Below are 57,671 nucleotides of genomic sequence, written 5' to 3'. Positions count from 1 at the left end.
GCGTCTAACGCGCGACCAGCACGCCGAGCAGAAAACCGGTGCCCGCCGCGAGCGCGAGCGAGCGCCACGGGTTATGGCGCACATAGTGCTCGGTGCTGACCGCCGCCCCGCGATACCGGCGATGCACGTTGCGTTGCGCATCGCCGAGCGCCGATTGCAGCGTTTCCACGTGCGTGCCGAGCCGGTCGCGCAAGGCGTCGACGCCTTCGCCCGGCACGTTGGCGGCGAGTCGCAGCATTTCCTCCGAGTCCCTCAGCAGCACCCGAAGATCCTCGACGATCTTCTGTCCGCCGAGTGCAAGTTGTTGTGTGGTGTCAGTCATCGTTCACTCCTCGTCTGAGTCGGCGTTCGTGCGTTGCCGCGGAATCGGTGCGTCGACGGTGCAACAGTTCGGGCTTCGGGCGCACGATGCGGGTTGCCGGTTTGCGCTGGCCGGCGGCGCCGCGACGTAGCCGTCAAACCTCGCACGACTCGATCAAACGGTCAATGATGCAATGCATGTGCCCGGTATATTTACCGCTCCAGCGCGCTGATAAAGCCAATTTCGCGCACTTTCGACCGATTGCTCGCACGGCTATTTCAGCGGCTGCCAGTTCGATTGCCGGAATCAGTGTCGAAGTGGTTAAATCGTCTTTTATGAGATAGTGGCTGTACGGTCTATCGCATTCAAGGCCTGCGCGCCGCAACACGAACTCCATTTGCACAGGACTTCCCTTTTTATGGCGTCAATCGATCTGGACTCGCCCACCGTGTCCGCCGGTGGCAATGCTTCGCCACAAGCGAAGCAGCGCGTCGCGGACGCCGTCGCGGGACTGAAATCGTACGGGCTGCTGTACGGCTCGTCGCCGGTAATGCTCGATCTGTACGAGCAGATCGAACGCGTCGCCGATACCGACGCGACCGCGCTGATCATCGGCGAATCGGGCACCGGCAAGGAGCTGATCGCCCGCACCATTCACGAGCGCAGCGGCCGCAAGGACGGCGCGTTCGTCGCCGTGAACTGCGGCGCGATTCCCGACGAGCTGATCGAAGCCGAACTGTTCGGCCACGAAAAAGGCAGCTTCACCGGTGCGGTCCAGGGCCGCGTCGGCTACTTCGAACATGCGAACGGCGGCACGCTGTTTCTGGACGAAATCACCGAAATGGCGCCGGTGCGCCAGGTCAAGCTGCTGCGCGCGCTCGAAACCGGCACGTTCTATCGCGTCGGCGGCAACGAGTTGATCAGCGGCAACGTGCGCGTGATCGCCGCGACCAATCGCGACCCCGCCGTAGCCGTCAAGGAAAACGGCTTGCGCGAGGATCTGATGTACCGGCTCGCGGTGTTTCCGCTGCGCGCGCCGCCGCTGCGCGAGCGCGAAAACGATCGCGAACTGCTCGCGCAACACTTCCTCGCGCAATTGAATCAGCAGGAAGGCACCAACAAGAGCTTCAGCAAACGCTCGATCGAAACGCTGCGTTCATGGTCGTGGCCGGGCAACGTGCGCGAGTTGAAGAACGCCGTATATCGCGCGTTCATTCTCGCGGAAAAGACGGTTGAATTGCCGCATCCGCATCTTGCGTCGCGAGTCAAGAAAGCGGTCACGCAAGGCGACGCGATGAGCGTGTGGATCGGCACGCCGCTCGCCGACGCGCAGAAGCAGATCATTCTCGGCACCCTCAAGTACTGCGGCGGCGACAAGCGACGCGCTGCCAAAGCGCTCGGCGTGAGCCTCAAAACGCTGTACAACCGGCTGAGCGCATACGGCGACGAAAGCGGGGAAGACGAAGCCGACTCATAGGCACGGTGCAACCCGAGCCGTCCGCCGATGGCGGCGGCCAGCTGTTGCGCTGTTCGTCATGATCCTTTCGCCGCGCGTTTCGCGGCACCGAATTCACCTGCTCAACGTCTCACGCCGACGGCAAATTCACCTGATGTCCCCAATACCTGGCAGAGCCAGGTAAGCCCGCCCATGCGACAGAAAACATCGCAGCGCACGATGTTTTGCAATTTCTTGCATTTTTTCGCTGCCAATTACAAAACGCATCCTGCACAATGCCGCTGCGTAATGAACGACGTGTCCTTCGTTTACACGCGCGAAGCGTGAACGCAGGCACCTGTACGGGCAGGGACGGGAGAAATGCAAAAGAACATGGTGTGGGCTGTCAACGCGAAGTCCGTTGTCGCTGGCAAACGCCCCCACGTAACAGCGCTGATCGCGCTGGCGCTGGCGGTTTCGTCGGCATTGAGCGGCTGCAGTTCGTTGTACACGGAAGGCGCGGTCGCGGGCGCCGGTGTCGCGGGCGCCGCGGTCGCCAACAAGGTCACCAGCAATGCGGCGGTCGCGACCGGTATCGGTCTTGGCGCGGTCGCCGCCGCGCGCGCCGGTGTGCAGTACTCGGAGCGCGTAGTTCACACGAATACGCAGAACAGCATCGCGCAGGCGGCCGGTCCGCTCGAGGTCGGCGCGGTCGCCCCGTGGAGCATCACCCACTCTTTCCCAATCGAAGACGACGAACACGGCCGCGTGACCGTCAGCCGTCTGATCAGCACCGGCCCGCTCGACTGCAAGGAAATCGTCTTTTCCGTCGATCAAAACGCAACGCGCGACAAGCCCGCGAGCAGCGCGTTCTACATCGCATCGGTTTGCCGTGATGGTCAGGACTGGCGTTGGGCATCGGCCGAACCCGCCACCGAGCGCTGGGGTGCGCTGCAATGAAATTGCGTTCGCTTGGCGGTCCGATGGGTGATCGGATGCGGCTCATCGCGGCTGGCGCGCTATGCGTCGGCGCGAGCCTGCTGGCGAGCGGCTGCGCGTCGATCGGCGCCGCGAGCGGCGCGGCGGCGGGTGTCGCGTCGGGCCTCGTGACCAGCAATCCGGCCGTCGCGCTCGGCGTCGGCGTGGCCGTGCAGGCCGCGACCGACGAAGCGGTCGCGCGCTACATGCGCAGCATGCACAAGGATCAGCAGGATCTGATGGCGGCGCTGGTCGGCACGATGCCGGTCGGCGAAACGAAACCGTGGTCGGTCAAGCACACCTTGCCGATCGAAAACGGCCATGGCGAGGTACGCGTGACCCGCGCGTTCAGCTCGGCGCTCGCGCTGTGCAAGGATTTCGTGTTCTCGGTGCAGGACGGCGACGGCCCGAACGCGCCCGAGAGGTGGTTCACGGCGAGCGCGTGCCAGCAGGACAAGGGTTGGAAGTGGGCGACGGCCGAGCCGGCGGTTGCACGCTGGGGCAATCTGCAATAAAAAAGCGGCGAGGTTTTCCTCGCCGCTTTTTTGTCTGAACCGCAGTCGTTTCCGCGGCAACCCAGGCTTAAGACTCCACGTCTTCCAGACTGAAGATTTCGGTCTGGTCGTTATACGAAAAGATCTCGCCGTAACGGCCCCAGTTGATGACCGCGTCGAGCGTCTCTTCCGCCGCGCTGTCCGACAGGAAGTCCTCGAGCTCCTGCTCGAAACGCACGCGCGGCGCGCGATGTCCGGGCCGCTCGTTCAACACCTTCTTGATCCGCGCCGCGAGCGGCACGTGCCGCAGCAGATGCTCGGCGAACATCATCTTCCGTTCCTGCGTGCCGAACTCGGAGAACACGCGCGCCGGCGGCGTCAGGAAAATGTCGCCCTCGCGCACGTCGGCGAAACCGAGGTGCTGCAGCACTTCGGCGATCGGGAACAGATCGTCGACCTCCAGATGCAGCGAGCGCGCGATTTCCGGCATGTCCGCGCGGCCGTGATACGGCGCGGCGGCGAGCGTTTCGATCAGACCGGCCATCAGGTTGGTCGACACGTGCGGCAGCCAGCTACCGAGCTCCAGCCCCTTCTTGGTCTTTTCGTCGGTCTGACGCGCGGTCATCTTCGCGTAGATCTCGTCGACGAGGCGGCGAAATGCCGGGTCCAGACGGTTGCGCGGATGCTTGAACGGCACCTTGATCTCAGCGATCACGCGGCCCGGGTTCGACGACAGCACCAGAATGCGGTCGCACATGAACACCGCTTCCTCGATGTTGTGCGTCACGATCAGCACCGCCTTGATCGGCATGCGCCCCTGCGTCCACAGATCGAGCAGGTCGGTACGCAGCGTTTCGGCGGTCAGCACGTCGAGCGCGGAGAACGGCTCGTCCATCAGCAGCAGCGTCGGATCGACGACGAGCGCGCGCGCAAAGCCGACGCGCTGGCGCATGCCGCCCGACAACTCGCGCGGATACGCGTTTTCGAAGCCGTCGAGGCCGATCAGGTCGATCGCGGCGAGCGCGCGCGTGCGCCGCTCCGACGCACCGACGCCTTGCGCCTCGAGACCCGCTTCCACGTTCTGCAGCACGGTCAGCCACGGAAACAGCGCGAAGGTCTGGAACACCATCGCGACACCCTTGGCCGGGCCTGCGAGCGGCTTGCCCATGTACGTGACTTCGCCGTCGGTCGGCTCGATCAGACCGGCGATGATGCGCAACAGCGTCGACTTGCCCGAGCCCGAACGGCCAAGCAGGCCGACGATCTCGCCCTCGCGCAGCGACAGATTCGCGTCGTCGAGGACGAGCAGTTCGCCCTGCGTCTTGTTGAAGCCGCGGCACACGTCCTTCACGCGCAGGATTTCCTCGCCGAGGCGCGGGGGCTTCGGCGGCGTCTGGATCGGCGCGGCGGTCATAGCAGCTTTAGGATTTTGCATCGCGTTAAGCCTTCATTTCTCAATCTAGACGGAGCTTGCCCTCGGCGTAGGCGTACATCGGACGCCACAGCAGACGGTTGAACAGGGTCACGAACAGGGACATCACGGCGATGCCCACGATGATCTTCGGATAGTCGCCCGCCGCGGTAGTCTGCGCGATATAGGCGCCGAGGCCATGCGCGGCGACCTTGGTATCGCCCCACTGCACGAACTCGGCAACGATGCTCGCGTTCCACGCGCCGCCCGACGCGGTGATCGCACCGGTCACGTAGTACGGAAAAATGCCCGGCAGCATCGCCTGACGCCACCACTGCCAGCCGCGAATGTGGAAATTCTTGGCCGCCTCGCGGTAGTCGTTCGGATACGAGCTTGCACCTGCAATCACGTTGAACAGGATATACCACTGCGTGCCGAGCACGATCAGCGGCGATAGCCAAATGTCCGGATTCAGGTGAAAGCGCACGATCGCGATCACGAAAACCGGGAACAGCAAATTCGCCGGGAACGCCGCGAGGAACTGCGCGAGTGGCTGCATCTTTTCCGCGAGCGCGGGGCGCAGGCCAATCAGCACGCCGACGGGCACCCAGATCACGGAAGCGATCGCGATCAGCACGACCACGCGCAGGAGCGTGATCAGGCCCAGCACGAACACGTGGCCGATCTCGTCGAGCGTCACGCCGGTACGCACATACAGGAACACGCGGTACACCACATACACCGTGGCGAGCAGCACGATCGCCGCCCAGATGAAGTCGCCGAGCTTCGAGTTCTTCTCGCGCTGCGGGATGTGAAAGCGCGGCGCGCTGAACGCCGGCAGTTGGAAGCGCACCCGAGCCGCGCGCGCGAACATCCAGCCGAGCGGCACGAGCAACCGGTGAATCAGCCGCGTGCGGCGGATCAGGTCGAGCAGCCACGATTCCGGCGCATCGCCCGAACTCGTGAACTCCATGCGGAACTTGTCCGCCCACGCGACGAGCGGCCGGAACAGCAACTGGTCGTAGGCGAGAATCACGACCGTCATCGCGAGGATGACCCAGCCGATCGCGTGCAGGTTCTTGTCGCTGATCGCCTGCGCCAGGTAGGCGCCGATGCCCGGCAGCGTAATCGTATGATTGCCGACCGTGATCGCTTCGGAAGCCACGACGAAGAACCAGCCGCCCGACATCGACATCATCATGTTCCAGATCAGGCCGGGCATCGAGAACGGCACTTCGAGTTTCCAGAAGCGCTGCCATGAAGTCAGATGAAAGCCGCGCGAGACTTCGTCGAGATCGCGCGGCACCGTGCGCAGCGACTGATAGAAGCTGAACGTCATGTTCCACGCCTGGCTCGTGAAGATCGCGAAGATCGCGGCGAGTTCGGCGCCGAGCACGCGCCCCGGGAACATCGCGAGGAAGAACGTGACCGTGAACGAGATGTAGCCGAGCACCGGCACGGACTGCAGGATGTCGAGGATCGGCACCAGCACGAGACCGGCGCGGCGGCTCTTGGCGGCCAGCGTCCCGTAGACCAGCGTGAAGATCAGCGACGCGACCATCGCCGCGAGCATGCGCAGCGTGGTGCGCATCGCGTACTCGGGCAGGTTGGCCGGATCGAGCGAGATCGCCTGCGTCTTTAGCGTCGACATCGGCGCGAGCGTCTCGTGAAAGCCGATCGACGCCATCGCGATCAGGCAGATGATCAGCGGGAACGCGACGAAGTCCCAGCGGTTGGGCAACACGCGCCATGCCGACGCATTGGCGGTGCGGTTCAGGTTGAAGCTGAAATCCATCAGATGCCCTCCCTCTTCAAACAGGCATTCGAACGCTCGAAGGAGGCCGCGGCTGCTCCGCGGCGGTCTATGGGTCGGTCCGGAAAGCGGAAATCAGGCATGGCAAAACGCGCGTGCGTGGTAAATCGTTAGCGTTGGAGACACATGGTCCGGCAATGGACTGGTTCGTGAACGCGTCGCCCACGACCACAACCATCACGCCGAACTCCTGTCGCCGCGGGCGCCGCCCGAGGGCTGGCGGGCTTTTCTCGTTTTGGACGGCACGACACTACACCATCCTATGTTTCAGGCACAACCTTTCGCCGCAAATTGCGATACGGCCTCGCGAGGCCGTGGCGTAAGGCTTCAGCAAGCCCCGGCACGCGTCGCCGCGCCGCACTGTACCCTGCTGCCGCGTGCTTCAGCGTGACACGTCGCGAGGCCGTCTCGCGGCGTGGCGCGCAAGCCACATCGGCGCATCGCCCCCGGCCATCGTCGCTCGATCGCTTCATTGGCCCGCACAGCTATCAAGAAAGCGGCGCGGCTGCCGTTAAGAACCTGATCGGCGCGGCATATGCAGGCGGCATCCCAGCAATAACGGTGGCATCGTGCCCCGCGACGGTTAAAATCGGGAAACGACGTACCTGTTTATCAGCGGATCATCCCGGGCATGGCGACGGCGCAGCGCACGTCGCTCGCGACGGGACGAAACCGCAGCTGATGCAGATAACGACACAGCGTTGAGAGCGCGCTGCCCACGAACGAGCAAGTTGCATGTCACAGCCAGACGGATCAGAGGGTCGATGAACAGGACAACCTTGCGCCAGGTAGCCGGGCCGGTCAGCTTCGTGCTGATCGTACTCGTCTGCTGGTTCGTGGCTGGCATGGTCGCGGACCGGATGGTACAGCAAGAGCTGGACGCGGCGTTGCGCACGCAGCGGCAAATGTCCACGTCGATCGTCGACAACATGGCTGAAGTGATTGCCAGCGACCTCGCGATGTCCCGCGCCATCCCCGCAACCATGGCCGAAATGGACGTGGTCCAGCGTGCCCTCGTGCAATCGCAGAATTATGCCGTGAACAGCGAGGCGGGGGAACCCGCCTTGCGAGCCGCCTTGCTCAAGGATCCGAAGATGGCCGGGGTCAGCAGGTTCCTGCACGAAGCGCAGGGCTTCTCCGGGCTCGATCAGGTCTGGATCGTCAACGCGAACGGCATTTGCGTCGCGTCGAGCGGCACGATGTCGAACCCCGAGGGTGCGCAGCAATCGTTCGTCGGCGTGGACATGCGCGCGCGCGGCTATCTGACCAACGCGCTGCTCGGCGCATTCTCCGAAGCCTACGGCGTGGGTCGCGCGAGCGGCGAGCCGGGCATCTTCATCGCCGCGCCGGTGTACGCGGACGGGCTGCTGGTCGGCGCGGTGGTCGCGAAGGTCGGCATCGCGCGGTTGCGCCACTGGGTCGCGCACGCGGGCACCTTCGTGTCCGACGACAACGGCGTCATCATCATGGCGCACAACAGCGCGCTCGAAGGCCACGCGTTGCCGAACTCGCGCGTCACGCTGATGAGCCCCGCCGAGCGGCGCATCATCTACCGGCGGGAGACGTTCCCCGACATGCTGATCCGCGAAGACACGCAAGTGCGTGAGCAGGCGCCGTGGGTGCCGGCGTCGGTCGCCGCGCAGCTGTTCGGCATGATCGAACGGCCGGCCCCGGCGCTCTATCAGAACCGCGGCGGCCTGAACTCGGGTCTCTCCGCGCACCTGGTCGATCCGCTCGCCGCGTGGCCGGAGCTGCTGCGCAACCACAAGCGCGACCACCTGCTGGTGTTCCTGACGCTGGCCGGCACCGTCGCGCTCGCGTGGGTGATCACCGTGTCCTACGTGCGCGAGCGGCGCCACCATCGCGCGACACGCGATCTCGCCGAGCAGTTGCAGTCGGCCAATACGCTGCTATCGGCGGAGGCGCGGCACGATGCGCTGACCGGCGCGCTGTCGCGGCGCTATTTCCTCGACCTGCTGCGCCACGAGATCGATCGCGCGCACGCGGGGCGCGAGCCGCTGTGCATGGCGATCGCCGATCTCGACCACTTCAAGCAGATCAACGACCGCTTCGGCCACGCCGCCGGCGACCGCGCGCTCGAACATTTCGTCGATACGTGTCGCGCCGAGCTGCGTGGCTCCGACGCGGTCGGCCGGCTCGGCGGCGAAGAGTTCGGCCTGCTGCTGCCGGCCACCGATCTGACGGGCGGGCGCGAAGTCGTCGAGCGTCTGCGGCTGCGGTTGAAAGCGGTGCCCTCGCCGAAGCTGCCGGCCTCGGCGGGGCTGAGCGTGAGCATCGGCATCACCGAACTGTCGCCCGACGATCTGCCCGAGCGTCTCATGAGCCGCGCCGATACCGCGCTGTATGCGGCGAAGACCGGCGGGCGCGACCGCACCGAAGCACTGCCGCCCGACGATACGGCGCCGCCTACGCGCACCGCGGTGAATGCCTGGTGAATGCCTGGTGAATGCCTGGTGAATGCCTGGTGAATGCCTGACGCTCGCCGAAATATTCAGCGCGCGACGGTATCGCCCTCTCCGCTCAGCCAACCCACGCCGACACCCTGCCCCGCGCTGAAAACGACGCCGAGCCTCCCACAACGAAGCAGGTATCATCAATCCTGATATCGGATTGTCACTACCGCACTAACGGGAGATTCGCATGAAGGGAAATCTGGTGATCGTCTGTCGCGATCACGACGCTGATGCTTTCGACCATCTGCTCGCCGAATACGGCGCGTTCCAGACGCGTCTGTCGTCGACCGCGTGGTATCTGAAACTGGAGGTCGCGCCGGAACTGATTCAGGAGGAAATACTCGCGCGCCTCGGCAAATATACGACGCACTATATTTTCGAGGCGGAGTCGGTGACGTGGAATACCGTCGATAGCGAAACGGCGAACGCGTTGAATACGCTGTTTTCGGACTGAGCTCTCGCCGCTCGCGATGCCGACGCCTCGCGCGCGCATCGCGACTCCAACACCCCTGCTTCTACCAGGCGTTTTCCGAGGCGGTCGCGACCCGCGGCAGCACGTCGAACGGAAAACTCATCAACACCCGCAAACCGCGGCCGCCATGATTGCCGATTTCCCATTCACCGCCCGCGCGCCGCACGAGCCGCTCGACGATCGCAAGGCCCAGCCCGCTATGGCCGTTGCCGCCTCGCGCCGGATCGAGCCGCACGAACGGCCGGCTCGCGTTGATCAGGTCCTGGGCGGCGATGCCCGTGCCGCTGTCGCTAATTGATAGCGTAAAGCTCTGCGGTGTGCGCGCGGTCGCGACGACCACCGGCGGCGCGCCATACGCATGCGCGTTGTCGATCAGATTCGACAGAATCCGGTCGAGCGTGGCCGCCGGCAGCAGAAATGACGGCCCCGCGTTCAGTTCCGTGTGCACGGTCGGCGCACTGGTGGCCACCGCCCGATAGCTGCGCACGACACGTTCGCACTGCGCATCCACTTCCACGGGTTCGCTGCGGTCCGCGCCGTCGTGCGCGAACAGCAGGAACTGCTCGACGATATGCGTCATCGAATCGACGTCGCGCACGACGCCGTCGCGCGTCTTCGCATCGTCCATCATTTCGGCGCGCAGCCGCAGACGCGCGAGCGGCGTCTTCAGGTCATGCGCGACACCGGCAAGCATCACCGCGCGATCGTTCTCGGTGCGCGCGACTTCCTGCACCATCTGATTGAAGCCATGGGTGAGTTGCCGCAACTCGCGCGGCCCGCGCTCGGGCACCGGTGGCACCGGCAGCCCGCGACCGAAGCGCGCCACCGCCTGCGCGAGCAAGCGCAGCGGCCGCTGTAGCGCCCAAGCAGCGAACAGCGCCGCCATCACCGCAAACGAGAAAATGATGACGAGCCACAAGACCGTGCGGTCGAGCGAGCGCGGCATGCGCAGCGGCTGCACCGGCACGACGATCCAGTTCTGATCGGTCACGGCGCGCACCCATAGCATGGGCGGAGCGCCGGGCGGACCGACGCGCACCTGGGTGTCGGCCGGCATGCGGTCGCGCACGTCCTCGACGAAACGCGCGAGCGGCGGCGGCATGTTAGCGCTGGCCGCCGGCACGTCCGGGCTCGCCGGGTCGACCAGCTTCACACGCGACGGCAGCGGTTGATCCGGTGTGCGGGCGACGTGCTGACGCACCGCGTCGACGAGGAAGGTCGCTTCCTCGACCGCGTAGCGCGTTTGCAGTTGCGAACGTTCGAGTCGCATCAGCGCGTACCACGCGAAATGCGACAGCAACAGCACCGCGACGACGAGCAGCGCGAGCCGCCCGAACAGCGAATCAATGGGCCGACGCATGCTGCTCGCCGTCCGGCACGAACACGTAACCACGGCCGCGCACGGTCTGGATGAAGCGCGGCGTGGATGGATCGGTTTCGAGAATGCGACGCAGGCGCCACACCTGCACGTCGATGCCGCGGTCGGTGCCGTCGTACTCGGGACCGTGCAGCAGTTCCAGCAGGCGCTCGCGCGTGAGCGTGCGCATGGGGTGATTGACGAAAATCTTCAGCAGCGCGAACTCGCTGCCCGACAGCGGGAGCGGCTTGTCTTCGAGATGCAGCGTGCGCGACTGGAAATCCAGCGTGAAGCGGCCGAAGCTGAACGGCTCGCGCTGCTCGGGCGCGGCCGCCGACGGCAGCGTGCGGCGCCGCCGCAGCACCGCCTGCACGCGCGCGAGCAGTTCGCGCGGATTGAACGGTTTGCCGAGGTAATCGTCCGCGCCGAGTTCGAGCCCGACGATACGATCGACGTCGTCCGCACGCGCGGTCAGCATGATGACGGGGATATCGTCGCCCGACGCACGCAGCTTGCGCAGCGCGGTGAGGCCGTCCACGCCGGGCATCATCAGGTCCAGCACGATGAGGTCGGGGCGCTCGCGCTCGAGGCGCCGTTCGAGCGAGCCCGCGTCGTGCAGCACCGAAACTTCGATGCCCTGACGGGCGAGATAGTCGCGCAACAGATCGCGCAGTTCGACGTCGTCGTCGACGACCAGGATTTGAGTAGCCATGGAATGAAGTTTAACGCGCAGCCAAAAGGGATTTCGTTTTCCAAACGGTCTGAAGGGTTACCGGGTGTTACGGTGAAAGCCGCACGTAATTGCTGGTAATAGCGGCGTCCGGGCGCGTAACACAGCGATGCACCCGGTTCTCTACGCTGTGCCTTACCGAGTGCAGGCAGTCCAAAGACCGGTTGCTTCGTCGGCTATTCCATTACAAGGAGCCTCATATGTCCACCAAAAAGATGTCGCGCGTTCTCGCCGTTGCTGCCACCGCTCTCGCCATCGGCGCGGGCGCCGCTTACGCCGCCCAACCCGCCGAGCAGGCGCACGGCGGGCCCGGCGGCTGGCATGGCCACTTCATGAAGGAACTGACCCAACTCCACGACCGGCTAAAGCTGAACGCGGATCAGGAAAAGCTGTGGCAAAACGCGCTCGATACGATGAAGCAGAACCACGAAGCGATGCGCGCCAACCACAAGCAGGTTCAAGACCAGTTCAAGGCCGCACAGCAACAGCCGATCCTCGATCTGAACGCGATGGCCGCGACGCATCAGCAGATCGAGCAGAAGGACGCGCAACTGCGTCAGCAAACCACCGACGCGTGGCTGAAGTTCTATAACGGCCTGAACGACCAGCAGAAGACCACCGTCAGCACGGCGCTGAAGCAGCGCTTCGCGCGGATGGAGCAGCGTCACGAGAAGATGCGCGAGCGGTGGGAGCATCACAAGGGCGCCGCGTCGGCGCCGGCCGCCAATCAATAAGCGGCGCATTCGCGAGGCGGACCAGGGAGGGCGCCTCGCTAATAGAAAAACGCCACGGAAGAGGTTTTCCGTGGCGTTGCTGTTTGGCGCTGCTCGCCGCTCGATCGGCGGCCCGCGCGAATCAACTGCTTGAATCAGCCGTTCAACTGACCCAGATCGAACAGCAGCACTTCCGCGTCGTCGCCCTTTTCCAGCGTCACCGTGTCGACGTCGCTGAGCTTCGCGGCATCGCCCGCCTCGAGCACCGTGCCGTTCACGCTCAGCGTGCCGCGCGCGACGTGCAGATAGCCGAGGCGCCCCGCCGGCAGCGCGAACGTCGCGTGTTCGGCGCCGTCGAACAGTCCCGCGTAGATCGACGCGTCCGCATGGATCGTCACCGAGCCGTCACGGCCGTCGGGCGACGCGATCACGCGCAGGCGGCCGCGCTTGCTGTCGGCGTCGAAGCGCTTTTCCTCGTAGCCGGGCTGGTCGCCCGCGCGGCGCGGGATGATCCAGATCTGCAGCAAGTGCACGAGTTCGTCGCGCGACGCGTTGAACTCGCTATGCTGCACGCCGGTGCCCGCGCTCATGCGCTGCACGTCGCCGGGACGGATCGTCGAGCCATTGCCCATGCTGTCGCGATGCGCGAGCGCGCCTTCGAGCACATACGTGACGATCTCCATGTCGCGATGCCCGTGCGCGCCGAAACCCTGACCGCCGGCGATGCGGTCTTCGTTGATCACGCGCAGCGGCCCGAAGTGCACGTGCTCGGGGTCGCGGTAATCGGCAAACGAGAAGCTGTGATACGAGTCGAGCCAGCCGTGGTTGGCGTGACCGCGTTCTGCGGAGCGGCGAATCTCGATCATGGAAAGTCTCCCGGTAAGTAATCAATCAGAGCGATGCCGGGAATGTAGGGGTTGCGCCCCCTTATAACAATCGTGCGCAATCGCACCGCAGCGTTCCATCGCTGCATGCAATCGCGCGACCGGCGAGCCCATCGCGCGGAAAGCCCGGCGCCCGGCAGCCCGGCGCCCGGATGCCCGGCGCCCGCAAAACCGCGCCGGCGTCGCGCACGCACAACGCGTTGCACGGCGTCTTGCCGCTCGATGCCGCGCTGCGCTGGCAGCTTGCCGCTCTTCGGGTAAAATACCGCGCTTTTCAAGCCGCGTGGACGTCCGCGGGACGTGCAGGCCGCGCCGGCAAGCCTCGGCGGGCGGGCCGCAACCGGTGCGCGACGGGCTTCGACTCGGCACCACACCGTGCGAGCCACGCCCGATAAGCACCGAACGCGCCGGACCGGCGCGCCACGTCGGACGAACCGCCCGCGCAAGGACGACCAGAGCGCGGCGACAATCCCTGCGGCACGGCAATTTTGACCGCCTAGAATAGCGACCGTCTGCCCTCGGCCGGTGCTCGTCGAGTCGTGTCATTACGACGATCAGTTTGATTCAGGAGAAACATGAAGAAGTTCGCACTGTGCGTGGCTCTGGCAGTCATGGCCACCGGCGCGACGGCGAAAGAATGGAAAACGGTGCGCATCGGGGTCGACGCCAGTTATCCGCCATTCGAATCGAAGGCGCCTGATGGCGACATCGTCGGTTTCGATGCCGATCTGACCCGCGCGCTGTGCGCGAAGATGAACGTGAAGTGCGTGTGGGTCGCGCAGGATCTCGATGGCATCATCCCGGCGCTGAAAGCTCGCAAGTTCGACGCGATCGTTTCCTCGCTGAGCGTCACCGATAAGCGCCGCGAGCAGATCGACTTCTCCGACAGGATGCTCGACGCGCCCGCCCGCATGATTGCGAAAACCGGTTCGCCGCTTCGGCCCACCCCTGAATCGCTGAAAGGCAAGCACGTCGGCGTCGAGCAGGGTTCGACGCAGGAACAGTACGCGAAGGCCTGGTGGGAGCCGAAGGGCGTGCTCGTCGTGTCGTACCAGAATCAGGACGAGGTGTACGCGGATCTCGCGTCGGGGCGCCTCGACGCCGCGCTGCAGGACGAAGTGCAGGCCGACGCCGGTTTTCTGAAGACGCCGCGCGGCAAAGGGTTCTCCTGGGCCGGTCCGGAAGTGAAGGATCCGCAGACGATCGGCGAAGGCACCGCGATCGGTCTGCGCAAGGGCGATGCCGAGCTGAAGGCGAAGTTCAATCAGGCGCTCGCCGAGGTTCATCAGGACGGCACGTTCAAGAAGCTCGAAAAGCAGTACTTCGATTTCGACATTTATCCCGGCCGTTGAGCGAAACAGGCAGGATACTGCGTGGTAAGCCGGCTCGTGCCGGTGGCAGTGAAAGCGGCAACGAAGGTGGCGACACCAGGCAGTAGATTCACCAGGCAGTAGATTCAAAACAATCCGAGACGAAAGTCCCACAAGCGCGCTGCAGGAGCACCAACGTTTCTGCAGCATGATTTGCACAGCGGCACGCTGTGCGCTGCGGATCACGGCGAGCCAGGCGCTCGTCCCCGACGCGGCGCTACGCGGACCGCGTCTTTCGCGGTGCGCGTAGCGCATCGTCGTGGACTACCTATGTTCCTTCAAGGCTACGGCCCGCTGCTTCTCAGCGGCACCTGGCAAACCGTCAAGCTGGCGGTGTTCTCGCTCGCGCTCGCGTTCGTGCTCGGCCTGCTCGGCGCGGCGGCGAAATTGTCGAAGAACCGTCTGTCGAACGGCATCGGCACGGTGTATACGACGCTCGTGCGCGGCGTGCCCGATCTCGTGCTGATGCTGCTGCTGTTCTATAGCATCCAGATCTGGCTGAACAACCTGACCGACGCGCTCGGCTGGGAGCAGATCGACATCGACCCGTTCGTGGCCGGCGTCGCGGTGCTCGGCTTCATCTACGGCGCGTACTTCACCGAGACGTTCCGCGGCGCGTTTATCGCGGTGCCGCGCGGCCAGCTCGAAGCGGGCGCCGCCTACGGCATGACGAGCTGGCAGGTGTTCTCGCGCGTGATGTTCCCGCAAATGATGCGCTTCGCGCTTCCGGGCATCGGCAATAACTGGCAGGTGATGGTCAAGGCGACCGCGCTCGTGTCGATCATCGGTCTCGCCGACGTCGTCAAGGCCTCGCAGGACGCCGGCAAGGGTACCTTGCGGTTCTTCTTCTTTACCCTGCTCGCGGGGGCGATCTATCTCGTCATCACCACCGTGTCGAACTTCGTGCTGATGTACCTCGAAAAGCGTTACTCGACCGGCGTGCGAAAGGCGGATCTATGATCGAGATCATTCAGCAATACTGGCGCAACTATCTGTTCACCGACGGCTATCGCTTCACCGGCGTCGCGATCACGTTATGGCTGCTGGTCGTGTCGATCGGCCTCGGCTTCTGCCTGTCGGTGCCGCTCGCGGTTGCGCGCGTGTCGAAGAAGAAATGGCTCGCGGGCCTCGTGTGGCTCTATACGTATATCTTCCGCGGCACGCCGCTCTACGTGCAGCTGCTGCTGTGCTACACGGGTCTCTACAGCCTCGAGATCATCCGCAACAACGAGCTGACCAACGCGTTCTTTCGCGATGGCATGCACTGCACGCTGCTCGCGTTCACGCTGAATACCTGCGCGTACACGACCGAAATCTTCGCGGGCGCGATCAAGGCGACGCCCTACGGCGAGATCGAAGCGGCGCGCGCGTACGGCATGTCGTCGTTCACGCTGTACCGGCGCGTGATTCTGCCGTCGGCGCTGCGCCGCGCACTGCCCTACTACAGCAACGAAGTGATCCTGATGCTGCACGCGACCACCGTCGCGTTCACGGCCACGGTGCCGGACATCCTGAAGATCGCGCGCGACGTGAACTCCGCGACGTACCAGTCGTTCAATGCGTTCAGCATCGCCGCGCTGCTGTATCTGTGTATTTCTTTCGCGCTCGTGTGGCTGTTCCGCCGCGCCGAGCGTCGCTGGCTCGCTTACCTGCGGCCGCAAGGCAAGTAACTGCGCGTCCCTGGACAAGCAAGCTCGTTAAGGATCCTGATGAACTCCAAGAAGCAGAAGCTCTTCGTCGACGAGCTTCACAAAAAGTACGGCGACAACGAAGTCCTCAAGGGCGTGTCGCTGAAAGCCAATGCCGGCGACGTGATCAGCGTGATCGGTTCGTCCGGTTCGGGCAAGAGCACGATGCTCCGCTGCATCAACTTTCTCGAACAGCCGAACGCGGGGCGCATTTTCGTCGACGGCGAGGAAGTGCGCACGCAGACCGCCAGGGACGGCGCGTTGCGCGTGTCGGACCCGAAGCAGTTGCAGCGTGTGCGCACCAAGCTTTCGATGGTGTTCCAGCACTTCAACCTGTGGTCGCACATGAACGTGCTCGAGAACATCATCGAGGCGCCGGTGCATGTGCTCGGTCTGAAGCGCAAGGAAGCCGAGGACCGCGCGCGCGAATATCTGGAGAAGGTCGGTCTCGCGCCGCGTCTCGAGAAGCAGTATCCGTCGCATCTGTCGGGCGGCCAGCAGCAGCGTGTCGCGATTGCGCGGGCGCTGGCGATGCACCCCGACGTGATGCTGTTCGACGAGCCGACCTCCGCGCTCGACCCGGAGCTCGTCGGCGAGGTGCTGAAGGTAATGCAGAAGCTCGCCGAGGAGGGCCGCACGATGATCGTCGTCACGCACGAAATGGGCTTCGCGCGCAACGTGTCGAACCACGTGATGTTTCTGCACCAGGGCCGCGTCGAGGAAGAAGGCCATCCCGACGAAGTGTTCAGGAACACGAAGAGCGAACGTCTGAAGCAATTCCTGTCGGGCAGTCTCAAGTAATAAAATTACCCGCGACTTATGATGCGAATGGCATAGAAAATGTAGTCAATGTAGTTTTACAAGGCGCTTACGAGCGCCTTTTTCGTTTTCACCATGTCCTTCCGCCCGGCCATTCGAACGACGAAAAAGCGCCGAAAATCCCACAAAACGGGCCATTCAGACCGAGTTTTCGCCCTAACCTGCCGCTTTTGACTCGTCAATAGTGACAATCCTTAATACGACCCCTTCCAAGCCGCGATTCCCTTGCCGGACAAGGCTCTGCGCCTTTTCCCGAGGAACTCCTTCGGGTCCCAGCCCACATTCGTATTGCAATTTGGCGACACCCCCTGTTGGCGGTACTAATTTCTTCTCCCAGTTAAAGTTATTTTTGATAAATTGGTAACCAAAGTACCAAAACAAAGTTGATTAAAAGTAGTTTCACTTCAAAACACAGAGGAGAACCGGTCGGCGTGGGATCGGCATGACGCAAAGATAGCTCGACGCTACATGTCATGGCAGGAGAATCCCTATCCACCCGCCACTCTCCCCTGGTACCGCTTTCTGTTCGGTGCTTATCGCGTCCGAACACCACTCGCAGTACTGGGTTTCTTTTTTTTGACAGGGTATGGAGGAGAAGATGAAGAAAGCTTTGCTCGTCGCTGCGCTGATGTCGGCCGGCGTTGTTGCACACGCTCAGAGTAGCGTCACGCTGTATGGCCGTTTGGATGCAGGTCTCGAGTACATGTCCGGCGTCCCGACCGGCGCTAACGCCAACGGCGCGGCCAACACCAGCTCGAACCGCTTCAAGGCGGAAAGCGGCGACTGGGGCACCAGCCTGTGGGGCATGAAGGGTGTCGAGGACATTGGCGCCGGCAACAAGATCCTGTTCCAGTTGGAAGGCGCGTTCAACACGATGACGGGTGCAGGTCCTGGCGGCGGCGGTCTCTTCAATCGCTGGGCAACGGTCGGTATTTCGAACAACCAGTACGGTACGTTCACGATGGGCCGCATGCTCTTCATCTCGAACGGCGTGTGGGACTTCGACCCGTTCGGTCAGTCGAACTGGTCGTCGGCATCGCTGGTGCGTGGCCGCAACTGGCCGCAGTCGAGCAACAACTTCGCGTACCAATCGCCGAAGATCGCAGGCTTTGACTTCTACGGTCAGTACGCGCTGTCGAACGCGACGAGCTGGAACGGTAACGGCTCGACGCCGCAAGGTCGCGAAGCTGGCGCGCAGGTCACCTACACGACGGCGCTCTTCCAGGTCCGCGGTCTGTACGACGAAATCCGCAACCCGGCGAACGGCCAGTTGTGGGGTGGCCCGGTCGCCAACAACGGTATCAATACGGCTAACACGGCCAACGGCGTATTCGCGGCATCGCGCGAGTACTCGGCTCTGCTGAACGTGTTCCTCGGCCAGTTCAAGATTCAGGCCGCTTACCAGGCAGTCCGTTCGGCAGGCGCAACGGGCGTTATGCCCGGCCAGCCGACCACGCTCAATCACGAATGGGGCGGTGTGACGTGGCAGGCAACGCCGGCTGCAGCACTGATCGCGGCGGTCTACCACGTGAACGGCAACAACGGCGCGGGCAATGCGACGATCTACACGATCGGCGGTTCGTACAACCTGTCGAAGCGCACGCTGCTCGACCTGCAGGCAGCGACGGTGCGCAACAGCCGCAATGCTAACTTCGGTCTGAACGCGAACAATGCGGGCTTCGCCGCTGCAACGGACAACCCGCTGCAAGGCCGCCAGCAAAGCGGCGTGTACGCAGGTATCCAGCACTCGTTCTAAGCGAACGGTGCGCCCCGAGGGTCATATCCCTCGGGGTGTAACACGAATTTCTTCGAGAGAATCTTTTTCACGCTGCTGCGAGAGGCGCGTATCGGTGCAATATCCGCAAGGGTATTGCACCGTTTTTTATTCGGCGCACGGTTTTTGCCGTTGCGCGCACCGGGCCGGTGCGTGATTGCGTCGGCTTATACCGCTGCTTCGTTCTCTTCGCCGGTACGGATACGGATGACGCGCTCGACGTCCGCGACGAAGATCTTGCCGTCGCCGATCTTGCCGGTACGCGCCGCGCCGATGATCGCGTCGATGACCTGATCGCACTGGCTGTCCGCGACCACGACTTCGATCTTCACTTTCGGCAGAAAGTCGACCACGTATTCCGCACCACGATAGAGCTCGGTATGCCCTTTCTGGCGGCCGAACCCCTTGACCTCGGTAACGGTCAGGCCGGTGAGGCCGACTTCCGCGAGGGCCTCGCGCACTTCGTCGAGTTTGAACGGTTTGATGACTGCGGTGATGCGCTTCATGGCGAACCTCGTCTCTTGATGGGAAGAGTGGAAAGGAAAAGGATGATTTTTATTCTACGCCGCGCCGGATGCATTGCGGCATCCGCGCGCGGGTGTCGTCTTTCACTCCACCGGTTCGGTGTAGCGCGACGTGATCGGATAACGCCAGTCGCGGCCGAACGCGCGATGCGTGACGCGAATGCCGATCGGCGCCTGACGGCGCTTGTACTCGTTGATCTTGATCAGGCGCGTGACGCGCTTCACGTCGTCGACCTGATAACCCGCCGCGATGATCTCCGCGAGCGAACGGTCCTCCTCCATATACATGCGCATGATCGCGTCGAGTACTTCGTATTCGGGCAGGCTGTCCTGGTCGGTCTGGTTCTCGCGCAGCTCAGCGGACGGCGCGCGCGTCAGAATCCGCTCGGGAATCACGTCGCGCGTGGCAAACGTGGTGGCCGCGTTCCGATAGCGGCACAGCCGGTACACGAGCGTCTTCGCGATGTCCTTGATCACCGCGAAGCCGCCGGCCATGTCGCCGTACAGCGTGCAATAGCCGACCGCCATCTCGCTCTTGTTGCCGGTGGTCAGCACGATCGAGCCGAACTTGTTCGACAGCGCCATCAGCAGCGTGCCGCGAATGCGCGCCTGAATGTTCTCTTCGGTCGCATCTTCGGCGCGGCCCGCGAACTCCTCGGCGAGCGAGCCGCGGAATGCGTCGAACATCGGCGCGATCGCGATCTCGTCGTAACGCACGCCGACGCGGCGCGCCATCTCGGCGGCGTCGCTGGTCGAGATATCGGCCGTGTAGCGCGACGGCATCATCACCGCGCGTACCTTGTCGGCGCCGAGCGCATCGCATGCAACGGCCAGCACGAGCGCCGAATCGACGCCGCCCGACAGACCGATCAAAGCACCAGGAAAACCGTTCTTGCCGATGTAGTCGCGCACGCCCATCACGAGCGCCGCGTAGACCTGCGCTTCGATCGACTGCTCCGGCGCGATCGCGGCCGGCAGCGGCGTGCCAGCATCGAACTCCACGACAGCCGTGGCTTCCTCGAACTGCGCGAGCTTCGCGACGAGTTCGCCCCGCGCGTCGAGCACGAACGAACCGCCATCGAACACGAGTTCGTCCTGGCCGCCGACCATGTTCACGTAGACCATCGGAATACCGGTTTCGCGAATGCGCGCGCGCAGGATGTCGAAGCGCACCGCTTCCTTGTTCAGGTGGTACGGCGAGCCGTTCGGAATCAGCAGCACCTGCGCGCCCGCGGCCTTTGCCATCTGCGCGGCCGACGCATGCCACGCGTCCTCGCAGATCACGACACCGTACTTGACGCCGTCGAGTTCGAACACGAACGGCTGCGGGTCGGAGGCGAAGTAGCGTTTCTCGTCGAACACTTCGGTGTTCGGCAGATCCTGCTTGCGATAGGTGCCCTTCACTTCGCCGTCGACGATCAGCGACGCCGCATTGAACGTATCGACTGGCGGCACGCCGCGCTCGATCGGCGCGTTTGCATTACCATGGCCGTTCGCCGGGCGGTGCGCGAGGTTGTCCGACCCGTCGCGCAGCGGATGGCCGACGATCACATGCAGACCGGTGAACGGCTTCAACTGTGCGGCGAGATCGGCCAACGCGGCCGCGCTCGCGGTATAGAACGCGGGGCGCAGCAGCAGGTCTTCGGGCGGATAACCCGACAGAGCGAGTTCAGGCGCGACCAGCAGCTTCGCACCATCGCTGTGCGCGGCGCGCGCGGCGGCGACGATCTTCGCGACGTTGCCGGCGAAGTCGCCGACGGTGACATTGATTTGAGCAAGAGCGATTCGGGTCTTCATGGCAGGATCGACAGGCAAGCCTTCACGGCTCGCGGTACCGCGGCTCGATGGCTCGACGGGATTGAACAAACCGGATAAACGAACTCAACGAACGACGTGGCAGCTTCAGTTTCAGAGCGCCGCGCCGGTCATTGCATACAGTCACTCAGATTGAACCAGCAACGTATCGATTATCGCACGGGCATTCTGGCCTCGCCCTCCGAGGTGGACGCCGCCGAGTGGAACGCCCTCCTCGCCGCGCAGCCGCAGCCCACGCCGTTTTTGCGGCACGAGTTTCTGAGCGCGCTCAACGCGACGCAATGCGCGGTTCCCGACACCGGTTGGGCGCCGCAATTCGTCACGCTGACCGACGCGCGCACGGGCATGCTCGCGGCGGCGGCGCCCGTCTATCTGAAGGGACACTCGTACGGCGAGTACGTGTTCGACTGGGCCTGGGCCGACGCGTACAAGCGCAACGGCCTGCCCTATTACCCGAAGCTGCTGTGCGCGGTGCCCTTCACGCCGGTACAGGGCAGCCGGCTGCTGTCGGCGAACGAGCATGCGTTGCGCCATCTCGCGGCCACGTTGATGGCGTTCGCCGAGCAGGCCGAGGTGTCGTCGCTGCATGTGCTGTTTCCGACGCAGAGCGAAGCGGACGCGCTCACCGATATCGGCATGATGCAGCGCGAAGGCGTGCAGTTTCACTGGCTCAACGACGGCTATCGCGACTTCGAAGACTTTCTGTCGACGCTCGAACAGAAGAAGCGCAAGAACATCCGCGCCGAACGGCGCAAGGTGCACGAGGCCGGCATCACGATGCGACGGATCCGCGGCGCAGACATCGAGGATGCCGACTGGCGCTTCTTCAGCAAGTGCTATCGGCAAACCTATCGCGAGCATTTTTCGAGTCCGTATCTGAACCTCGATTTCTTCCGGATGATCGGCGCGTCGATGCCGGAGAATCTGCTGCTCGTGATCGCCGAATATGAAGGCAAGCCGATCGCGAGCTCGCTCGTCGTCTATCAGCGCGACGAGAAAACCGGCGGCACCTTGTATGGCCGCTACTGGGGCGCGCTCGAACACGTGCCGTGCCTGCACTTCGAAACCGCGTACTATCAGCCGCTCGAATTCTGCATCGAAGAAAAGCTCGGCGCATTCGAAGGCGGCGCGCAGGGCGAGCACAAGATGGCGCGCGGCTTTCTGCCCACGGTCACGCGCTCGACGCATTGGCTCGCGCATCCGGCGTTCGCCGATGCGGTCGGCCATTTTCTCGATAACGAAAAAAACAGCATCCACGCGTACGTGGACGAGCTGCGCGAACACAATCCGTTCAAAGGCTAGAAGCGCGGTTATGGCGTGGTTTCTCTATCTGCTCGAATGCTCGGACGGCAGCGTCTATACCGGCATCGCGACCGATGTCGCTGCTCGCTTCGAGAAACATCTGAGCGGCACGGGCGCGCGTTATACGCGCTCGCGCAAGCCGGTGCGGGTGCTGGCGTCGTTCGAGCTGGCGGACCGGTCGAGCGCGTCGAGCGCCGAGTATTGGGTCAAGCGGCTCACGGCGGCCGATAAACGGGCGCTGGCGGCCGGGGTGTTCACGCTGCAGTCGGTGTTGCCGGTTGCAGCGGTGAATGACGTCGCGGAAGACGGCGAGCGTTCCGACGGCTGAGTCGAGCTACCCCCTCGCCTCCCGCATCCTCTCCGTCAACAGCCGATGCACCCGCGCCAGCTCGCCCACCACATCTGCTTCCAGCGACGTCAACTGCTCGCGAGCGGGTAACTCGAGCCGCACCGGCCGTAACGTGCGATTCAGCGCGGCCTCGATCGCCGCGCTGATCGCCTCGACCCATTCGTCGAGTTCGCTATGCATGTCGCGACGGTTCGCGGTGAGGCGCAACTGCGTCGCGGTGCCGGCCATCCGTCGCAGCAGGCTCAGCACCGTCAGCGTGACGGTATCGGCCATCGAGTCCTCGAGCTTTTCGAGCCGCACGCGGCCGATCGCTTCTTCCGCGTTGTTGCTGGTGAGGCCCGCGGCGCGGCGCAATTGCTCGATCTCCTTGCCGCCATGCCGAGGCGCGTCGAGCGACGCGCGCAGATACGCGAGATTCGCGCGCACCGCGTCGCCGAGATAGACGCGCACATCGAGCTTCTCGCGCGTCGGCCATAGAAGGAACGTCGCGAGCAGCGCGAGCACGCAGCCGAGCACGTTGTTGCCGAGCCGCGTCAGCGCGAACGCCAACTCGTTGGCGCCCGGCGTCGCGAAGTCGGCGACCAGCACGAAGGTCGGCGTCAGGAACAGCACGAACAGGCTGTAACTGACGGGGCGCAGCGCCATCGTCGCCATCACCAGCGGGAACACCGCGAGCGAGATGCCGAGCGGCGAATGAATCGCATAGCCGATCGCCGCCGCGAGCACGCCGCCGACGATACTGCCCGTCGCGCGTTCGATGCTGCGCGGCCAGGTCGCGGCGATCGACGGCTGCAGGATCAGCAGCGTGGCCATCGTGGCCCAATAGCCGAACGGCAGACCGAGCGCGCGAATCACGACGAAGCCCGCCGTCGTCGTCACGCCGACACGCGCCGCATGGCGCAAGCCGACCGACTGCCACGACAGGTTGGCCTTCAGCGTCGACCACGCGCGCGCCGTATAACGCGCGACGCACGCGCTCCACGGCTCGACGTGCACCTCACGCGGCGCGAAATCGACGAGCTCGAAACCGGATTGCAGCTTCACCGGTTCGAGCAACGCGCTTTCGAGCCGATGCGCGAGACGCCGCAGACGCGCCTGCAGGTCCGCGAGACGTTCCCAGCGCGCGTCGCCGGTCGCGCTGCCGATGTCGCTGAGCACTTCGCCGATCGCATTGAGCGAGCGCACCGCGCGTTGCGTGCGGCGCGGATCGTCGGGCACTTTCGCGCCCGCGCCCGACACCGCGATCAGATACGCGAACAACGCTTCGCCATCGGTCAGCAAGCCGAGCAACGTGTCGTAGACGGCCGCCCCGCCCGCTTTCGAGGCGGGCACGTTCGCGAGCGCATCGCGCGAACGTTCGAGCGACGCGCGCGCATCGGCGCGAAAGCGCGCGGCATGCGTGGCCCATTCGCGCGGCGCGGCACGTCCGCCGACAAGCCGCGCGCTATCGAACGCGACATCGGCGAGGCGCAGATACACCGCGCGCAACGACGCGCGGCTCGCGCCGAATGGATGAATGCGCCACACCGTCAAGCTCAGCACGATCGCGAACAGGCAGCCGACCAGATAGACGCCGAGAAACGCGACACCCGCGCGCGCGTCGTGCATCGGCCGATCGACCATCACGACGCAGGCGGTCGCCGCGAGGATCGTCACCTGCGACGTGGCCGCGCCCCAGATGCGGCCGAACGCGCCGAGCGTCGTGAACGCGAGCACCGCGAGCGCGGCCCACGCGGCACCCGAGGCGGACGCGAACGCGGTCATGCCGCCGCACAGCGTCGACAGTAGCGCGAAGCTCATCATCGACATGAAGCGCGCGCGGTTCGAGCCGGCGGCATCGGCGAGGCAGGTCCAGAACGCGCCGATCGCCGCCCACGCAAATACCGGATCGTGCAGCACGTTGCCGAGCGCGAGCATCGCCGTCGACGCGCATGCCGCCCTCAAGCCCTCCGACAGATTCGCCTCGCTCGCCGCGAACGACACCATCCAGACCGGCCGCTTGCGATAGATCGCGGTGACGACCGAATGCAGCCGGGTCGACCAGCGCGGCGATGTCGAATGGGACTTGCTGCGGTTCATCATCCGGACCGTGGTTCTTGAAGTGATGGAAACGCGCGTTGATGCCGTGAGTTCGCGCGCGAGGTCGTGCGGCGAATGATAAGGGTTTACACCTAAATATAAAAATGCGTTCCGTTCATCGGAGCGATGCGTTCAGGTTATGCGCGCGAGACGAAGCGTGCGAGACGAAGATTGCGGCGCTTTTTGCACGGTAGTCGAATGCCGCGCAAATCAGATGAGAAAACCGCGCGGTCCTTGCGGACTCGCGCGGTTTTCGTACTGCATGCAGCAAGCGGATGAACGGCGGCGCGCTTAGTAGCGCTCCGCGGCTAGAAGATCGCGAAAGATTCTCACAAGATATTGATTTCATTGTCATTCCGCGCCCATTATAGGTGTTCGCCCCCGTCGCCAATCTTACGTTTTTCACTGCGACGCGCTTTTGACGGTCGACTGTATTCAGTCTGCCGTTGCCCGCGAAGCGCTGCCAAGGTCTCGCCTGTGTGCCTCCGGCCTGCCGAGAGACTGCAATCCAAAAGAGAAAAGGGAACCTGTATGCGCATCCCAATCCGTCTGTCTGGACCACTGGTACTGTCGGTAGCCGTCGCGCTTTCCATATCGGGACTTGGCGCACCGCCTGCATCCGCTGCTGGTGCACAGGGCACAAACTCAAACGAAGCGCCCTTCCTGCATGAAAACGATGCGGCAATGACGAAGATGATGACAGACATGTCCATCAAGCCGACTGGCGATGTCGACCGGGACTTCGTCGCCATGATGGTGCCTCATCATCAGGGAGCCATCGACATGGCGCAGGCCGAATTACGCTATGGAGATAACGAGCAATTGCGTCGTCTCGCCCAGGAAATCGTCGTCGAGCAACAGCAGGAAATCGTTGCCATGCGCCTCGCCCTCGGGCAGCCCCTGCCCCCTTCGGCACCCGCTCCAGACCAGCAGCAGCGCGTCCCGTCATCCGCAGACCACACACAATCGATGTCCAACCATGGCAGGCAGATGAACATGCCGAATCACACGCAACAGGAGCCCAAATGAAACGCACGCCGCTTCTCACCACCGCCCTGACCACAGCGGCACTGACTGCAGCGCAGTTCGCGTGGGCCGGACAGGTACCCGGTTCGTCGTCCGACCCAGACATTGCCGTGAGTCACCGCGACCGGGTCTATGCGGCCGAGCAATTCTCGAATACCGTCTCCGTCGTTGACCCGGCGGACAACAAGATGGTCGGGCTGATTCGTCTGGGCGACCCATCGCCGGGCAACTTCAGCCCATTGTACAAAGGCCAGTTGCTGGTGCACGGCATGGGTTTTTCGCCCGACCACCGGACAATTGCAGTCGTATCCATCGGCTCGAACTCGGTCTCGTTCATCGATACTCAGACGAATGCGGTCAAGCATGTTACGTACGTGGGCCGGTCGCCTCACGAGGCCTTCTTTACACCCGACGGGAAGGAGGTCTGGGTGACCGTGCGCGGTGAAAACTATGTTTCCGTGCTGGACGGTACAACCTTTGAAGAAAAGACCCGGATTACTGTGCCGGCCGGCCCGGGCATGCAAATCTTCTCGCCGGATGGAAAGTATGGCTACGTGTGCTCTTCGTTCAATCCCGAGACGAAGGTCATTTCGGTCGCCGACCACAAGATTGTCGGCACGGTGAAGCAGGCGAGCCCGTTCTGCCCGAACATCGCTGCGACCCCGGACGGCAAGCAGGTGTGGTTCACGCTCAAGGATGTGGGCAAGACTCAGGTCTTCGACGCGCGGCCGCCATTCGAACTTATCAAAACGCTCGACACGGGCCCGATTACAAATCACGTGAACATCGTGCATAACACCAACGGTACGTTCGCCTATGTGACCGTTGGAGGCCTGAATCAGCTCAAGGTGTTCCGGACCAACGACTTCTCGCAGATCGCGACAATTCCTGTCGGCAGTCTGCCGCATGGTCTATGGCCGTCCGGTGACGGCAGCCGCATCTACGTCGGCCTTGAAAACGCAGACGCGATGACCGCCATCGACACGCTGACAAACAAGGTCATTGCGACCGTACCCATTGGACAGGCGCCGCAGGCCGTAGCCTACGTACCGAATGCGGTCCCGGAAGGAGACGGCACGCAAAACACGCAGCCGCTCGGACTCGCCGGGCAGAGCATTCACCTGGTGCTGGTCCCCGTGGGGTCGGGCAAGCCGGCCGATGCCAGTAGTGCCCCCACGACTGTGGCGTTGTTTGACCAGGGTCTCCTGCAGGTCCTTCAGGCGGCCGTCACCGGTCTGCAACCGAAGCAGCCGTATGTACTGTGCCTTGCAGACAATCCTGACGGCAGCGGCAAGGTAGAGGCGCTAGCGAACTTCATGACCAATCCGGCCGGCTCGGCGATTGTGAATGCGCTTGGTCAGATTCGCCAGTTGGTCACGCCAGGTATGGAGCCTACTGGCGACAGGCACCGCTACCTTATGATTGCGCCGCAAGTTTCGGGCAAGCCCGGCGCCCCCGTACAGGTGCAGGCACTGAACGCGTCGTAGGCAAGTCTCGATGTCGACGTCACCAGCTCCGACGCAGACCGGACCAGGCAATCAAATGAGTGAGCCAACGAGCAAAATTAGACCGCCCACGGCGCGCGTGAGGTGTGGAATGCACGTCACCTTACGGGGTAGTACGATATTCGTTCTTCCTTTTCCCCTCCCGCCAGGCGTGAAGCGTCACGCCGCGCTGGCGTGACCCTTCCGGACGCAGGAGGCCCGCATGCGCGTACTGATAGTCGGCGCAACCGGAGCGCTCGGCAACGCGAACGCGCGCCTGCTCTCGTCCGAACTCCAGGTCATTGGCGCAAGCCGCAATGGCTCGGACCTGTCCGTGGGCCTCGCTGACAAAGCGTCCATCGTGTCCATGTACCAGAAACCTGGAACCGTGGACGCCGTGATTTGCGCCGCAGGTACGGCAAAGTTCGCGCCGCTCGAATCTCTCTCGGATGAAGACTTCGCGTTGAGTCTGGGCAACAAGCACGAGAAGAGGCGCAAAATCGCGCGGGATTTAACGCACTCGAGTTCGCCATGGAATCATTGCGGCAGGTTCTGAACAGCATGCGCTCTCTCGCCAGAAGGCGATATCTGTGGTCTCGTGTGAGAGCCGCCTATCTGATAGTCGCTGTTGCACTCGCCGCCTCAAGCCTCTCACAACCCTCTACAGCACAACTTCCTCCGAAGCCGACATCGACTGCATCAGCAAAGCAGCCCTCCTCACAGCCTCCGGCAGCGCAAGCCGCGTCAAGTCTCGCTGCTAGTTCAGCAAGCTCTGCCCCGCCTCAGGTCGGAACATCGGCAGCCGCCACAACCAGTGGCTCGGCTGCAAGCACACCAAGCCCCCATAGTAATCCTGCTGCCAGCGGTTCGTCCCCAGCCAGTACCCCTCCGGTGGTGGAAGAGGAACAGTTGGGGAAAAGATATGGGTGGATGGTCGCCAGTGCGCTCGCGCTCCTGTCACTCCTGGTATCAGTGTTCGCGGTCTTGCTCTCCATTCTGACCGTTTGGCGCAACTGGAGCATTGCACGCGTGAATATCGTCGCGAACTGCCACAAGACTTATGGAGACATTTTCAGCGAACTGTTCGAGCTTCGCGAAGCGTACGGACTTCAAGGCCCTGTCCAAGCCGCCCAAGCCGCAAACCAACCTCCTCTGATGCCCTTGCCTGTCATCAAAAGTCGGGCGCACAGCCTGTTCATAAAGCTGTGGAATCTTCAGCACGAGCAGTATCTGTACTTTCGCGAGGGACTTATTCCTCAAGCAATATTCGAGAGCTGGGTGACGTATCGCTACGCCGATTACCATGGCAACGACTACGACTTCGATGGAGTCAACTACAAATGGACATGGGACACGCGAAAGAACGAGTTTGGCAACCAGAGCGACTTCGTGCGATTCATGGACCTTGCGATGGATACCGCAGGGGTTCACGCCAACGCCCCGGATGCACCGGCACAGGCGCGGACCCAAGCAATGCAGTTATACATTCAATCAACCGAGAGGAGCAACCTGAAGCGGCATTGGGAGCGCATCGTCGACTTCTATAATCACTAAGCCGCCAGTCCTGCCGTCAAATCAGGCGTCTTCCCTATGCAGCCAGCCGGTGCTCGTAGTACGGCCGGTCCCTGTCACCAGGTATCGCGTACAGTGCCGCCAGGTCTGACGCATCCGGGTTCAACCACGCATCGACGTTTTCAGGCTTGATAGGTACGATGCATCGGTCGTGTCCTGCCGCCGCGACCTCTGGCGGCGGCTCATCCGTAATTGCCGCAAACGACAGCAAGTCCGGCTCACCCGGGGCGCTCCATCGAGACCAGAGGCAGGCGACCAGCATCAGTTGGCCATTGCTCGCACGAAATTCCAGAACAACATTCTCATCTCGCTCATGAGTCTCCAGTAACGTTCCCTCGAACTTCGCCTTGCTCACATTCTCGTAGAACACTTCGACAAGCAAGACGCCATGCGTGCGTCCAAAGCATGGTGCCCAGAAACCTTCGAGACTATCCCGGCGCGCATTGTAAGTTCCAGGGTATTTGACATCGTAGAAGGCGGGTTTTCCGGCAATGCGACATTGATAACGCATCGGTTGCTGCTTTAGTTATCTTTGTCTGCAGTGACCGTTCCGCATCCGCTAGGCGCTTGCGCTGTTTAAACAGGTCCTGTTCGAGCTTCGTTGCCTGTCCGGCATTGAACTGGCTGATGAGAGCGTTGATTCCGCGCTCCGCTTCATTCTGTGGTTCGGCAAAAGCGTCTTCCATTGCCTTCGGTATTTTCGCCTTGCTGATGCCCTCGGCGCGCTCGAAAAACAGACGCGCGAACTCGTGTATGTCCATCAGTGCGCCAAAGGTGCGCACAAATTTCCGGTAGTCCGCCTGGATTTGAGCCTAGTAGCACATCGATCTCCGTTTCATGCTCCCATGATACGCACTCTCTCGAACGACGCGACCGCGACGAATATGCGGCGTCGATGAATGGCCCCGTGAACTTTGGCCTGCATCAAGCTGCCAAAGAACGTGGGGCCACTCGGACATTTGTGTATGGCAAGCGTACTGCTGGTAGACGATGATGCGGAGGCTTTGGCCGCGTGGGGCGCCTGTTGCGCCGCTGACGGATTTGAAGTAAGAAGCGCGAGCGACGGCCAGGCGGCATTGAAGATGTTCATCGAATGCCCTGTCGACATAGTGGTTGCCGACTGGCGCATGCCGGTGATGTCGGGAAGCGAGCTCTGTCACCGTTTGCGAACACGTCCCGGATTAGCTGACGTCACATTCATTCTGGTTTCGGGGGAGCCCAGCCCACCAGCCTTCGTAAGCTACGACGGCTTTCTCTGCAAGCCTGTAGATGGGCAAATTTTACTGACCACAATGCGTCGCTTGCTGGCGGACCACGTAACCCATCGAGAGCAACAGCGCGGCAAGCCAACCTAGTCGAAAAGCCGCCTCTTGTGCTGACGAGGCCAATCGAAATATGGCTGTTGAAAGGAAATGCCGCTTCCAGGGGCAAATGGCAAGTCAGCAAAAATTTCTGCTCGCAGTAGTCAGGCCACCAAGCAGATGAGACATATCGATAACGCGCTGCGCGACCCGATGTCGAACCTCTCCCTGGCATTGCCATGTTCCGTACACGGCAAGTAGCGATGCGCCGAGCGCTTCCTTTCTCTGCTTTTCGAGCAGGCTCGGCCACACGATTACATTCATGTTGCCGGTCTCGTCTTCAAGCGTCACAAACATGACCCCCTTCGCAGTGCCCGGCCGTTGCCGTACTGTAACAAGTCCGCACCCACGAGCCAGGCGCCCGTCGCGATAGGTGCGCAGCGTCGACGCTGGCATCAGCCGATTTGCGAGCAGTTGCGGCCGCAGCAGCTCGAGCGGATGTCGACCTAGTGTGAGACCGACCGATAGTCCACGACGATGTCGTGCGCCTCCGTCGGCGCGCCCAGTTCAGGAGTCTCGTCCTCGATGGCCGCTATCGCAAGCATGTCTTTGTCCGGCACAGCGGCGACAGATTGCCAAAGCGCTTCGCGACGATTGCCGGCAACGGATGCCAAGGCATTAGCATCGGCAAGGACATGCAGGTCTTTGCGGTCAAGCTGCGCTCTGCGGGCAAGGTCAGCGACGGTTTCGAACAGACGCACGGCTCTGGCATTTTCAATCCGCTCTGCGGCGCCGTCCTTCATGCCGCGCAGGAGCGACATGCCGAGTCGGACAGCCGGGCGGTCGTTGTCTGCCAGCCTCACCAGAGCAGAGTCCCAGCCGCTGACAGCAACGTCAACTGGCAGCACGTTCACGCCATGGCGTTGTGCGTCCTGCACAAGCTGCGACGGCGAATAGAATCCCATCGGCCGGCTGTTGAGCATGGCAGCAAGGAACGCTTCTGGTTCATGGCACTTCAGCCAGCTACTCGCGTATACGAGCAACGCGAAGCTGGCCGCATGACTTTCGGGGAAGCCGTATTCACCAAAGCCTTTGATTTGCTCAAAAATACCATCGGCGAAACCTTGGTCATAGCCCCGCTCCAACATACCATTCACAATGCGGTCGTAGTATTTTTCAAGACCGCCTTTGCGCTTCCATGCGGCCATGGCACGTCGCAATGCATCGGCCTCGCCGGCAGTGAATCCCGCGGCGAGTATGGCAACTTGCATCACCTGTTCCTGAAAAATGGGCACGCCGAGCGTACGACCCAGCGCCGTTTTCAGTGCATCACTCGGGTATGAGACCGGCTCGAATCCCTGTCGACGCTGCAGATATGGATGGACCGCACCACCTTGAATTGGCCCCGGCCGGACAATGGCGACCTCGATAACCAGGTCGTAAAACGTCCGTGGTTGCATGCGCGGCAACATCGACATCTGGGCACGAGATTCAATCTGGAAAACGCCGACTGTGTCCGCAGCGGAAATCATCTCGTACGCTTTCGGGTCCTCTGCGGGGATGTCCTGCATTTCAAAGCGTTCGCCGCGCTGTTCGGAAACGAGGTCGAGCGTGCGGCGAATAGCTGAGAGCATGCCGAGCGCAAGGACATCTATCTTAAGCAGACCCAATGACTCAAGGTCGTCTTTGTCCCACTCAATTACGCTGCGGTCTGCCATCGCCGCGTTTTCAACCGGCACAAGACGCGTAAGCGTTCCGCGGCTAATAACGAAGCCACCGGAGTGCTGTGACAGATGGCGAGGAAAGCCGCCGAATTTTCATTAGTGTGTAAATGTGTTGCGCGAGTTAGCCCGGGCTGGGCACGAGACCCTCGGGTCGTTCCGTACAACTGAACCGCAACAGCCGACTTCGATACAGCAGCGCAGACGAGCGCAATTCGCTGCCCGATACCGGACCAGGCATCGAGACGCCGACGCGCACGCTTCTGGTGGTCGGAGACATACGCGGCCTGCGAGCGGCAGCCGTTCGCGAGGTCTTGTACGACTTCGGCGCGGTTGCAGTCAAGGACCCTACCGGTCACTGGCGCTTCTCACCTTATCGCAAGGTCTGCCGCAGCCAGGAGTAGAAGGCGGTAGCGGCGCGAGGGCGAAACTTGCAGTTCCTCGCGCCCGATGCAGCGCCCATAAGTTGGCTCAGCCGCCGCGCTTCGCCGATATAACACTGCGGCCCTGCTTTGTGCGCAGCCCGGCCGGACGAACCGGATTCTGGCGCGCGACCCAAGTGCCTTGGGGCAACTGTACCTCCAGCAGACGTTTCCTTAATCCTGACGCTGCCAGATACGACAAGCGCCGCAAAAATGGGCCTGTCGTGTGCGGACCATCGCTTCTCCCGGCATTTGCGCGTCGCTTGCCCCTCAAGGGCCAGACTGTATCAAGGACGCAATGAATGGAGGTAAGGCAATGGACGACCGATTTGATAGACGGGAACTGCTGCTTCATCTCGGGGACATTCTCGAAGCGTTGAACTGTTTAGCCAGGACAAGTCGGCGCGAACGCGCCGGTGACGCAGCTTGCGCAGGAAGAGGATTCGTTGCAGGACTTCGAGTTCCTCCGGGCGCTTGCGCCCAAGATGAAGGGGGTCGAGTTTAGTGCACGCATCGCCAGCGCGTTCTTCCTGTGGCCAAAGGAGCTGTTTGATACTGAGCCCAACCGCAATGCGCTTGCGTCAACCGTTCAGCAGGACCTTTTTGAGGGCAACCATGACGGTTGGAAGGCGTACGCCGCTCACGTCCAGAAGAAGGAGAAGTGGTTCGTGACTGGGCTTCCCGGGGTGAGGAAGGAGGCGGGGGCCGAATCGTTGCACGATGCAGTGGAGGAAGCGGGTCCGGTCGAGGCATCGGTCACGGCCGCGCCGCCCGTTCAGGGGGATGCGCATAAGAAAAGCGGTTGGCCCTGGGCCGAGTCGAGGTCTACGTCATGACGCATGCAATTCGTGGCGTCTATTCCGAACTCAAGGCGCCCCGGCGCTCAAACTCTCGTAGTGACCTCCATTCCGCTCGCTCTTGAAGCCGGCGCGCGTTTCGCATGTCGAGGCGCCTCCCCTATCAGGACGCGCCCGACCCTTAAAGAGTGAAAGGGAACCCGGTAAGCCCGACCAAGGATGTCGTTCCCCCTCGCGACGCGGCACCCAGCGCTTTCCGTTCCTGGCCCGCCCACCGTCAGTCCGTTGTTTAGCTCCCTCCGAAAAAAACGTTGCATTGTGGGTCTACCCTGCACGGCCTGGCATGTTTTACGCCGCTTTGTACCTTCGTGTCGGGCATACCGCCATATGCCTCCATCCCCGCACTGGGGTCGGTGGCTTGAGTCGCGGCGTTTTCCTGTGGGGCGGGTTGAGGGACTTGGGGCGCGCCTTGCGAATGCGCAAACCCGGCCATGACAAACAACCCGGCAGCAGAAGCGACCATCAGTGATGATTTCACGTTGGCTCCTTTAATCTACGTTGAGTTTTCCACGCATGAGATTCGCTATTCGCGTGCTCCGAACTCGAAATCCACACGGGAATTTCGGAGGTGCGAAGCCCACTTCGGGCATGCGTGGCTAGCTGCCCTGAAAGATATCGCAGGACAGGCCCACCGTGCACGCGGCACCGTTTCTGGCTTTGCCGCTGCCGCTGCTTCCGCCGGGCTGCGGTCCGTATCCCAGGTCAGGGGTGCGGTCCATAGTCGTGGCCGGCTGGGCAGTTGTCATGGGCTGCTGGGCAGACGACGGGTCAGTTGTGCCCGACGGTTGCATTTGCTGCGAGTGGGCGGCGCCGGTCGCAGCGAGCAGGGATACTGCACTGACTACAGCTAAAAGTTGCACTTTCATCTCGTCACCTCTTTTTCGTCAACGGGTTGCGAATAGCACGACCCCGGAATAACAAGGGGATTGGCATCCCCACGAGCGCGCGATGCTTGCATAAGACCTTTTCTCGCGCCTTGCTGATTCTTGCTTTCGCTCCACCAAATGCCATACAGCGTCGTCTCCGACGCCATTTAGCCGAGCAAATGCGAAGTTGGCTTGTTGCACCGTTTGTGCACAAAGCCGGACTTATCCGATGACTACCTGGGTAATGACGCGAGGCTGGTACCGGGCGGGGCAGAAGTATGCGCAATGAGTGCGCCGGTGACAGGACGTTGTACGCCCATTGACCAATAAGACCGCTGCTGCGTTTATGTTATAGAACGCCAAGGTCGTGATTGACAGCGGAATTGACAATCGGCAAGTCAGGGGCGACAGTCGCGCCTGGTCGCTCGCACTGCCATCGGAAGCAGCGACACACCTGCCCCCCCCATCCAGCTACCCGAGGCCCCCGTATATGCAGTCAACGCAGCGCAATCCGGCGTCGCGTCATGAGGAAACCTCTCATGAAACACACCGCTTTTCTCGTTGCTGCCGCGTTGTCAGCCGCAGGGTCCGGGTTTTCGCGGCTAGCGATACCGTCACGGTGGACGGTCCGGCGACGTATCCCGTCGAAGACATTGTGGACATCGCGATGAATTCGACGGACCACACCACGCCCGTCGTCGCAGTTAAGGCGGTAGGCCTCGTGGGTACGCAGAAGCGTGTTGCGCGCTTTATCGTTTTCGCACCAACCAATGAAGCATTTGCAGCATTGCCGCCGGCCACGGTCGACAGCCTCATCAAACCAGAAAACAAGCCGATGCTGACCTGTATCCTTTCCTGTCACGTTATCCCGGGGCGTTACGATTTTTAGAAGCTCGACCAGCCCATCAGGGAAGGTGACGGGAAGGTGGAACTTAAAACCGTGAACGGCGAGACGCTCACGTCCCCGGACGGACCACACAACATCGTGCTATTGGACGCTGCGGGGGCACACGGCAGACATCTCGGCCTACGACGTCATTCAGAGTAACGGCGTAGTCATGATGGTCGACAAGATACCGATGCCGAAGTAGCAGGACCGGCGCGCACGGTCAAATGTTCGAATCCAGCTTGGCTCTGTCATTTTCGGCGCCGAACCACGACTTACCTGCATGCCTGGCGTCCGGATAAGGCAAATGTCTGCCCTGTTCTGGCCCGAGCGGCTGCTTGCGCTTCGCCGCTGCGCAATCAGTCATCCAACGGTCAGGCGTTAGCGGTGCATGAAACTTCGACGCTGCTACAGCACGCGCCGAAATCGCAGGAGAAATGTGATGGAAAAGACAACGCGGAAAGTCGTGCTGGCGTGCGTCGCTGTCGTCTCGCTCTGCGCCTCGAGCGCGACGTTTGCGCAGGGTGGAGGGAATGGGAACGGTGGAAGTGGGGGCGGCGGTGCTCACGGTGCCGCAACAGCAGGGATGACATACCACAGCGAGCCTGTCTCGAGCCCGTGGAACGCGAGACCGGGCAAAATGACAAAGAACACTGGCTCGACCGATACAGGCATGCACAGTATGTCGCCGGACGACGATGTTATGCCGGTAAAAACAGGGCAGTAGTGCCCGCTGCCAATAAAAGGCTGGCGCGTTTCATACAGTTCTCCTGTCCCGCTTACTGCTGGCGGGTACATGACAAAAGGGAGCGGCTGGGGCTGTACGGGTGGCTCGCCGGACCAGGTAAAGCCGAAACGCGCATTCTGGCCGGCAGCCCCCCGCCGGTCATGTCGGCTTTCACGATGAATACGACGCCGTCAGAAAGTCGTCGGCGACAACGTACGCCATCCCCTTCACGAGTAACGGCTACATCGGCAACGGCGTAATGACGGCAGCAGCGTATGCTACAGGGAGTGTTCAGGAGACAACCATGACCCTTGCCGGCAAGACCATATTCATGTCTGGTGGCAGTCGCGGCATCGGACTCGCCATTGCACTCAGAGCCGCACGTGACGGAGCCAATATCGTGATTGCGGCGAAGACCGGCGACCCGGACCCGCGTCTCGAGGGCACGATTTATACGGCAGCGGCGGCTGTTGAAGCTGCTGGCGGCAGGGCGCTCCCGCTTGTTGTGGATATTCGCGACGAAGAACGCGTGAAAGCCGCGGTTGCCGAGACCGTTGAGATGTTCGGTGGCATCGATATCCTCGTGAACAATGCCAGCGCCATTCGACTGACTGGCACGCTAGACACACCCGTCAAACGGTACGACCTGATGCATGGGGTCAATGGCAGAGGCACGTTCGTGTGCGCGCAAGCGTGCCTGCCGCATCTCCTCAATTCGCCGAACCCGCACATCCTCACGCTGTCACCTCCGTTGGTCCACGACGCAAAATGGTTTAGCGACTTTGCGGCATACACCATTGCAAAATACACGATGAGCCTGTTCACCTTAGCGCTTGCCGGGGAGTTCAAAGACCGAGGTGTCGCAGTCAATTCGCTGTGGCCTCGAACAGCTATCGCGACCGCGGCTGTGCGAAATGAGATTGGTGGTAAGGACATGATTGCAGCGTGTCGCAAGCCTGAGATAGTTGCCGACGCGGCCCACTATATCCTGACGCGCCAAGCCAGGGAGTGTTCGGGAAACTTCTTCCTCGACGACGAGGTTCTTCTGGCAGCCGGTGTGCGCGACTTTGCACAGTACGACGTGCAGGCTGGGGCTGCATTGCAAGCAGATTTCTTTGTGGATGCCCTGCCGGGCATGTTGCCGGCGGACAATATGACGAAGCGTCCACCCCGCGATCCACTCCGCTAAAAAGTTAGGGTGTGCGGAAACGGACTGACGGCACGGCATACGTAGCTACTCAAGTCCCTGTTGAAGCAGGAGGAACCATGAGTCGAATTGAGACCGCTTTGATTGTGGGTGCGGGAAAGGGATTGAGTGCCTCCCTCGCGCGACTGTTTGCGGCCGAGGGTATGCAGGTTGCACTCGCTGCCCGCGACACCAGCAAGCTGACACACCTCGTCGACGAGACCGGCGCTCTCGCCTTGAGTTGCGACGCCAGTCGAGCGGACGAGGTCAAGGCACTCTTTGACCACGTAGAAGACGCATTCGGCGCTCCTGACCTCGTTGTTTACAACGCGAGTGGCCGCTATCGCGCGGCTGTCGAAGATGTCGAGGCGGAGAAACTTGAGGATGCCTTCAAAGTGACCGCCTTCGGTGGCTTTCTCGTCGCCCAAGCAGCGGCTGTTCGAATGCTGGCACGCGGCAACGGCACCATCCTCCTGACCGGCGCTACGGCGAGCGTAAAAGGTCTACCCGGTTCGACGCCATTTGCAATGGGCAAGTTCGCCTTGCGAGGGATGGCCCAATGCATGGCGCGAGAGCTCGCACCGAAAAATATTCATGTGGCGCATTTTGTCATCGACGGCGGCATCGCCAGTGGTCGGGCGCAACCGGATGACGGCAGCACTGACGACAAATGGCTGGACCCAGACGTCATAGCCAGCGAATATCTGCACGTTCATCGTCAGCACCGCAGTGCGTGGACATGGGAAGTCGAACTGCGGCCCTGGGTCGAGGAGTTTTAGGGCATACATCCTCGCCGAATGGGGAGTGGACGCAGCCGCGGTGAGATTCGGTATCGGGCGCTTCGTCCGTGGCTGGTCGTGTCATTGAGCGACACTCACTTCACATTAGGGAGCGTAAATTGTTGCCACATCTCATTGTGATAACGTTCGCCGAGAACGCCTTCACCGTCGAATCGACCGACGGTCGGCAGTTGAATGTGCCACTGGATATTTCACCGAAACTGCCGGCAGCCGTGCCAGAACAGCGTCCTGCGATGAGCCTCACGCCGAGCGGACTACACTGGGACGAACTTGACGAGGACCTCGGGGTTGCTGCGCGAATCCGGGCGCATGCTGTCGCTCGAAGATGCGGCAAACGAGCCCTCAGTGATGAGCGGGAGAGGGCAAGTTCTATCCCAAAACAGTTCTACGCGAGCGGCTAAAGTCAGTCGGTCGGGTGATTAAGGTCGACCCAGAGGACATTTAGCGGCGGTCCCGCCGTAACCACCCTGCACACAATAGCCGCCACGTCGAACCCGGCGCAACCGATTGATTTCACAAAGTCTCCAGTCCTAAACGGAAGATGCGGCAAACATACCGAGAGCGCGTCGTTGGTCACAATGGCGGACAACTCGCATTGAAACACAGGCGTCTGATTTCACATCCCGGGTGGGTTGTCAGTAAGCGTCGCGGCACGGCCGTCTTGATCTGTGCAATCGGAGAGGCCAAAGTGGTTGCCACCATTTCGAGTAGCGGGAACCATTTTGGGATCAGAAGAGAAGCCAGCGTCGGGAACACGTAAAGGCAGCCCGAACCATAGCCCAGAGTTTCGACGTCGCCTGGCCGCGGCTGCATGTGAACCAGGCGTCTCTGTTTCGAAACTCGCCCGGGAACATGGCATCAACGCGAACATGTTGTTCAAGTGGCGGCGGCGTTATCGTGCAGAGCAAGCTGCCGGGACGACCGGGCTTGTTCCGGTGATGGTCGTGAGCGACGCGCCGGTTGCCATCACGCCGACATCTTCGGTCGAACAGGAGATGGTGAAGCCAACCAGGACCATCGGCACGATTGAAGTTCGAATTGGCCGGGCGGTGATGAAGGTCGATGGTGTAGTTGACGCCGAAACGCTGCGTACGGTGCTCAAGAGTGTGCGATCGTGATCGGCCTGCCTCGTGGCGTGATAACAACTTCATCGGGAATCACGACACCGAGCGCCTTAGCAATATTGGAAACATAGGGACGAGTCCGCCCGGGCAATTCCGTGCACCCGCGCACGACAACTTCGGTACCGCAGACAGTGACCAGAAACTCCAACGCGCGTCGGTCACGTTCGGAGTCTACGATGATGCCAACTGCGGTAAGTGCCGAGAAGTCCACAGGCAATCTCCGGTCGAAAACCAATTACCCCGGAGAACTCTATACGAAAAAACACAAAATTCAACAAATTCAAAGAACTACGCAATCTTGCACGAAGATTTGTGCGGCATGCGTGATTGGCCTCAGCGCCCTGCTGGGCGCCTCGGAAAACCTTTGAGAAATTTTCTCTATCTTTAAAACCAAAGGCGCGCAGGGCCTGACCGCCGAAATTCAGCCGAACAAACGCAAAGAGGCAAACCGTTGTGGCTTGCCCCTTAAAGACCTACTGAGTGTTCGCAAAGCGAGGTCAATCTTTCACTTCGCGATTACCCTGCTCTACTTCTTGTAGTTCGCCACGCCTTCGCTGATTTCCTTGTGGGCAGCATCGACGTCGGCCCAGCCTTCGACCTTGACCCACTTGCCTTTTTCGAGCGCCTTGTATTGCTCGAAGAAGTGCTTGATCTGGTCCTTCAGGTAAGCGGGCACGTCGTCGACCGACTTCAGGTTCGCCGTCATCGGGCAGATCTTGTCGTGCGGCACGGCGATCAGCTTCGCGTCGACACCGGACTCATCAGTCATTTGCAGCATGCCGAGCGCGCGGGCGCGCACGACCGAGCCTGCCAGCAGCGGGAACGGCGTGATCACCAGCACGTCGACCGGGTCGCCGTCGCCCGACAGTGTCTGCGGAATGAAGCCGTAGTTGGCCGGATAGCGCATGCCGGTGCCGATGAAACGGTCGACGACGAGCAGGCCCAGGTCCTTGTCGGCTTCGTACTTCACCGGGTCGCTTTGCGCCGGGATTTCGATGATGACGTTGAAATCGTGCGGAAGGTCTTTGCCTGCGGGAACGTGATTGAAGCTCATGAGCGCTCTCTGAAGGGGATGGAAATCGGAAGGCGGCGAACGGCGCGCGGGCTGCAGATGCGGCGCGAACTGTGTGCGAACCGCGAACGTCGGGCACTGAAACCCTCTCGCCCCGAACGACGGGGCCGCGCACCGGACCGTACGGAATGCGCCATTATAGCCAATCGGCAGGTGGCATCCGCGGTCGGATCGGCGCGATAATCGTCTGGCGAGTCTCGCTTCGCGTCTCTACCGTTTTGTGTCTCCCCTTCGAACCCGCGCCGCCGCACGCCGGCCGCACGTCATCAAGGAGCATGCATGGAAGAAGCACGGCATTTCATCGGCGGCGAATGGTGCGCCGCTTCCGGCGGCGAATCGATCGCCGTACTCGATCCCTCGGACGGCCAGCCGTTCACGCGCATCGCGCGCGGCACCGAGGCCGATATCGACACCGCCGTGCACGCCGCGCGCGCAGCGTTCGACGGCACATGGGGCGCGCTGAGCGCCGCCGAGCGCGGCCGCGTGCTGTACCGGCTGTCGCTGCTGGTGGCAGCGCGCCAGGAAGACCTTGCACGGCTCGAAGCGCGCGACACCGGCAAACCGCTCAAGCAGGCGCGCGCCGACGCCGCCGCCCTGACCCGCTACTTCGAGTTCTACGCCGGCGCAGCCGACAAGCTGCACGGCGAAACCCTGCCCTACCAATCCGGCTACACGGTGCTGACGATCCGCGAGCCGCACGGCGTGACCGGCCACATCGTGCCGTGGAATTACCCGATGCAGATCTTCGGGCGCAGCGTCGGCGCGGCGCTCGCAACCGGCAATGCGTGCGTCGTCAAACCGGCCGAGGACGCGTGCCTTTCCGTGCTGCGGGTCGCAGAGCTCGCCGCCGAGGCCGGCTTGCCGGCCGGTGCGCTGAACATCGTGACCGGTTATGGGCACGAAGCGGGCGCCGCGCTCGCGCGTCATCCCGGCATCGATCACATCTCCTTCACGGGCTCGCCCGAAACCGGCAAGCTCGTCACGCAGATGGCCGCCGAAAACCACGTGCCGGTCACGCTCGAACTCGGCGGCAAGTCGCCGCAAATCGTGTTCGCCGACGCCGATCTCGACGCCGCGCTGCCGGTGCTGATCTCCGCGATCGTGCAGAACGCCGGGCAAACCTGCTCGGCGGGCAGTCGCGTGCTGATCGAGCAGGCGATTTACGAGCCGCTGCTCGACAGACTCAGCAGCGCCTTTCAGGCGTTGCGCGTCGGGCCGTCGAATGCCGACCTCGACTGCGGACCGCTGATCAGCGCGAAACAGCAGCAACGCGTGTGGGACTTTCTGTCGGACGCGCAACACGACGGCATCGCGATGGCCGCGCACGGCGAGGTGATTCCCGAAGCGCCTGAAAGCGGCTTCTATCAGGCCCCGACCTTGCTGCGCGACGTGCCCGCGAGCCACCGCCTCGCGCGCGACGAAGTGTTCGGTCCGGTGCTCGCCGCGATGTCGTTCCGCGACGAAGCCGAAGCGCTCGCGCTCGCGAACGGCACGCAGTTCGGGCTCGTCGCCGGCATCTGGACACGCGATGGCGCGCGCCAGATGCGCCTCGCCCGACGCGTGCGCTCGGGCCAGGTGTTCATCAACAACTATGGCGCGGGCGGCGGCGTCGAATTGCCGTTCGGCGGCGTCAGGCATTCGGGACATGGCCGCGAGAAAGGCTTCGAGGCGCTGTATGGCTTTACGGTGCTGAAGACGATCGCGATCCGGCACGGCTAGGGGGTGCCGTAGGGCTCGCTCGCGATCGGCGCGAGCAGCACGTTACACGCAACAACGCATCGCTTTATCCATCACGAACAACGGAGACATCATGCGGTTGACAGGTAAAACGGCCATCGTCACGGGCGGCGGTTCGGGTTTCGGCGAAGGCATCGCAAAGACCTTTGCGCGCGAAGGCGCGAACGTCGTGGTCAACGACCTCAACGGGCCGGCCGCCGAACGCGTCGCGAGTGAGATCGCGATTGCGGGCGGCAAGGCGATCGCGGTACCCGGCAACGTCGCGCAACGCGACGACTGGCGCACGCTGCGCGAGGCCGCGCTGGAAGACTTCGGCAGCGTGCAGATCGTCGTCAACAACGCGGGCACCACGCATCGCAACAAGCCGGTACTCGAAGTGACCGAGGCCGAGTTCGACCGCGTCTATGCGGTGAACGTGAAGAGCATCTACTGGAGCGTGCAGGAGTTCGTGCCGTATTTCCGCGAGCAAGGCGGCGGCAGCTTTATCAATATCGCGTCGACGGCGGGCGTGCGGCCGCGGCCCGGGCTTGTCTGGTACAACGGCAGCAAGGGCGCGGTGATCGTCGCTAGCAAGTCGCTCGCCGTTGAGCTGGGGCCGGAGCGGATTCGCGTGAACTGCGTGAATCCGGTGATCGGTGAGACCGCGCTGTTGTCCGAGTTCATGGGGGTCGAGGATACGCCGCAGAACCGGCAGAAGTTCCTGGCAGGGATTCCTCTCGGGCGGTTTTCGACGCCGCAGGATATTGCGAATGCGGCGCTGTATCTGGCTTCGGATGAGGCGGAGTTTATTACCGGCGTGTGCCTCGAAGTGGATGGGGGGCGCTGCGTGTAGCGGTAGGTCAAGCGCTGCGCACGCACTGCGTGCGCAGTCAGTGTTTTCCCCCGATATCGATTCGTCCTGCAAAAGACCTGGCGCGGATAGAATCGTTCGGCGGCGGCACTTCAATTCCATAAAAAAGAGGAGACATAGTCATGGCTAGTCCTGCAGATCCGCTCCACCATCCCGGCGCTGGCGCGCCGCCTTCGACGTTCGAAGAGGCGACTTATCGCAAGGTTACCTGGCGGCTCGCGCCGCTATTGATGCTCTGCTACATCGTTGCCTATCTGGACCGCGTGAACGTCGGCTTCGCGAAGCTGGGGATGAGCACCGATCTTGGCTTGAGCGATGCGGTGTATGGCTTCGGCGCGGGGATTTTCTTCATCGGCTATTTCATCTTCGAAGTGCCGAGCAACGTGATCCTGCATAAGGTCGGCGCGCGTGTCTGGATCGCGCGGATCATGATTTCGTGGGGCGTGATATCCATGCTGACGATGTTAGTCACCACGCCGACGATGTTTTATGTGATGCGCTTTTTGCTCGGGCTTGCAGAGGCGGGTTTCTTTCCTGGGATTATTTTGTATCTCACCTACTGGTATCCGGCGCATCGGCGTGGACGGATGACGACCTGGTTTATGACGGCGATTGCGTTGTCGGGGGTGATTGGTGGGCCGGTGTCTGGGTACATCCTGAAGAACTTCAACGGCGTGAACGGTTGGCACGGATGGCAGTGGCTGTTTCTGCTCGAAGGGGTGCCGTCGGTGCTGGTCGGGATCATCGTGTTCGTGATGCTCGATGATCGGATTTCGAAGGCTAAGTGGCTGACCCGGGAAGAGCAGCAGTTGCTTGAGAGTCAGGTGTCGGCTGAGGAAGCGACCAAGCACGATATGCCGATTCGGCAGGTACTCACTAGCGGGCGGGTGTTGATGTTGAGCCTCACCTACTTCTCGTTTGTGATGGGGCTTTATGGGGTGAGCTTCTGGTTGCCGACGATTATCAAATCGACCGGCGTTACCGATGCGTTCTTGATTGGGCTGCTATCGGCGGTGCCGTTTGCGGCGGCTGTTGTGGCGATGGTGTTTGTGGCGCGGAGTGCGGATCGGTCGAGGGAACGGAGATGGCATATTGCGTTGCCGGCGTTTCTTGGTGCTGTGGGGCTCGTGCTTTCCGTCGTTTGGGCGCATAACACCCTGCTTGCCATGACTGGGTTGACGCTGGCTACCATGGGCATCCTCACTACACTGCCGTTGTTTTGGAGTTTGCCTACGGCGATTCTGGCAGGCACCGGCGCCGCTGCCGGGATTGCGATGATTAATTCGATTGGCAACCTTGCCGGTTTCCTTAGTCCTTATGCTGTGGGGTGGTTGAAGGAGGTTACCGCGGCGAACGATTCAGGGATGTATATGTTGGCGGCGTTCATGGTGCTGGGCGGTTTGCTTGCTATTAGTGTGCCGGCGAGGATGGTTAATAAGTGATTGGAGTCGCTGCTGAATGTTGCAGAAAGAGTGATTGCCCGCCTTCGCGGAATGCCACCGACGAGGTCGGGTTTATATGACCTTAGTGAAGCAGACGCAAAATCAGTCGGTGTCAAATTGGCGGGCGAGCTTCGCTCGACTTACTTCAAAAGCGTCCCCCCAGTGTTGGGCGCGTTGGCATTTGGAGCAATGACTCGGGTTAGTGCCTCGCGTGTGAGCTCCCAACCGAAAGCTATAGCCGTACACGAGCAGCGGCACCTGTGGTGATCGGCCAACAATCAATCTTCGGTAACCAGCTCGGACACTCAGGTTTCCACTGCGCCCAGGAAGCAGCCATTAAATCTGAGGGATAGCGGTCGCTTCTCATCGGCCATACCCGACGTTCGGCTGTCGGGGTTTGTGAGGCCGCTCCAAGTCGCATTTCCGACATTCGCATGTCGGAGTTGGCGAATGTCGCACTCGCTGCGAGCGAATGCGTACTGTCGACCCCTTTCGGTCCTTCGACGCAACGTTGTGAAATCGTCAGGTTTGGAGGGCGGATTCAAACGGCCATTCCATCGCGATGACGGTTCGCAATCCTGGATACGGGTGGTGGCGAGCAACTCTCCGCATCGAACTTACGGAGCGTTGTTCAACCGAGGTCAGGACGTCGCCGCGCCGCCATCTGCACACCAGTCACGTCCGTTTCGCAACCAGATCTAGAACCGCTTCGCGAAGCCGACCGTAAAACCGTGCGGGAGAATCTGCACGAACAGGGGTGTCTGCCACGTCGTGCTCAAGTATCCTACCGCCGTGCCCAGCGCCCAACCGGCGAGGACGTCGGTCTGCCAATGCGCCTGGCTTTTCACGCGTGCGATCGAATCATAGAGCGGCAACACCTCGAGTGCCCAAACCCACGGATCACGCCGACCATAGTTGACGATGAACGGCGTTACGAAACTCGCCTGAAGGGTGACTTCACCACTGGGAAAACTCTTTCCGCCGCTGAACCATTGGTTCGGTCCCTGGCCAGCGCTGGGCCGCTGGCGACCGAATGCATACTTCATGCCTTGGGCTGCGACCGCCGATATCGCCGTAGCGTCGGCCGTTTGCCAGAATGTATGGCCCAGTTCGTTGTCATTCCCAAGCCACAGAGCCCCACCCGCCGTCGTGGCTATCACGGCGTATTCAAGTGCGAGCTGAACATTGCGGTTCCATATGCCGCTCTGATCCAGCGCGACTTCATGATCGATCCCGCCGGCATATGCGCCCGAAAAAGTGAACGCCGTGATTGCGGCGGCTCCGCACCGTCTCCCTGTCACCCTGATTCCAGAAGTCATCGATCTCATTTTCGCCCTCGCGCAGCAGTGTGGCGAAAGGTTCGCGTAACTAGCTTTCTGCAGTTACTTTAAGACGCAACGTGAACGACGATCGCGGCCCGCACCATGATCGCCATGGATCATGGTGGCGACGATTGAAGGCAACTTCAGTCCGCCCCGGATCTATTCAAAACCTTCCGATGCTTCAATTGGCGCCTCGATGCGTAACCGCCCGCAGGAGGAACTGCCGTCAGCGTACCAACGCGACGGGATGCGCAGCATGTGCTCGAATACGGTGAAACACATGTTGCACAAGATCGTACTAGACCGATCTGAAGGAAACGTTAAGACCCGAAACGTTTCCAATGCTTAGGGAGCTAAGCCATGTCACGTCAGCATCGAATTGATCGTGCCGGGCATATTCTCGCGATGGAACCAGAGGCGGCTTGAAAGGTCCTGTTAGCGCGGCACTCAACAACATGTCGAACCAATGTCGTCGGCCCCGGATCTCTGGTTTACCCAGGCCTGTGGCTGCCTGGGAAATCCCCAAATCCATGAACAGGACAGCCTGCCAGCATGAGTGCTTACGCCGCTAGACCGGCCTCAAGAGAAATGGCTGGTGTTGAAATGGATACGCATCCTCTACCGCTGCTGGCCAGACTGGGACACGATACGACGAAAGCGTCTATCTAAACGCATTGAGGAAGCGAGGCTCGCCCCTTCTTGCAAACCTCATGCTTCCCCCTTCTAAAACCTTGACGGACCGCCTCAGGGCGTGAAGCGCTCGATCAGAGTCCGAAATCAAACGTCCGCTGTCGGTACGATTTCGGCCCGTCAACACAACCTCGTTGAACATTGCCTCCTGGCCGAACCTTGGCCGATGATGAACTGCATAGCGGCCCGGCATGAACAACCCGCCGCGCCTCGAAACCGTCGTGGCACGGTGTTCCTTTTGCGCAAAGGTGATTTCGATGTCCGGCACTTCCGGCGCCAACGCCCCGCGCCTAAAGTCAGGTCAGCCTTCGGATGCGGATCCTCACAAATGGAACCGCGCGAAGCCCCCTCAAAACTCAAAAGGAGCAAAACCATGCTGACCAGGACATCCCCCGCGCTTCTCACCAAACCGAATGTCGCCACGGAAGACGCGCAATACTTCGAATACACTTCGTCCGCCAATCCGATTGGTGCGAAGCTCATCTCGCGTGTGCCGTTTTGCAGCTTCTCGCCTTCGCTTTATGCAGACGGCGCAACCCGAGTCGTGCCGCTTGACCTGTCTGCGGAGTTGGGCTGCCCGGGTCCCGCGACCGGTCCCGGCTTGAGCGCCAACTTCCTGCGCATCAATGCGGGCGACGCGTTGACACTCGATCCCAATGCGACCTCGCAGGTCTGCTACGTCATTAGCGGAGCGGGTAGCGTGCAGCAGTCCGAAACGAGCTTCCCCTTTTCGATGGGCGATTTCTTCACGCTCCCAGGCGGCCATGCCACGGTGCTGTCCGCTGCTGCGACGGCCACGCTCTATTACGTCAATGACGCGCCACTGCTCACCTATCTTGGTACCACCGGGGTACATGCGCGCTTTGCGCCGACACGCTATCCGGCCGCCGAGGCGCAGGCAGCACTGCGCGCGGTCGCGGAACAAGCGAACGCGGGTCGTCGCAACCGCATCAGCGTACTAATGGGCAACACCAACTTTCCGCACACGCGCACGGTCACGCATGTGTTGTGGGCGATGTTCGGCATCGTGCCGCCCAACTCGGTGCAGAAGCCGCACCGGCACCAGTCGATTGCACTCGACTTCATCGCCAGCGGCAAGCTGGGTGTCTATACGCTGGTCGGAACGGAACTGGACAGGGATGGCAATATCGTGAACCCGACCCGCGTCGATTGGAAAACGGGGATGGCATTCGTCACGCCGCCGGGACACTGGCATGCGCATTTCAACGAAACGAACGAAAACGCCTATGTGATTCCGATCCAGGATGCAGGCTTGCAGACTTACCTGCGCACGCTAGACATCCGCTTCGCGCATCAAGGCTGACGCTCCAGTGCGAGTCCGTCGTCCCAGTACGGCGGCTCGCCAAACGCCTCGGCATAGAAATCCACGAAGGCGCGCACCTTCGACGAGACGATCTTCTTCGGTGGGTAGACCGCCCAGACCGCGGGTTCGGCTCGTCCGGTGCGTGCTTCCCATTCCGGTAGCACATGCTGCAAGCGTCCTCCGCGCAGGGCCGTAGAGGCGAGCCATGTCGGCAGGAGCGCCACGCCACAACCGGCCACGGCGAGCGCGAGCACGGCTTCGGAGTCGTCAGCGCGCAAGCGCCCCTGCAACTCCACCAGCACCTGTTCCTGTTCTTGCGACGCCCGCGCGTCCGCGGTGACCAGCGTGAAATACCATTTGTCGTCCGGGACCAGGGACACGCGAAGCGCATCGCGCGCGGCCAGATCGCCAGGCACACGCGGTGTGCCGCTACGCGCGAAATACGCCGGGCTGCCACAGACGATACGACGATGCGGTGCCAGGCGCCTCGCCATCAATGACGAATCGGGCAGCACGCCGGTACGGATCGCCACATCAATGCCCGCATCGATCATGTTGAGCGTTTCGTCCGTAGAGACGATGTCGAGGTCGATATCAGGATAGCGCGCCATGAAGGCCGGCAGATGCGGCACGATGTGCAGGCGGCCGAATGCCGGTGGCATTGTCACGCGCAGCACGCCTTGTGGCGTGCGATTTAGCGACGACGTCACTTCGCGCGCGTCATCGAGTGCTTGCAACGCTAACAAGGCGTGTTCACGAAACAGCCGGCCGCCTTCTGTCAGGACGAGGCCGCGCGTCGACCGGTTGAATAGGGCGATGCCCAGATCTCTTTCGAGTTCGCTTACATAGCGGGAGACAGTCGAGGTCTTGACTGACAGTGCATTGGCCGTCTTGCTGAAGCTCTGCAGTTCCGCTGCGCAAACGAAGGCCCGTACTGCGGCGAAGTAGTCCATGGACTGTCTGACGTGGATGGGATTACCTGGCTTTTGCCGAGATCGGTAGTGTACTGCCCCGGCGCGGCCAGCGTGATGAGGAGTCGATCACGTCGTGAAAGCTACCGCGTTTAGATGCAAGGTCCGCTTCATGAGAACCGCGGTCGTTTGTTGCAGGTCCGCGAGTGTCGCTCGTTCCCCGGCTGCAGCCCGGCAGCGATTGGCGGCACGCGACCCCTTCGAGTCACTCAATCCACGTTGACGAATGTCCCCTTGCTGCCCTACAGGAGGCCATCGTCAATCTGTTCGCCCCGAAGGGCTTTTCAAGTCAAGGCCGAAGGTAGTCCATTGGCAGCACTTATTGGCGGATCAGTCATACCTTGCCGGGATTTAACGGCATCGGGAGCACCCGTCAAAAAATGTTCATGGTCAAGCGGCCCAGATGGACTATATACAAACGAGGGGCGGCGAATGGCTGTACGTCCGACGAAAACCGCCCTTGACTCAGGTCCGCGAGAGCCGCAGTCAAGCCGAACGGAGATGTACGACGCCGAATAGTCGCGACCCGTCTGTTCCCACATGGACCGGTCAGTGGATTGCAGCGTTAGCATCATTGCCGGGGGCGACGCGCTCCCGGCCAATCCACCGCTTCCCGATGTTCCCTGTTCGACCTCCTTAACCACCGTTAGTAAACGCGACAAGGGGTGAAGTAATGAAACAGCTCGCGAACTGGGTAACGCTCTTGCAGGTCTGCCTGTAGCCCAATTTATCAAGGACGTAACGTACAGCTACCTGCTCTGCCCACTCGTCCATCCGACGTCACCCGTTCGCTCGTCGCCCACGCAAGGAGTACGCCATGTCATTTATCACGTGCCGTTTAACGTTTCTGTTGCGAACCATCGCGTTCGCTACGGCGTTAGGATTCGCTTCAATCAGCATTGCGCAAGCCGATTCGGAGGTCGATCCGCCAGGAGCGGTTTACGTTCTGTCAAACCAGCCGTCCGGGAACTCCGTTCTTGTCTATTCGCGGGCTGCCAACGGAATACTCACCTATGAAGCCACGTACTCAACCGGCGGCCAAGGAGCAGGCACAGGAACCGATCCGCTAGGCTCGCAGGGTTCGCTGACGTTGCAAGGGGGCTTTCTGTTCGCCGTGAATGCCGGCAGCAATGAAGTTTCGCTGTTCGCGGTCGACGGCAGCAAACTGACGCTGCTCGACAAAAAACCATCGGGCGGTCAAATGCCCGTCAGCGTGACAGTCAAGGGGCCCATCGCGTATGTGCTCAATGCCGGCGGCACACCGAACGGCGGCACACCGAACATCAGTGGCTTTATCGTCGACGCGTTTGGCAAGCGTCTCGTTCCGTTACCGGGTTCACAGCGACCACTTGCCGGCGGAAACCTCGCCCAGCCCGCGCAAGTGAAGTTTGCGCCGGAAGGCAACGAACTGCTCGTGACCGAAAAGGGCACACAATTCATTGACACGTATTATGTCGGCTTCACCGGTTACGCCTCGACTCCAACCCGCCATAGGTCAAACGGCGTCACGCCGTTTGGCTTTTCCATCACGACCCGGGGTTATGCGATCGTCTCCGAGGCCGGGTCTGATTCGGTTTCCTCATATGAGGTCGAGGACAGCAAACATCTGACTTCCATCAGTGCAGCAATTCCCTTGGGCCAGAGCGCCCCTTGCTGGCTTGTCACCACGGGCGATGGACGTTTTGCCTACACCGCCAATGCCGGTAGCGGCTCGATCAGCAGTCTGCGGATCGCGGCGGACGGTACAGTACGCTTGCTCAATCCGACTGCAGGCACACTCAGCGCTCCCCTTGACATGGCGCTCAGTGGTCACAGCAAATTCCTCTACGTTCGTGAAGGTAACGGCGCTGTAAGTGGCTTTCGCGTGATGCCAGACGGAACACTCGAGCCACTTGGCTCAGTCACCGGCGTACCGTCGGGGGCACAAGGGATCGCGGCGCGCTAGACACATCTCCCCCCGCGCGGGGAGATGTGCACGCGGGATCATGCTTTCGTATCCCTGTACCGGCAGCCTTCGCGCAAGAACGTTGCCGGTACCGCTGAGCACCCGCCGTCCACCTTGACCCGATTGAAATCGAGGCTCCCGGTCAAGCAGGGGTTAGGTGAGTCCAAACGGGCGACGGTGAGCGAGTCGAATCCCATCACTTTCTTCTGCCCAACCGACGCTCGAACGCCATTGACCCGCTTTCGATCACGTTCATACGGGTAGCGACACGCTGCGTCTATCTGGCGGTCATCCTCCAGCCAGATCAGTACCATCCGATTCGGCGAGCGGCGCGACGCATCCTACACTTAAGTTGAACCGCGCAGGCTTGCACGTGGCTGCGCCACAAATTGGGCCGAACGCATATTGCGCTGATGGCCATCGATAGCGAGCATGGCGCGGTCGCGTTCGGCGGCGACCGAGGGATTCGTATCGCCTCCGGATATGTCTCAGAGGGCTAACCACCAAGGAGGCGGTTTATGAACAGTAAGTTAGCCAACCCGGCGCCGCTCGGGCTCGCTGGATTCGCATTCACCACATGGATGCTCAGCATGGTGAACGCCGGCTGGTTCGACAAGGATGCCTTGGGGCTCGTGCTGGCGCTGGCGTTCGCTTTCGGCGGCACGGCGCAGATGATCGCGGGCGTGCTCGAATTTCCACGCGGCAATACGCTAGGCACGGTGGCGTTCCTCAGTTACGGCGCCTTCTGGTGGTCCTTTGCGCTGTTTGTCGCGTTCCTGGGCACCAGGGTGCCTGAGGCCTTCATCGGCTGGTATCTGTTTGTGTGGGGGGTCTTCACGTTCTACATGTGGATCGGCTCGCTGCACACGAGTACCTCTGTGCAACTGGTGTTTCTCTCGCTGTGGATCACTTTTCTGCTGTTGGCGATCGGCGCATGGACAGGTATGGGCGTTGCCACGCGGGCCGGCGGCTATGTAGGCTTGATTACCGCTCTACTGGCGTTCTATGCGTCGGCGGCGATGGTGATCAACGAAAGCTTCGGACACACCGTGCTTCCGACACACGACTGGGCACAAGCCCATCCGCGAGCGGCCTAGCCACTCGGCGCGGGTCGGCCGGCGTGCAGCAAGCGCGCCGGCCAGTCAGGCCTGCGGTGCTCCATGGAGACGGAGACCAAGTCTGAGTATCGAGTCTTTCCGGTATCAGCTAAGTGAGTCGAGAAAGGTGGACCGACTGGACTCGTTACGAGGCGATGGATCGCCGTTCGATGGAGGAACTCTGATGTTCGAACGAATACCCCCTGACAATTCGCGCTATCGGCGGGTGTGATCACTGGCCGGCTCTACGACGTCGTAAACGTGTCAGGACGAAACGCAAAAGGTGCTAACACACAGCAAGATACCAGCGCTGGTATATCGGGGCCGGTGAACAAATTCGGGGCGTCGGCAGCATGTCGCCTTCGTCTTGTCTGAGAAGTGGGCCATGCCGGGCACACGGCATTGCGGCACCCGTTCCTGTCGCGGCGGCGCAACGTCCTACGCCTGCTGCAAAATCTCCATTGCACGAATCGTGTCGCCCAGCGCGTCCATTGCCAGGTAGGCAACGAACTGTGTGCCGATAGCGGCAGCCGAAACGCCGCGAAGGTTGATTCCCCCGGTAGCCAACTTTTGGGTCAACTCCGCAATGATGCCCGGCCGGTCGGGGCCCATCACCCGCACCGAGTGAAGACTCGGGAGGACGTTGAACCCCACCTGCGAGGCGGCACGAATTTCTCGGTCGTTCTGAAGCGGCGCGAGAAACACGACTGCCTTCCCGGGTGCTTCCGCAGTTCGACGGGAGATGATGAATTGCAGGTTCGCTCCGGCATCTCGCAGGACACTTAACACTTCGGCGAGACCGCCGGGCCTGTCCTCGATTGTGGCCGCCCATACATCGACACGTTCAACGAGCAGATCCATGGCGCCTCTCCCGTTTGATGAACCCCAATGAAAATTTAGTTCAGGGTTGACCGACCGGCAAGTCAACGCTCGTCGTCGCGCCAACACCATTGGCCCTCGGGATGCAGCTCTTTGACAGGGAATACGTTGCTTGGCATTGCATCCGCCCTGGCCTTAAATTCGTTATGCAGCGCACGGACTGTCGCGCCTGGTGTCCAGACCCATGAGACAAGTCAAAAGACGCGCTGCCGCGGGTAGCGTGGGACACCTCGTGTCCTTGGGCACCTAGAAGCAAGGAGGAACTGTCATGTCACGAGACAAGTCATCGCGCCGCGCTTCCGCAGAGCAACAAGCGGCCGAGGTTTCCGAGGCGCAAATCGCCGTGCACTGGCCTGAAGAGGAATATTTCCCGCCGCCCGCCTCGTTCATCGCCCAAGCCAATCTGACAGACGCGGGCGTGTTCGCACGTTTCTCTCTCGACAAATTCCCCGAGTGCTTCAAGGAGTTCGCGGACCTGCTCGACTGGTACAGGTACTGGGACACGATGTTCGACGCGAGCAATCCTCCGTTCTGGCGCTGGTTCGTCGGTGGTCGGATCAATGCCTGCTACAACTGCGTGGATCGTCACCTCGCCGCCTACCGGAACAAGGCCGCGATCCATTTCGTGCCAGAGCCCGAGGACGAGACGGTCCAGCATGTCACCTACCAGGAACTTTATGTCCGCGTAAGCGAGTTCGCGGCCATGCTACGCGACTTCTGCGGTCTAAAAGCCGGTGACCGGGTTACTCTCCATATGCCTATGGTGGCGGAGCTGCCCATCACGATGCTCGCCTGCGCCCGGCTCGGGGTGATTCACTCGCAGGTATTTAGCGGCTTCAGCGGCGCGGCCTGCGCCGACCGCATCCTGGATTCCGAGAGCCGTCTGCTGATTACGATGGACGCTTACTGGCGTGGCGGCAAGCTGATCGATCACAAGGAAAAAGCCGACACCGCGTTCGCCGAAGCTGCCGGGAAGGGTCACCAGGCCGAGAAGGTTCTGATCTGGCAGCGGTATCCGGGCAAGTATTCGAGTCCGACGCAGCTCGTGGAAGAACGCGATGTCATCGTCAACGACGCCCTCAAGGCGTTCCGCGGCAAACGTGTCGAGCCCGTGCAGATGCCCGCTGAGGCACCGCTATTCCTCATGTATTCGAGCGGTACCACGGGCCGCCCCAAGGGGTGCCAGCATTCCATTGGAGGCTATCTCGCCTACGTCGCCTGGACATCGAAATACATCCAGGACATCCACCCCGAGGATGTGTATTGGTGCATGGCCGACATCGGCTGGATTACCGGTCACTCCTACATTGTCTACGGCCCGCTCGCGCTCGCGGCCTCGTCGGTCGTGTACGAAGGCGTGCCCGTCTACCCCGATGCCGGGCGCCCTTGGCGAATTGCCGAAAACCTCGGCGTCAATATCTTCCACACGTCGCCGACTGCGATCCGCGCACTGCGGCGCAGCGGACCGGACGAACCCGCGAAGTACGGCTATCACTTCAAGCACATGACGACCGTGGGCGAACCCATCGAGCCCGAAGTCTGGAAGTGGTATCACCGGTCTGTCGGGAAGGGGGAGGCCGTCATTGTCGACACGTGGTGGCAAACTGAAACGGGCGGGTTCCTTTGCAGCACGGTGCCGGCGTTGCACAAGATGAAGCCCGGCAGTGCCGGTCCGGGCATACCTGGCATTCATCCGGTGATTTACGACGACGCCGGTAATGAACTTGCAAGCGGTTCCGGCAAGGCGGGCAACATCTGTATTCTCAATCCGTGGCCCGGCGCGTTTCAGACCATCTGGAGGGCCCCGGAGCGCTACGTGAAAACGTACTATGCCCGCTACTGCCGGGATCCCAGGAGCAAGGACTGGCGCGACTGGCCCTACATGGCGGGAGACGGTGCTGTCGACGCTGCGGACGGCTACTTCCGGATTCTCGGTCGTATCGACGACGTGATCAACGTCGCCGGCCATCGCCTCGGTACCAAAGAAATCGAGTCAGCCGCCCTGCTTGTCCCCGAAGTCGTCGAAGCGGCTGTCGTGCCGGTCGCCGACGAGATCAAGGGCAGAGTGCCCGAACTGTATGTTTCGTTAAAGCCCGGGGTGGAAGCTTCGGAGGAGCTTGCAAAGCGGGTCACAAACTCGGTGGTCGATCGGATCGGAGCCATCGCGAAGCCGCACCGGGTGGTCATTGTTCCGGACATGCCCAAGACCCGGTCGGGCAAGATCATGCGGCGCGTGCTCGCAGCACTTTCAAACCATCAAGACCCCGGAGACGTATCCACGCTGGCTAACCCGGAGGTCGTTGACAGTCTGCGGGAGCTCGTGAAGTAATGGGGGTTACGTCCATGATCATCACGCGGCGCGCGCGGCGGGCGGGCGGCCATCGGGCGCCGCAGCCTTCGTCACCCATGTGACTCGACTCATAGGGAAAACTGGCCGGTCACCGCGGCCATTATCGATTGGTCCTGCGAAAACTCCCGCGTCAATCCTCTTCCGCCACCCGCCCCGGCTGCACAGCCGGCATCCTGCGATAGATCGTGTTCCGCGAGACCCCGAGTGCACGCGCCGCGGCAGACACGTTTCCGCCATAGCGCGCCAGCGTCATCGCAACCACAGAGGTGGCAACATCCTGCAGCCGAGCACCGTCGGGCAGCGACGCATCGCCAGCAGCAGGGGCATCCGCAGCCGAACCGGCCGAAATGGCTGACGAGCTCGAAGCAGCCGGCGCAGCAGAGTCCCCCTGTCCAACCTCGCCATCGCCGCAACCCGCGCCCCCCACATCATCCAAAAAATCATCCGGCAAATGTTCCCAGCGAATCACCCCATCCTCCTCCACCATCGCCGCCGCAGTCCGCAGCAGATTAGCCAGTTGCCGACAGTTACCCGGCCACGCATGTCGGCCGAACACCGCCATCACATCAGCCGCAACGCTGAGCGCCTGCCGCCCCCCGCTTTCGACTGATTCCCACTGCAACATCTTTTGAACGACGACCGCGAGATCGCTCCGCTCACGCAACGCCGGCAACCGAACCGCAAGCCCGTTGATCCGATAGTAAAGATCCTCACGAAACTGATTCTGCGCGATCATCTCGCGCAAGTTCCGGTGGGTCGCGCAAATAATGGAGACATCGACAGGAACCGCCCGCGTCGCCCCAAGCGGCGTCACAACCCGCTCCTGCAAAACACGCAGCAACCGCACCTGCAACGAATACGGCATATCCCCGATCTCATCGAGAAACAGTGTGCCTCCATTCGCCTGCATCAGCTTGCCGATCGCCCCTTTCCGCCGCGCTCCGGTAAACGCACCCTCTTCATACCCGAATAGCTCAGATTCGATCAGCGACTCCGGAATCGAAGCACAGTTAACCGCAACAAACCGCCCATCACCTCGCGGCGAATCGTTATGAATCGCCTGCGCGAGCAACTCCTTGCCGGTACCGGTCTCGCCGGCGATCAGAATCGGAATATCCTTGCCGAGCACCTTGCGAACCTTCGCGATCAGTGCGGACACACGAGCATCGCCGGTATCGAGATCGCTGAGCCGCGACAGTCCCGCAGCCGGCTGGCGCGCGTTTGCGCATACCGGTCGCGGTGCGGCGACACCTTGCACATCCACCGCCCCATGCCCCAGCCCAAACGACGCCCGCCTGAACTGCCCGCGCGCGCAAACCACCGCACCGTTGTGCAAATTCAGCATCAGATGCGGCGCGACGCCATGCGTCAAACGATCGATCAATTGCGCATACGAGATCTGAAATAGCGACGACAGCGTATGCGCGCGCAACGCAGCGAGCGACAAGCCCAACTGAAACTGCGCACTTCGATTCGCGGACAGAAAGCGACCATCATCGGTAAACGCAATGATCCCTTCCATCAGTGTGCCGAGAAACTCAGGACGTCCGTGGAAAGATACTTGCAGGACGTCGCGAAACGCAGTCGAGAACAGATGGTTTTCGATCATCTGCACCGACATTTTCGCGAGTGCCGTCGTGTGCTGGTGATAGCTGCGGTGGTCGCCCGTCACGTCGAGCACGCCGATCAGATCGCCGTACGGATCGAGAATCGGCACACTCGAACAGGTCAGGAAGCGGTTCGCCGCCAGATAGTGCTGATCGCCATGAACGACCATCGCACACCCCTCGGCCAGCGAGGTACCGATCGCGTTGGTCCCCTGACGATCCTCGGCCCAGTTCGCGCCAGGCCGCAGCGCCACTTTTTCCGCGCGATGCAGAAAGTCGTCGTCGCCGATCGAATGCAGGATCAACCCGTCGGCGTTGGTCAGCACGATCATGCTTTGCGTGTTGACGATCTGCTCGCGCAGCGTCTCCATGACCGGCATCGCATGCGCGCACAGCGCCTGGTTCTGTTCGCGCTTCAGCGCGAGGCCCGTGTGGGACAGAATGTCGTAATCCGGCCGGATCGATGCGCGCAGGCCGAACGTCTCGGAGCGTTCGTGGGCTTTCTGGATCGCCGGTGCGGGCCAACCTTTGGAGCGATTAGCCGCCGCCACGCTGAGCGGATGAACGTCGTCGCGCATTGTCTCCTCCTGAATGCGCCCGGGTCGTGCCGGACGCTTTGATGCGTGTCAACAGAATACTCCCTTTGTCAGTGCGCCCGACGCGTGCGGCGACCCCGCGCGGGCCCGCATCCTTGATCTGCGTCAGCGTCGGCCGGACCTGCGGCGTTTCTGAACACCCGCAGCCCGCGCAACTGTTCCGAAACGAAACACTTCCGCCATGCGGCTCACCGCAATCCCTGAAATATCCCACTTCGATGCATTGGTACGGTTCGTGCCTGATGTGGTCCCGCGCAGTCACCCGATCACCATCACAAAACGGAGACAAGTGATGAATCCATTTGACCTGAAAGCCCTCGGCATCGACATCGAGTATCCCTATCGCCAGCGTTACGAAAACTACATCGGCGGCAAGTGGGTACCGCCGGTCGGCGGCGACTATTTCGACAACGTGTCGCCGATCAACGGGCAGCCGTTTTGTCGCGTGCCTCGTTCGAACGCTGCCGATATCGACCTCGCCATCGACGCCGCGCACGCAGCGCGCCGCAAATGGGCGAAGACGTCGGTGACAGAACGCGCGAACCAGTTGCTGGCGGTGGCCGAGCGCATGGAGAAGAACCTGAAGCTGCTAGCGGTGGCCGAGACGATCGACAACGGCAAGCCGCTGCGCGAAACGATGGCCGCGGACCTGCCGCTCGCCGTCGATCATTTCCGCTATTTCGCGGGCTGCATCCGCGCGCAGGAAGGCGGCATCTCGGAGATCGACGACAACACGGTCGCTTATCACTTTCACGAGCCGGCTGGGGTGGTCGGTCAGATCATCCCGTGGAATTTTCCGCTGCTGATGGCCGCATGGAAGCTCGCGCCCGCGCTCGCGGCCGGCTGCTGCGTCGTGATGAAGCCGGCCGAGCAGACGCCGGCTTCGATACTCGTGCTGATCGAACTGATCGGCGACCTGTTCCCCGCCGGGGTCATCAACATCGTCAACGGCTTCGGCAAGGAAGCGGGCGAAGCGCTCGCCACCAGCAAGCGCATCGCGAAGATCGCGTTCACGGGCTCGACGCCGGTCGGCAA

At 61.9% G+C, this 57,671-nt stretch carries 46 protein-coding genes and 2 pseudogenes (1 of these 48 only partly in view); 32 read left to right on the top strand and 16 right to left on the bottom strand.

All coding sequences use genetic code 11. The annotated features are described in order from the left end of the window. Positions 1-4: 4 nt before the first annotated feature. Positions 5-322, bottom strand: a complete 318-nt coding sequence (locus HDG32_RS08635; protein WP_184045720.1) for a YqjD family protein — start codon at positions 320-322, stop codon at positions 5-7. A gap of 397 nt (positions 323-719) precedes the next feature. Here HDG32_RS08635 and HDG32_RS08630 point away from each other — a divergent pair, with 397 nt between their 5' ends. The 3 genes from HDG32_RS08630 to HDG32_RS08620 all read left to right on the top strand — a co-directional run bounded on the left by HDG32_RS08630 (position 720) and on the right by HDG32_RS08620 (position 3,229). After that, positions 720-1,778, top strand: a complete 1,059-nt coding sequence (locus HDG32_RS08630; protein ID WP_184065530.1) for a sigma-54-dependent Fis family transcriptional regulator — start codon at positions 720-722, stop codon at positions 1,776-1,778. 339 nt (positions 1,779-2,117) lie between these two features. Continuing rightward, positions 2,118-2,696 carry a hypothetical protein gene (locus tag HDG32_RS08625; RefSeq protein ID WP_184065527.1) on the top strand — a complete coding sequence of 193 codons (579 nt, stop codon included), beginning with the start codon at positions 2,118-2,120 and terminating at the stop codon, positions 2,694-2,696. Further along, a complete protein-coding gene (locus HDG32_RS08620; RefSeq protein ID WP_184065524.1) occupies positions 2,693-3,229 on the top strand; it encodes a hypothetical protein in 537 nt (178 codons plus the stop codon). The genes HDG32_RS08625 and HDG32_RS08620 overlap by 4 nt, the downstream gene beginning before the upstream one ends. 67 nt (positions 3,230-3,296) lie before the next feature. On the opposite strand, the gene HDG32_RS08615 is transcribed toward HDG32_RS08620, so the two are convergent. Beyond that, positions 3,297-4,643 carry an AAA-associated domain-containing protein gene (locus HDG32_RS08615; protein ID WP_026225663.1) on the bottom strand — a complete coding sequence of 449 codons (1,347 nt, stop codon included), beginning with the start codon at positions 4,641-4,643 and terminating at the stop codon, positions 3,297-3,299. Between the two features lie 19 nt (positions 4,644-4,662). Continuing rightward, positions 4,663-6,414: an ABC transporter permease subunit gene (locus HDG32_RS08610; RefSeq protein WP_184065520.1), complete on the bottom strand. Its 1,752-nt coding sequence runs from the start codon at positions 6,412-6,414 to the stop codon at positions 4,663-4,665. 782 nt (positions 6,415-7,196) lie between these two features. On the opposite strand from HDG32_RS08610, the gene HDG32_RS08605 reads away from it, so the two are divergent. Then, entirely contained in the window at positions 7,197-8,888 is a 1,692-nt protein-coding gene (locus HDG32_RS08605; protein WP_184065517.1) for a sensor domain-containing diguanylate cyclase, read from the top strand. A 205-nt stretch (positions 8,889-9,093) separates the two neighbouring features. After that, positions 9,094-9,360, top strand: a complete 267-nt coding sequence (locus tag HDG32_RS08600) for a hypothetical protein (RefSeq protein ID WP_018419782.1) — start codon at positions 9,094-9,096, stop codon at positions 9,358-9,360. Between the two features lie 61 nt (positions 9,361-9,421). Here the strand turns inward: HDG32_RS08600 and HDG32_RS08595 are convergent, their stop codons facing one another. Together HDG32_RS08595 and HDG32_RS08590 are read right to left on the bottom strand one after the other, a co-directional pair. Further along, positions 9,422-10,738 carry an ATP-binding protein gene (locus tag HDG32_RS08595; RefSeq protein ID WP_090803562.1) on the bottom strand — a complete coding sequence of 439 codons (1,317 nt, stop codon included), beginning with the start codon at positions 10,736-10,738 and terminating at the stop codon, positions 9,422-9,424. Continuing rightward, positions 10,722-11,447 carry a response regulator gene (locus tag HDG32_RS08590; RefSeq protein WP_184065514.1) on the bottom strand — a complete coding sequence of 242 codons (726 nt, stop codon included), beginning with the start codon at positions 11,445-11,447 and terminating at the stop codon, positions 10,722-10,724. Before HDG32_RS08590 ends, HDG32_RS08595 begins: the two co-directional genes overlap by 17 nt. Positions 11,448-11,665: 218 nt before the next feature. Between HDG32_RS08590 and HDG32_RS08585 the strand changes: the two genes are divergently transcribed. Next, positions 11,666-12,199, top strand: a complete 534-nt coding sequence (locus tag HDG32_RS08585) for a periplasmic heavy metal sensor (RefSeq protein WP_184045708.1) — start codon at positions 11,666-11,668, stop codon at positions 12,197-12,199. A gap of 134 nt (positions 12,200-12,333) precedes the next feature. Here HDG32_RS08585 and HDG32_RS08580 read toward each other — a convergent pair whose 3' ends face one another. Continuing rightward, positions 12,334-13,044, bottom strand: coding sequence for a pirin family protein (locus HDG32_RS08580; RefSeq protein ID WP_184065511.1), 711 nt, complete (start codon positions 13,042-13,044; stop codon positions 12,334-12,336). A 593-nt stretch (positions 13,045-13,637) separates the two neighbouring features. Here HDG32_RS08580 and HDG32_RS08575 point away from each other — a divergent pair. The 5 genes from HDG32_RS08575 (at position 13,638) to HDG32_RS08555 (ending at position 18,695) form a co-directional block, all read left to right on the top strand. Then, positions 13,638-14,414, top strand: coding sequence for an ABC transporter substrate-binding protein (locus HDG32_RS08575; protein ID WP_184065508.1), 777 nt, complete (start codon positions 13,638-13,640; stop codon positions 14,412-14,414). A gap of 288 nt (positions 14,415-14,702) precedes the next feature. Continuing rightward, positions 14,703-15,392, top strand: coding sequence for an ABC transporter permease (locus HDG32_RS08570; protein WP_184007926.1), 690 nt, complete (start codon positions 14,703-14,705; stop codon positions 15,390-15,392). Continuing rightward, positions 15,389-16,102: an ABC transporter permease gene (locus HDG32_RS08565; RefSeq protein WP_184065505.1), complete on the top strand. Its 714-nt coding sequence runs from the start codon at positions 15,389-15,391 to the stop codon at positions 16,100-16,102. Before HDG32_RS08570 ends, HDG32_RS08565 begins: the two co-directional genes overlap by 4 nt. Before the next feature lie 39 nt (positions 16,103-16,141). Then, on the top strand, positions 16,142-16,921 hold the full coding sequence (locus tag HDG32_RS08560) for an ABC transporter ATP-binding protein (protein WP_184021339.1): 780 nt from the start codon (positions 16,142-16,144) through the stop codon (positions 16,919-16,921). Positions 16,922-17,537: 616 nt separating this feature from the next. Continuing rightward, entirely contained in the window at positions 17,538-18,695 is a 1,158-nt protein-coding gene (locus HDG32_RS08555; protein WP_184065502.1) for a porin, read from the top strand. A gap of 185 nt (positions 18,696-18,880) precedes the next feature. Here the strand turns inward: HDG32_RS08555 and glnK are convergent, their stop codons facing one another. Then, positions 18,881-19,219 carry a P-II family nitrogen regulator gene (glnK, locus tag HDG32_RS08550; RefSeq protein ID WP_013088783.1) on the bottom strand — a complete coding sequence of 113 codons (339 nt, stop codon included), beginning with the start codon at positions 19,217-19,219 and terminating at the stop codon, positions 18,881-18,883. 102 nt (positions 19,220-19,321) lie between these two features. Further along, positions 19,322-21,034, bottom strand: coding sequence for an NAD+ synthase (locus tag HDG32_RS08545; protein WP_184065499.1), 1,713 nt, complete (start codon positions 21,032-21,034; stop codon positions 19,322-19,324). A gap of 150 nt (positions 21,035-21,184) precedes the next feature. Here HDG32_RS08545 and HDG32_RS08540 point away from each other — a divergent pair, with 150 nt between their 5' ends. Further along, positions 21,185-22,354, top strand: a complete 1,170-nt coding sequence (locus HDG32_RS08540; protein WP_184065496.1) for a GNAT family N-acetyltransferase — start codon at positions 21,185-21,187, stop codon at positions 22,352-22,354. Between the two features lie 10 nt (positions 22,355-22,364). Further along, on the top strand, positions 22,365-22,682 hold the full coding sequence (locus HDG32_RS08535) for a GIY-YIG nuclease family protein (protein WP_184065494.1): 318 nt from the start codon (positions 22,365-22,367) through the stop codon (positions 22,680-22,682). Between the two features lie 6 nt (positions 22,683-22,688). Here HDG32_RS08535 and HDG32_RS08530 read toward each other — a convergent pair whose 3' ends face one another. Beyond that, the gene (locus HDG32_RS08530; RefSeq protein WP_184065491.1) at positions 22,689-24,785 is read right to left on the bottom strand and encodes an FUSC family protein; all 2,097 of its coding nucleotides are present in this window, start codon (positions 24,783-24,785) and stop codon (positions 22,689-22,691) included. Positions 24,786-25,313: 528 nt separating this feature from the next. On the opposite strand from HDG32_RS08530, the gene HDG32_RS08525 reads away from it, so the two are divergent. The 4 genes from HDG32_RS08525 to HDG32_RS08510 all read left to right on the top strand — a co-directional run bounded on the left by HDG32_RS08525 (position 25,314) and on the right by HDG32_RS08510 (position 28,846). After that, positions 25,314-25,811 (top strand): DUF305 domain-containing protein, encoded by a 498-nt coding sequence (locus HDG32_RS08525; RefSeq protein ID WP_184065488.1) that lies wholly within the window; start codon positions 25,314-25,316, stop codon positions 25,809-25,811. Beyond that, a complete protein-coding gene (locus HDG32_RS08520; RefSeq protein WP_184065485.1) occupies positions 25,808-27,295 on the top strand; it encodes a YncE family protein in 1,488 nt (495 codons plus the stop codon). Before HDG32_RS08525 ends, HDG32_RS08520 begins: the two co-directional genes overlap by 4 nt. Before the next feature lie 220 nt (positions 27,296-27,515). Then, complete coding sequence (locus HDG32_RS08515; RefSeq protein ID WP_184065482.1) at positions 27,516-27,848, top strand: hypothetical protein; 333 nt, start codon at positions 27,516-27,518, stop codon at positions 27,846-27,848. Positions 27,849-28,222: 374 nt separating this feature from the next. Then, complete coding sequence (locus HDG32_RS08510; protein ID WP_184021291.1) at positions 28,223-28,846, top strand: hypothetical protein; 624 nt, start codon at positions 28,223-28,225, stop codon at positions 28,844-28,846. Positions 28,847-28,880: 34 nt separating this feature from the next. Here HDG32_RS08510 and HDG32_RS08505 read toward each other — a convergent pair. Then, positions 28,881-29,670: pseudogene (locus HDG32_RS08505) on the bottom strand (SOS response-associated peptidase family protein). A 159-nt stretch (positions 29,671-29,829) separates the two neighbouring features. On the opposite strand from HDG32_RS08505, the gene HDG32_RS08500 reads away from it, so the two are divergent. Then, positions 29,830-30,219 (top strand): two-component system response regulator, encoded by a 390-nt coding sequence (locus HDG32_RS08500; protein WP_184065479.1) that lies wholly within the window; start codon positions 29,830-29,832, stop codon positions 30,217-30,219. An 84-nt stretch (positions 30,220-30,303) separates the two neighbouring features. Here the strand turns inward: HDG32_RS08500 and HDG32_RS08495 are convergent. Continuing rightward, positions 30,304-31,970 (bottom strand): annotated as a pseudogene (locus HDG32_RS08495) (OB-fold nucleic acid binding domain-containing protein); the annotation flags it as partial. Between the two features lie 754 nt (positions 31,971-32,724). Here HDG32_RS08495 and HDG32_RS08490 point away from each other — a divergent pair. The 6 genes from HDG32_RS08490 (at position 32,725) to tnpA (ending at position 38,748) form a co-directional block, all read left to right on the top strand. Then, complete coding sequence (locus HDG32_RS08490) at positions 32,725-33,144, top strand: hypothetical protein (protein WP_311539621.1); 420 nt, start codon at positions 32,725-32,727, stop codon at positions 33,142-33,144. Positions 33,145-34,521: 1,377 nt separating this feature from the next. Beyond that, on the top strand, positions 34,522-34,920 hold the full coding sequence (locus HDG32_RS36325; RefSeq protein ID WP_260336409.1) for a fasciclin domain-containing protein: 399 nt from the start codon (positions 34,522-34,524) through the stop codon (positions 34,918-34,920). A gap of 1,028 nt (positions 34,921-35,948) precedes the next feature. Then, positions 35,949-36,833 (top strand): NAD(P)-dependent oxidoreductase, encoded by an 885-nt coding sequence (locus HDG32_RS08480; RefSeq protein WP_184065476.1) that lies wholly within the window; start codon positions 35,949-35,951, stop codon positions 36,831-36,833. 77 nt (positions 36,834-36,910) lie between these two features. Then, on the top strand, positions 36,911-37,609 hold the full coding sequence (locus HDG32_RS08475; RefSeq protein WP_184065473.1) for an SDR family NAD(P)-dependent oxidoreductase: 699 nt from the start codon (positions 36,911-36,913) through the stop codon (positions 37,607-37,609). A gap of 68 nt (positions 37,610-37,677) precedes the next feature. Beyond that, on the top strand, positions 37,678-38,031 hold the full coding sequence (locus HDG32_RS08470; protein ID WP_311539620.1) for a DUF2442 domain-containing protein: 354 nt from the start codon (positions 37,678-37,680) through the stop codon (positions 38,029-38,031). A gap of 267 nt (positions 38,032-38,298) precedes the next feature. Then, entirely contained in the window at positions 38,299-38,748 is a 450-nt protein-coding gene (tnpA, locus tag HDG32_RS37220) for an IS66-like element accessory protein TnpA (protein WP_409340013.1), read from the top strand. A gap of 532 nt (positions 38,749-39,280) precedes the next feature. Here the strand turns inward: tnpA and ppa are convergent. After that, positions 39,281-39,808 carry an inorganic diphosphatase gene (gene ppa / locus HDG32_RS08460; RefSeq protein WP_129958864.1) on the bottom strand — a complete coding sequence of 176 codons (528 nt, stop codon included), beginning with the start codon at positions 39,806-39,808 and terminating at the stop codon, positions 39,281-39,283. Positions 39,809-40,105: 297 nt separating this feature from the next. Between ppa and HDG32_RS08455 the strand changes: the two genes are divergently transcribed. The 3 genes from HDG32_RS08455 to HDG32_RS08445 all read left to right on the top strand — a co-directional run bounded on the left by HDG32_RS08455 (position 40,106) and on the right by HDG32_RS08445 (position 43,855). Continuing rightward, complete coding sequence (locus HDG32_RS08455) at positions 40,106-41,545, top strand: aldehyde dehydrogenase family protein (protein ID WP_184065464.1); 1,440 nt, start codon at positions 40,106-40,108, stop codon at positions 41,543-41,545. Positions 41,546-41,636: 91 nt separating this feature from the next. Then, a complete protein-coding gene (locus tag HDG32_RS08450) occupies positions 41,637-42,395 on the top strand; it encodes an SDR family oxidoreductase (protein ID WP_090803537.1) in 759 nt (252 codons plus the stop codon). A 140-nt stretch (positions 42,396-42,535) separates the two neighbouring features. Continuing rightward, the gene (locus HDG32_RS08445) at positions 42,536-43,855 is read left to right on the top strand and encodes an MFS transporter (protein WP_184065461.1); all 1,320 of its coding nucleotides are present in this window, start codon (positions 42,536-42,538) and stop codon (positions 43,853-43,855) included. A gap of 698 nt (positions 43,856-44,553) precedes the next feature. Here HDG32_RS08445 and HDG32_RS08440 read toward each other — a convergent pair. Then, positions 44,554-45,174, bottom strand: coding sequence for a phosphatase PAP2 family protein (locus HDG32_RS08440; RefSeq protein WP_221307659.1), 621 nt, complete (start codon positions 45,172-45,174; stop codon positions 44,554-44,556). A 1,066-nt stretch (positions 45,175-46,240) separates the two neighbouring features. On the opposite strand from HDG32_RS08440, the gene HDG32_RS08435 reads away from it, so the two are divergent. Beyond that, positions 46,241-47,191 carry a cupin domain-containing protein gene (locus HDG32_RS08435; protein ID WP_184065752.1) on the top strand — a complete coding sequence of 317 codons (951 nt, stop codon included), beginning with the start codon at positions 46,241-46,243 and terminating at the stop codon, positions 47,189-47,191. Here the strand turns inward: HDG32_RS08435 and HDG32_RS08430 are convergent. After that, on the bottom strand, positions 47,182-48,144 hold the full coding sequence (locus tag HDG32_RS08430; RefSeq protein ID WP_090803531.1) for a LysR family transcriptional regulator: 963 nt from the start codon (positions 48,142-48,144) through the stop codon (positions 47,182-47,184). The genes HDG32_RS08435 and HDG32_RS08430 overlap by 10 nt on opposite strands. 835 nt (positions 48,145-48,979) lie before the next feature. Between HDG32_RS08430 and HDG32_RS08425 the strand changes: the two genes are divergently transcribed. Together HDG32_RS08425 and HDG32_RS08420 are read left to right on the top strand one after the other, a co-directional pair. Then, entirely contained in the window at positions 48,980-50,107 is a 1,128-nt protein-coding gene (locus HDG32_RS08425; protein ID WP_184065458.1) for a beta-propeller fold lactonase family protein, read from the top strand. Between the two features lie 518 nt (positions 50,108-50,625). Then, on the top strand, positions 50,626-51,204 hold the full coding sequence (locus tag HDG32_RS08420) for an acetate uptake transporter (protein WP_184065455.1): 579 nt from the start codon (positions 50,626-50,628) through the stop codon (positions 51,202-51,204). A 438-nt stretch (positions 51,205-51,642) separates the two neighbouring features. On the opposite strand, the gene HDG32_RS08415 is transcribed toward HDG32_RS08420, so the two are convergent. Beyond that, positions 51,643-52,065, bottom strand: coding sequence for an ACT domain-containing protein (locus HDG32_RS08415; RefSeq protein WP_090803525.1), 423 nt, complete (start codon positions 52,063-52,065; stop codon positions 51,643-51,645). Positions 52,066-52,351: 286 nt separating this feature from the next. Here HDG32_RS08415 and acs point away from each other — a divergent pair, with 286 nt between their 5' ends. Beyond that, positions 52,352-54,412 (top strand): acetate--CoA ligase, encoded by a 2,061-nt coding sequence (gene acs / locus HDG32_RS08410; RefSeq protein WP_184065452.1) that lies wholly within the window; start codon positions 52,352-52,354, stop codon positions 54,410-54,412. 151 nt (positions 54,413-54,563) lie between these two features. On the opposite strand, the gene HDG32_RS08405 is transcribed toward acs, so the two are convergent. Further along, on the bottom strand, positions 54,564-56,618 hold the full coding sequence (locus HDG32_RS08405; RefSeq protein ID WP_184065449.1) for a sigma-54-dependent Fis family transcriptional regulator: 2,055 nt from the start codon (positions 56,616-56,618) through the stop codon (positions 54,564-54,566). A gap of 310 nt (positions 56,619-56,928) precedes the next feature. Here HDG32_RS08405 and HDG32_RS08400 point away from each other — a divergent pair, with 310 nt between their 5' ends. Beyond that, positions 56,929-57,671, top strand: the start of a protein-coding gene (locus HDG32_RS08400) for an aldehyde dehydrogenase family protein (RefSeq protein ID WP_184065446.1). It continues 784 nt past the right edge of the window; the window shows 743 of its 1,527 coding nt (coding positions 1-743); it begins with the start codon at positions 56,929-56,931; its stop codon lies off the right edge, out of view.

Source organism: Paraburkholderia sp. CI2 (assembly GCF_014201055.1).
Classification (GTDB): Bacteria; Pseudomonadota; Gammaproteobacteria; order Burkholderiales; family Burkholderiaceae; genus Paraburkholderia; species Paraburkholderia tuberum.
This window is presented reverse-complemented; position numbering and strand designations above follow the sequence as displayed.

Bases quoted from the DNA above. Each gene is read 5' to 3' on its own strand.
- HDG32_RS08435 (WP_184065752.1), top strand. From the start codon at position 46,241: ATGCTGACCAGGACATCCCCCGCGCTTCTCACCAAACCGAATGTCGCC.
- HDG32_RS08630 (WP_184065530.1), top strand. From the start codon at position 720: ATGGCGTCAATCGATCTGGACTCGCCCACCGTGTCCGCCGGTGGCAAT.
- HDG32_RS08420 (WP_184065455.1), top strand. From the start codon at position 50,626: ATGAACAGTAAGTTAGCCAACCCGGCGCCGCTCGGGCTCGCTGGATTC.
- HDG32_RS08635 (WP_184045720.1), bottom strand. From the start codon at position 322: ATGACTGACACCACACAACAACTTGCACTCGGCGGACAGAAGATCGTC.
- HDG32_RS08445 (WP_184065461.1), top strand. From the start codon at position 42,536: ATGGCTAGTCCTGCAGATCCGCTCCACCATCCCGGCGCTGGCGCGCCG.
- HDG32_RS08615 (WP_026225663.1), bottom strand. From the start codon at position 4,643: ATGCAAAATCCTAAAGCTGCTATGACCGCCGCGCCGATCCAGACGCCG.
- HDG32_RS08500 (WP_184065479.1), top strand. From the start codon at position 29,830: ATGGCAAGCGTACTGCTGGTAGACGATGATGCGGAGGCTTTGGCCGCG.
- HDG32_RS08455 (WP_184065464.1), top strand. From the start codon at position 40,106: ATGGAAGAAGCACGGCATTTCATCGGCGGCGAATGGTGCGCCGCTTCC.
- HDG32_RS08430 (WP_090803531.1), bottom strand. From the start codon at position 48,144: ATGGACTACTTCGCCGCAGTACGGGCCTTCGTTTGCGCAGCGGAACTG.
- HDG32_RS08610 (WP_184065520.1), bottom strand. From the start codon at position 6,414: ATGGATTTCAGCTTCAACCTGAACCGCACCGCCAATGCGTCGGCATGG.
- HDG32_RS08525 (WP_184065488.1), top strand. From the start codon at position 25,314: ATGCGCATCCCAATCCGTCTGTCTGGACCACTGGTACTGTCGGTAGCC.
- HDG32_RS08450 (WP_090803537.1), top strand. From the start codon at position 41,637: ATGCGGTTGACAGGTAAAACGGCCATCGTCACGGGCGGCGGTTCGGGT.
- ppa (WP_129958864.1), bottom strand. From the start codon at position 39,808: ATGAGCTTCAATCACGTTCCCGCAGGCAAAGACCTTCCGCACGATTTC.
- HDG32_RS08590 (WP_184065514.1), bottom strand. From the start codon at position 11,447: ATGGCTACTCAAATCCTGGTCGTCGACGACGACGTCGAACTGCGCGAT.
- HDG32_RS08620 (WP_184065524.1), top strand. From the start codon at position 2,693: ATGAAATTGCGTTCGCTTGGCGGTCCGATGGGTGATCGGATGCGGCTC.
- HDG32_RS08415 (WP_090803525.1), bottom strand. From the start codon at position 52,065: ATGGATCTGCTCGTTGAACGTGTCGATGTATGGGCGGCCACAATCGAG.
- HDG32_RS08480 (WP_184065476.1), top strand. From the start codon at position 35,949: ATGACCCTTGCCGGCAAGACCATATTCATGTCTGGTGGCAGTCGCGGC.
- HDG32_RS08530 (WP_184065491.1), bottom strand. From the start codon at position 24,785: ATGATGAACCGCAGCAAGTCCCATTCGACATCGCCGCGCTGGTCGACC.
- HDG32_RS08580 (WP_184065511.1), bottom strand. From the start codon at position 13,044: ATGATCGAGATTCGCCGCTCCGCAGAACGCGGTCACGCCAACCACGGC.
- glnK (WP_013088783.1), bottom strand. From the start codon at position 19,219: ATGAAGCGCATCACCGCAGTCATCAAACCGTTCAAACTCGACGAAGTG.
- HDG32_RS08510 (WP_184021291.1), top strand. From the start codon at position 28,223: ATGGTCGCCAGTGCGCTCGCGCTCCTGTCACTCCTGGTATCAGTGTTC.
- HDG32_RS08560 (WP_184021339.1), top strand. From the start codon at position 16,142: ATGAACTCCAAGAAGCAGAAGCTCTTCGTCGACGAGCTTCACAAAAAG.
- HDG32_RS08515 (WP_184065482.1), top strand. From the start codon at position 27,516: ATGCGCGTACTGATAGTCGGCGCAACCGGAGCGCTCGGCAACGCGAAC.
- HDG32_RS08405 (WP_184065449.1), bottom strand. From the start codon at position 56,618: ATGCGCGACGACGTTCATCCGCTCAGCGTGGCGGCGGCTAATCGCTCC.
- HDG32_RS08555 (WP_184065502.1), top strand. From the start codon at position 17,538: ATGAAGAAAGCTTTGCTCGTCGCTGCGCTGATGTCGGCCGGCGTTGTT.
- acs (WP_184065452.1), top strand. From the start codon at position 52,352: ATGTCACGAGACAAGTCATCGCGCCGCGCTTCCGCAGAGCAACAAGCG.
- HDG32_RS08585 (WP_184045708.1), top strand. From the start codon at position 11,666: ATGTCCACCAAAAAGATGTCGCGCGTTCTCGCCGTTGCTGCCACCGCT.
- HDG32_RS08425 (WP_184065458.1), top strand. From the start codon at position 48,980: ATGTCATTTATCACGTGCCGTTTAACGTTTCTGTTGCGAACCATCGCG.
- HDG32_RS08570 (WP_184007926.1), top strand. From the start codon at position 14,703: ATGTTCCTTCAAGGCTACGGCCCGCTGCTTCTCAGCGGCACCTGGCAA.
- HDG32_RS08440 (WP_221307659.1), bottom strand. From the start codon at position 45,174: ATGACTTCTGGAATCAGGGTGACAGGGAGACGGTGCGGAGCCGCCGCA.
- HDG32_RS08605 (WP_184065517.1), top strand. From the start codon at position 7,197: ATGAACAGGACAACCTTGCGCCAGGTAGCCGGGCCGGTCAGCTTCGTG.
- HDG32_RS08520 (WP_184065485.1), top strand. From the start codon at position 25,808: ATGAAACGCACGCCGCTTCTCACCACCGCCCTGACCACAGCGGCACTG.
- HDG32_RS08625 (WP_184065527.1), top strand. From the start codon at position 2,118: ATGCAAAAGAACATGGTGTGGGCTGTCAACGCGAAGTCCGTTGTCGCT.
- HDG32_RS08575 (WP_184065508.1), top strand. From the start codon at position 13,638: ATGAAGAAGTTCGCACTGTGCGTGGCTCTGGCAGTCATGGCCACCGGC.
- HDG32_RS08600 (WP_018419782.1), top strand. From the start codon at position 9,094: ATGAAGGGAAATCTGGTGATCGTCTGTCGCGATCACGACGCTGATGCT.
- HDG32_RS08565 (WP_184065505.1), top strand. From the start codon at position 15,389: ATGATCGAGATCATTCAGCAATACTGGCGCAACTATCTGTTCACCGAC.
- HDG32_RS08595 (WP_090803562.1), bottom strand. From the start codon at position 10,738: ATGCGTCGGCCCATTGATTCGCTGTTCGGGCGGCTCGCGCTGCTCGTC.
- HDG32_RS36325 (WP_260336409.1), top strand. From the start codon at position 34,522: ATGCAGTCAACGCAGCGCAATCCGGCGTCGCGTCATGAGGAAACCTCT.
- HDG32_RS08475 (WP_184065473.1), top strand. From the start codon at position 36,911: ATGAGTCGAATTGAGACCGCTTTGATTGTGGGTGCGGGAAAGGGATTG.
- HDG32_RS08545 (WP_184065499.1), bottom strand. From the start codon at position 21,034: ATGAAGACCCGAATCGCTCTTGCTCAAATCAATGTCACCGTCGGCGAC.
- HDG32_RS08535 (WP_184065494.1), top strand. From the start codon at position 22,365: ATGGCGTGGTTTCTCTATCTGCTCGAATGCTCGGACGGCAGCGTCTAT.